The 57164-nt window shown below is 65.7% G+C and carries 54 protein-coding genes; 30 read left to right on the forward strand and 24 right to left on the reverse strand.

Annotated features, from left to right (window positions below; genetic code table 11):
* A partial coding sequence (locus ACLJPD_RS31035) for a cysteine hydrolase family protein (RefSeq protein WP_410876906.1) occupies nucleotides 1-201 on the forward strand: 201 nt, incomplete at its 5' end.
* 165 nt (nucleotides 202-366) lie between these two features.
* Here ACLJPD_RS31035 and ACLJPD_RS31040 read toward each other — a convergent pair.
* From ACLJPD_RS31040 to ACLJPD_RS31065, 6 genes are all read right to left on the reverse strand, one after another.
* A complete protein-coding gene (locus ACLJPD_RS31040) occupies nucleotides 367-1356 on the reverse strand; it encodes an LLM class flavin-dependent oxidoreductase (RefSeq protein WP_410877112.1) in 990 nt (329 codons plus the stop codon).
* A gap of 253 nt (nucleotides 1357-1609) precedes the next feature.
* Entirely contained in the window at nucleotides 1610-2392 is a 783-nt protein-coding gene (locus ACLJPD_RS31045; RefSeq protein ID WP_410876908.1) for a MerR family transcriptional regulator, read from the reverse strand.
* Nucleotides 2393-2495: 103 nt separating this feature from the next.
* Nucleotides 2496-4013 (reverse strand): flavin-containing monooxygenase, encoded by a 1518-nt coding sequence (locus tag ACLJPD_RS31050; protein WP_410876910.1) that lies wholly within the window; start codon nucleotides 4011-4013, stop codon nucleotides 2496-2498.
* Nucleotides 4010-4927 (reverse strand): ferritin-like domain-containing protein, encoded by a 918-nt coding sequence (locus ACLJPD_RS31055; protein WP_410876911.1) that lies wholly within the window; start codon nucleotides 4925-4927, stop codon nucleotides 4010-4012. Before ACLJPD_RS31055 ends, ACLJPD_RS31050 begins: the two co-directional genes overlap by 4 nt.
* Nucleotides 4928-4929: 2 nt before the next feature.
* On the reverse strand, nucleotides 4930-5829 hold the full coding sequence (locus tag ACLJPD_RS31060; RefSeq protein WP_410876913.1) for an SDR family NAD(P)-dependent oxidoreductase: 900 nt from the start codon (nucleotides 5827-5829) through the stop codon (nucleotides 4930-4932).
* Between the two features lie 2 nt (nucleotides 5830-5831).
* On the reverse strand, nucleotides 5832-6737 hold the full coding sequence (locus tag ACLJPD_RS31065) for an alpha/beta hydrolase (RefSeq protein WP_410876915.1): 906 nt from the start codon (nucleotides 6735-6737) through the stop codon (nucleotides 5832-5834).
* A 196-nt stretch (nucleotides 6738-6933) separates the two neighbouring features.
* Here ACLJPD_RS31065 and ACLJPD_RS31070 point away from each other — a divergent pair, with 196 nt between their 5' ends.
* The 3 genes from ACLJPD_RS31070 (at nucleotide 6934) to ACLJPD_RS31080 (ending at nucleotide 10155) form a co-directional block, all read left to right on the forward strand.
* On the forward strand, nucleotides 6934-7995 hold the full coding sequence (locus tag ACLJPD_RS31070; protein WP_410876917.1) for a 2Fe-2S iron-sulfur cluster-binding protein: 1062 nt from the start codon (nucleotides 6934-6936) through the stop codon (nucleotides 7993-7995).
* 624 nt (nucleotides 7996-8619) lie between these two features.
* A complete protein-coding gene (locus ACLJPD_RS31075; protein WP_410876919.1) occupies nucleotides 8620-9261 on the forward strand; it encodes a hypothetical protein in 642 nt (213 codons plus the stop codon).
* 600 nt (nucleotides 9262-9861) lie between these two features.
* Complete coding sequence (locus tag ACLJPD_RS31080) at nucleotides 9862-10155, forward strand: hypothetical protein (protein ID WP_410876921.1); 294 nt, start codon at nucleotides 9862-9864, stop codon at nucleotides 10153-10155.
* 252 nt (nucleotides 10156-10407) lie between these two features.
* Here ACLJPD_RS31080 and ACLJPD_RS31085 read toward each other — a convergent pair whose 3' ends face one another.
* Both ACLJPD_RS31085 and ACLJPD_RS31090 read right to left on the reverse strand, forming a co-directional pair.
* Nucleotides 10408-10638 carry a hypothetical protein gene (locus ACLJPD_RS31085; protein WP_410876923.1) on the reverse strand — a complete coding sequence of 77 codons (231 nt, stop codon included), beginning with the start codon at nucleotides 10636-10638 and terminating at the stop codon, nucleotides 10408-10410.
* Nucleotides 10639-10955: 317 nt separating this feature from the next.
* Nucleotides 10956-12296, reverse strand: a complete 1341-nt coding sequence (locus tag ACLJPD_RS31090; protein WP_410876925.1) for a hypothetical protein — start codon at nucleotides 12294-12296, stop codon at nucleotides 10956-10958.
* A gap of 122 nt (nucleotides 12297-12418) precedes the next feature.
* Here ACLJPD_RS31090 and ACLJPD_RS31095 point away from each other — a divergent pair, with 122 nt between their 5' ends.
* On the forward strand, nucleotides 12419-12997 hold the full coding sequence (locus ACLJPD_RS31095; protein ID WP_410876927.1) for a QsdR family transcriptional regulator: 579 nt from the start codon (nucleotides 12419-12421) through the stop codon (nucleotides 12995-12997).
* Nucleotides 12998-13048: 51 nt separating this feature from the next.
* Here the strand turns inward: ACLJPD_RS31095 and ACLJPD_RS31100 are convergent, their stop codons facing one another.
* Nucleotides 13049-14359 carry an FAD-binding oxidoreductase gene (locus tag ACLJPD_RS31100; RefSeq protein ID WP_410876928.1) on the reverse strand — a complete coding sequence of 437 codons (1311 nt, stop codon included), beginning with the start codon at nucleotides 14357-14359 and terminating at the stop codon, nucleotides 13049-13051.
* Between the two features lie 111 nt (nucleotides 14360-14470).
* On the opposite strand from ACLJPD_RS31100, the gene ACLJPD_RS31105 reads away from it, so the two are divergent.
* Complete coding sequence (locus tag ACLJPD_RS31105) at nucleotides 14471-15028, forward strand: TetR/AcrR family transcriptional regulator (RefSeq protein WP_410876929.1); 558 nt, start codon at nucleotides 14471-14473, stop codon at nucleotides 15026-15028.
* A gap of 88 nt (nucleotides 15029-15116) precedes the next feature.
* Here the strand turns inward: ACLJPD_RS31105 and ACLJPD_RS31110 are convergent, their stop codons facing one another.
* Complete coding sequence (locus ACLJPD_RS31110) at nucleotides 15117-16547, reverse strand: DUF1254 domain-containing protein (protein ID WP_410876930.1); 1431 nt, start codon at nucleotides 16545-16547, stop codon at nucleotides 15117-15119.
* A gap of 170 nt (nucleotides 16548-16717) precedes the next feature.
* Here ACLJPD_RS31110 and ACLJPD_RS31115 point away from each other — a divergent pair, with 170 nt between their 5' ends.
* From ACLJPD_RS31115 to ACLJPD_RS31130, 4 genes are all read left to right on the forward strand, one after another.
* Complete coding sequence (locus ACLJPD_RS31115; RefSeq protein ID WP_410876931.1) at nucleotides 16718-17752, forward strand: isopenicillin N synthase family dioxygenase; 1035 nt, start codon at nucleotides 16718-16720, stop codon at nucleotides 17750-17752.
* A 40-nt stretch (nucleotides 17753-17792) separates the two neighbouring features.
* Nucleotides 17793-18638, forward strand: coding sequence for a hypothetical protein (locus ACLJPD_RS31120; protein ID WP_410876933.1), 846 nt, complete (start codon nucleotides 17793-17795; stop codon nucleotides 18636-18638).
* Nucleotides 18635-20116, forward strand: coding sequence for a purine-cytosine permease family protein (locus ACLJPD_RS31125; protein WP_410876935.1), 1482 nt, complete (start codon nucleotides 18635-18637; stop codon nucleotides 20114-20116). The genes ACLJPD_RS31120 and ACLJPD_RS31125 overlap by 4 nt, the downstream gene beginning before the upstream one ends.
* A 64-nt stretch (nucleotides 20117-20180) precedes the next feature.
* Nucleotides 20181-20891 (forward strand): TetR/AcrR family transcriptional regulator, encoded by a 711-nt coding sequence (locus tag ACLJPD_RS31130; protein WP_410876937.1) that lies wholly within the window; start codon nucleotides 20181-20183, stop codon nucleotides 20889-20891.
* A gap of 12 nt (nucleotides 20892-20903) precedes the next feature.
* Here the strand turns inward: ACLJPD_RS31130 and ACLJPD_RS31135 are convergent, their stop codons facing one another.
* From ACLJPD_RS31135 to ACLJPD_RS31150, 4 genes are all read right to left on the reverse strand, one after another.
* Nucleotides 20904-21482 (reverse strand): TetR/AcrR family transcriptional regulator, encoded by a 579-nt coding sequence (locus ACLJPD_RS31135; RefSeq protein ID WP_410876938.1) that lies wholly within the window; start codon nucleotides 21480-21482, stop codon nucleotides 20904-20906.
* A 15-nt stretch (nucleotides 21483-21497) separates the two neighbouring features.
* Nucleotides 21498-22766: an NADH:flavin oxidoreductase/NADH oxidase family protein gene (locus ACLJPD_RS31140; RefSeq protein WP_410876940.1), complete on the reverse strand. Its 1269-nt coding sequence runs from the start codon at nucleotides 22764-22766 to the stop codon at nucleotides 21498-21500.
* Between the two features lie 86 nt (nucleotides 22767-22852).
* Complete coding sequence (locus tag ACLJPD_RS31145; RefSeq protein WP_410876942.1) at nucleotides 22853-23398, reverse strand: hypothetical protein; 546 nt, start codon at nucleotides 23396-23398, stop codon at nucleotides 22853-22855.
* Nucleotides 23399-23838: 440 nt separating this feature from the next.
* The gene (locus tag ACLJPD_RS31150) at nucleotides 23839-24510 is read right to left on the reverse strand and encodes a TetR/AcrR family transcriptional regulator (protein ID WP_410876943.1); all 672 of its coding nucleotides are present in this window, start codon (nucleotides 24508-24510) and stop codon (nucleotides 23839-23841) included.
* Between the two features lie 95 nt (nucleotides 24511-24605).
* Between ACLJPD_RS31150 and ACLJPD_RS31155 the strand changes: the two genes are divergently transcribed.
* Nucleotides 24606-26102 carry an MFS transporter gene (locus tag ACLJPD_RS31155; RefSeq protein ID WP_410876944.1) on the forward strand — a complete coding sequence of 499 codons (1497 nt, stop codon included), beginning with the start codon at nucleotides 24606-24608 and terminating at the stop codon, nucleotides 26100-26102.
* A 44-nt stretch (nucleotides 26103-26146) separates the two neighbouring features.
* Nucleotides 26147-26572, forward strand: a complete 426-nt coding sequence (locus tag ACLJPD_RS31160) for a nitroreductase/quinone reductase family protein (protein ID WP_410876946.1) — start codon at nucleotides 26147-26149, stop codon at nucleotides 26570-26572.
* Nucleotides 26573-26588: 16 nt separating this feature from the next.
* Here the strand turns inward: ACLJPD_RS31160 and ACLJPD_RS31165 are convergent, their stop codons facing one another.
* Nucleotides 26589-27947 carry a DUF1214 domain-containing protein gene (locus ACLJPD_RS31165; RefSeq protein WP_410876947.1) on the reverse strand — a complete coding sequence of 453 codons (1359 nt, stop codon included), beginning with the start codon at nucleotides 27945-27947 and terminating at the stop codon, nucleotides 26589-26591.
* A gap of 173 nt (nucleotides 27948-28120) precedes the next feature.
* On the reverse strand, nucleotides 28121-28699 hold the full coding sequence (locus ACLJPD_RS31170) for a TetR/AcrR family transcriptional regulator (RefSeq protein ID WP_410876949.1): 579 nt from the start codon (nucleotides 28697-28699) through the stop codon (nucleotides 28121-28123).
* A gap of 167 nt (nucleotides 28700-28866) precedes the next feature.
* Here ACLJPD_RS31170 and ACLJPD_RS31175 point away from each other — a divergent pair, with 167 nt between their 5' ends.
* From ACLJPD_RS31175 to ACLJPD_RS31200, 6 genes are all read left to right on the forward strand, one after another.
* Nucleotides 28867-29856: an alpha/beta fold hydrolase gene (locus ACLJPD_RS31175; protein WP_410876950.1), complete on the forward strand. Its 990-nt coding sequence runs from the start codon at nucleotides 28867-28869 to the stop codon at nucleotides 29854-29856.
* Nucleotides 29853-30725 carry a metal-dependent hydrolase gene (locus ACLJPD_RS31180; RefSeq protein WP_410876952.1) on the forward strand — a complete coding sequence of 291 codons (873 nt, stop codon included), beginning with the start codon at nucleotides 29853-29855 and terminating at the stop codon, nucleotides 30723-30725. The genes ACLJPD_RS31175 and ACLJPD_RS31180 overlap by 4 nt, the downstream gene beginning before the upstream one ends.
* Nucleotides 30726-30755: 30 nt before the next feature.
* Nucleotides 30756-31835 carry a PDR/VanB family oxidoreductase gene (locus tag ACLJPD_RS31185; RefSeq protein ID WP_410876954.1) on the forward strand — a complete coding sequence of 360 codons (1080 nt, stop codon included), beginning with the start codon at nucleotides 30756-30758 and terminating at the stop codon, nucleotides 31833-31835.
* Nucleotides 31836-31880: 45 nt separating this feature from the next.
* Nucleotides 31881-33593: a phytoene desaturase family protein gene (locus ACLJPD_RS31190; RefSeq protein ID WP_410876955.1), complete on the forward strand. Its 1713-nt coding sequence runs from the start codon at nucleotides 31881-31883 to the stop codon at nucleotides 33591-33593.
* 61 nt (nucleotides 33594-33654) lie between these two features.
* Nucleotides 33655-35055 carry a WS/DGAT/MGAT family O-acyltransferase gene (locus tag ACLJPD_RS31195; RefSeq protein ID WP_410876957.1) on the forward strand — a complete coding sequence of 467 codons (1401 nt, stop codon included), beginning with the start codon at nucleotides 33655-33657 and terminating at the stop codon, nucleotides 35053-35055.
* A gap of 42 nt (nucleotides 35056-35097) precedes the next feature.
* Nucleotides 35098-36051 (forward strand): enoyl-CoA hydratase/isomerase family protein, encoded by a 954-nt coding sequence (locus tag ACLJPD_RS31200; RefSeq protein WP_410876958.1) that lies wholly within the window; start codon nucleotides 35098-35100, stop codon nucleotides 36049-36051.
* 30 nt (nucleotides 36052-36081) lie between these two features.
* On the opposite strand, the gene ACLJPD_RS31205 is transcribed toward ACLJPD_RS31200, so the two are convergent.
* The 3 genes from ACLJPD_RS31205 to ACLJPD_RS31215 form a co-directional block, all read right to left on the reverse strand.
* Complete coding sequence (locus ACLJPD_RS31205; RefSeq protein ID WP_410876960.1) at nucleotides 36082-36738, reverse strand: GAP family protein; 657 nt, start codon at nucleotides 36736-36738, stop codon at nucleotides 36082-36084.
* A gap of 80 nt (nucleotides 36739-36818) precedes the next feature.
* Nucleotides 36819-38723: an alkyl/aryl-sulfatase gene (locus tag ACLJPD_RS31210; RefSeq protein ID WP_410876962.1), complete on the reverse strand. Its 1905-nt coding sequence runs from the start codon at nucleotides 38721-38723 to the stop codon at nucleotides 36819-36821.
* A 131-nt stretch (nucleotides 38724-38854) separates the two neighbouring features.
* Nucleotides 38855-39847, reverse strand: a complete 993-nt coding sequence (locus ACLJPD_RS31215) for a helix-turn-helix domain-containing protein (RefSeq protein ID WP_410876964.1) — start codon at nucleotides 39845-39847, stop codon at nucleotides 38855-38857.
* A 165-nt stretch (nucleotides 39848-40012) separates the two neighbouring features.
* Between ACLJPD_RS31215 and ACLJPD_RS31220 the strand changes: the two genes are divergently transcribed.
* From ACLJPD_RS31220 to ACLJPD_RS31240, 5 genes are all read left to right on the forward strand, one after another.
* On the forward strand, nucleotides 40013-42745 hold the full coding sequence (locus tag ACLJPD_RS31220) for an ATP-binding protein (RefSeq protein ID WP_410876966.1): 2733 nt from the start codon (nucleotides 40013-40015) through the stop codon (nucleotides 42743-42745).
* Nucleotides 42746-42838: 93 nt separating this feature from the next.
* Entirely contained in the window at nucleotides 42839-43666 is an 828-nt protein-coding gene (locus tag ACLJPD_RS31225) for an alpha/beta fold hydrolase (protein ID WP_410876967.1), read from the forward strand.
* A gap of 23 nt (nucleotides 43667-43689) precedes the next feature.
* Entirely contained in the window at nucleotides 43690-44529 is an 840-nt protein-coding gene (locus ACLJPD_RS31230) for an alpha/beta hydrolase (protein WP_410876969.1), read from the forward strand.
* Nucleotides 44530-44537: 8 nt separating this feature from the next.
* A complete protein-coding gene (locus ACLJPD_RS31235) occupies nucleotides 44538-45353 on the forward strand; it encodes an MBL fold metallo-hydrolase (RefSeq protein WP_410876970.1) in 816 nt (271 codons plus the stop codon).
* A 24-nt stretch (nucleotides 45354-45377) separates the two neighbouring features.
* Nucleotides 45378-46211 (forward strand): alpha/beta fold hydrolase, encoded by an 834-nt coding sequence (locus ACLJPD_RS31240; protein ID WP_410876972.1) that lies wholly within the window; start codon nucleotides 45378-45380, stop codon nucleotides 46209-46211.
* Nucleotides 46212-46280: 69 nt separating this feature from the next.
* On the opposite strand, the gene ACLJPD_RS31245 is transcribed toward ACLJPD_RS31240, so the two are convergent.
* Nucleotides 46281-46643, reverse strand: coding sequence for an ArsR/SmtB family transcription factor (locus tag ACLJPD_RS31245; protein WP_410876973.1), 363 nt, complete (start codon nucleotides 46641-46643; stop codon nucleotides 46281-46283).
* A gap of 92 nt (nucleotides 46644-46735) precedes the next feature.
* Between ACLJPD_RS31245 and ACLJPD_RS31250 the strand changes: the two genes are divergently transcribed.
* Nucleotides 46736-48697 carry a heavy metal translocating P-type ATPase gene (locus tag ACLJPD_RS31250; RefSeq protein ID WP_410876975.1) on the forward strand — a complete coding sequence of 654 codons (1962 nt, stop codon included), beginning with the start codon at nucleotides 46736-46738 and terminating at the stop codon, nucleotides 48695-48697.
* On the opposite strand, the gene ACLJPD_RS31255 is transcribed toward ACLJPD_RS31250, so the two are convergent.
* Both ACLJPD_RS31255 and ACLJPD_RS31260 read right to left on the reverse strand, forming a co-directional pair.
* Nucleotides 48659-49933 (reverse strand): MFS transporter, encoded by a 1275-nt coding sequence (locus ACLJPD_RS31255; protein WP_410876977.1) that lies wholly within the window; start codon nucleotides 49931-49933, stop codon nucleotides 48659-48661. The genes ACLJPD_RS31250 and ACLJPD_RS31255 overlap by 39 nt on opposite strands.
* 3 nt (nucleotides 49934-49936) lie before the next feature.
* Nucleotides 49937-51268: an FAD-dependent oxidoreductase gene (locus ACLJPD_RS31260; RefSeq protein WP_410876979.1), complete on the reverse strand. Its 1332-nt coding sequence runs from the start codon at nucleotides 51266-51268 to the stop codon at nucleotides 49937-49939.
* A 101-nt stretch (nucleotides 51269-51369) separates the two neighbouring features.
* On the opposite strand from ACLJPD_RS31260, the gene ACLJPD_RS31265 reads away from it, so the two are divergent.
* The 6 genes from ACLJPD_RS31265 (at nucleotide 51370) to ACLJPD_RS31290 (ending at nucleotide 55329) form a co-directional block, all read left to right on the forward strand.
* Nucleotides 51370-52236: a helix-turn-helix domain-containing GNAT family N-acetyltransferase gene (locus ACLJPD_RS31265; protein WP_410876981.1), complete on the forward strand. Its 867-nt coding sequence runs from the start codon at nucleotides 51370-51372 to the stop codon at nucleotides 52234-52236.
* 85 nt (nucleotides 52237-52321) lie between these two features.
* Nucleotides 52322-52684: an ArsR/SmtB family transcription factor gene (locus ACLJPD_RS31270; protein ID WP_410876983.1), complete on the forward strand. Its 363-nt coding sequence runs from the start codon at nucleotides 52322-52324 to the stop codon at nucleotides 52682-52684.
* The gene (gene arsB, locus ACLJPD_RS31275; RefSeq protein WP_410876985.1) at nucleotides 52681-53778 is read left to right on the forward strand and encodes an ACR3 family arsenite efflux transporter; all 1098 of its coding nucleotides are present in this window, start codon (nucleotides 52681-52683) and stop codon (nucleotides 53776-53778) included. The genes ACLJPD_RS31270 and arsB overlap by 4 nt, the downstream gene beginning before the upstream one ends.
* Nucleotides 53775-54185: a low molecular weight phosphatase family protein gene (locus tag ACLJPD_RS31280; protein WP_410876987.1), complete on the forward strand. Its 411-nt coding sequence runs from the start codon at nucleotides 53775-53777 to the stop codon at nucleotides 54183-54185. The genes arsB and ACLJPD_RS31280 overlap by 4 nt, the downstream gene beginning before the upstream one ends.
* A 29-nt stretch (nucleotides 54186-54214) precedes the next feature.
* The gene (locus ACLJPD_RS31285; RefSeq protein WP_410876988.1) at nucleotides 54215-54886 is read left to right on the forward strand and encodes an arsenate reductase ArsC; all 672 of its coding nucleotides are present in this window, start codon (nucleotides 54215-54217) and stop codon (nucleotides 54884-54886) included.
* 32 nt (nucleotides 54887-54918) lie between these two features.
* A complete protein-coding gene (locus tag ACLJPD_RS31290) occupies nucleotides 54919-55329 on the forward strand; it encodes an arsenate reductase ArsC (protein WP_410876990.1) in 411 nt (136 codons plus the stop codon).
* Nucleotides 55330-55503: 174 nt separating this feature from the next.
* Here the strand turns inward: ACLJPD_RS31290 and ACLJPD_RS31295 are convergent, their stop codons facing one another.
* Nucleotides 55504-56760 carry a type II toxin-antitoxin system HipA family toxin gene (locus ACLJPD_RS31295; protein ID WP_410876991.1) on the reverse strand — a complete coding sequence of 419 codons (1257 nt, stop codon included), beginning with the start codon at nucleotides 56758-56760 and terminating at the stop codon, nucleotides 55504-55506.
* Nucleotides 56757-57062, reverse strand: a complete 306-nt coding sequence (locus ACLJPD_RS31300; protein WP_410876993.1) for a helix-turn-helix domain-containing protein — start codon at nucleotides 57060-57062, stop codon at nucleotides 56757-56759. The genes ACLJPD_RS31295 and ACLJPD_RS31300 overlap by 4 nt, the downstream gene beginning before the upstream one ends.
* Nucleotides 57063-57164 lie beyond the last annotated feature (102 nt).

A 57164-nucleotide genomic window follows, 5' to 3' on the forward strand; every position in this document is an offset into this window, starting at 1 on the left:
TTGGTGTTGAAAGGTCTGGGTATCGAGCGGGTATTGGTGGCTGGCCTGCAAACCAACGTGTGTGTGGAAGCCACCGCTCGGGCAGCGCTCGAGCAGAACTTCGAGGTGGCTGTGGCGGCGGATGCGGCATGGGACATGGCATTCACCAATTGGAAGTCAGGGCGTAGCTCCTCGGGGATATGCGAACCCATCAAAGCGTAAAGATCAGCCTCAGCCACAACCCCATCCTCACACGAAGCCCCCAGCGACTGTTCACATCGCGGTGCGGGCGTTCGGTCTGTCCGTCCGAATCAGGTGCTGCGAGGATCCGCACATGGCAGTCGGCGCGGCAAACAACGGCTCGGGAGGGGGACACGACTTGGCGGCTCAGAACCAGCTATCAGCAAGCAGGTTCAGGGAGCGCTGTCGCACTGCGGGGTCGTAGACGTAGGTGACGGTGATGAGCTCGTCCGCGCCGGTGCGCTCTACGAACTCTTCCAGCTCCCGAACGACCGTCTGCGGCGCGCCGACTGCCTTGATACGGAGCATCGCGTGATCACGACCGCCCTGGGCAGCGAGCTGGTCGGGGTCGACGGGCGGCTGGAGCTTGCGTCGCCGGCCGCTCTTGATATCGAGGAACATCTGCTCCAGTGTGGTGAACTCTCGCTCGGCTTCCTCGTTCGTCGGTGCCACCATGACGTTGATGCCGGCCATCAGGTACGGCTCGGCGATCTGCGCGGTGGGGGCGGAACTGGAAAACGTGTCCCGGTAGACCTCGGCGGCTTCGTCCAGCTGATCGGGCGCGAAGTGCGAGGCGAGGGCGAACGGCAAACCGAGCTGGCCGGCGATGGATGCTCCGTTGACCGTGGACCCCAGGACCCAGATGGGGACCTCGGTTCCGGCGGACACAGCTGAGACGATCGGGGCGGTCCGGGCTGTTCCGTCTGCGCTGAACCAGCCCTGCAGATCGAAGATGTTCTCCGCAAAAGCCTGCGGTTCGCCGGACGACCGGCTCAGGGCGCGAGCGGTCATCATGTCCGTACCCGGGGCACGGCCGAGACCCAGATCGATTCGGTCGCCGTACATATTGGCGAGGGTCCCGTACTGCTCGGCAACCATCAGCGGCGCATGGTTGGGGAGCATCACACCGCCGGATCCCACGCGGATCCGTTCGGTTACCGAGGCGGCCTGAGCGATCAGCAGCGACGTAGCGCTGGCGGCGAGGGCGGCAGTGTTGTGATGCTCGGCGAACCAGAACCGATGGTAACCGAGCCGGTCCGCTTCCCGAGCGGCCTCCATCGAAGCGGTGATCCCGTCGCGGGCCGTTGAGCCTTCGGGGATGGAGACCAGATCAAGAATGCTCAGTGGGACGGACAAGGTCGAGGCTTCCTCACGTTGACGACGGTAGATGTTGTCCGTGTCAACTATCTGCACCTGGGTGTCTATTCCTCGTTCATCCGGATCACGTCCAACTGGCCCGGTACGCCGCTGCAGTTCCGCAAGCGGCTCGGCATCCTCGATCGTGCCGACTATCGACGTCTGATGCCGCGCGGCGCGGGTCATCCGGAAGCGGCGAAAGCTTCCTCGACGAACTGAGTCGAGCACGTGCCGGGCAGGCTCGATCAGTCGTTCAGGACTCGACGCGCTGGGACTGCCTGGCCTGCGCCGCAGCGTCCAGATATCTACCGAGCTCATCAGCCAGGACACGCTCGAACGCCCGATCCAAGCTGTCGTGGACAGCCTGGGTGCCGAGTTCGCGCCAATGATTGAGCGTCTGGGTCAGTGCGGCGATTTCGCTGTCGGATTCGGGGAGCCAGCCGACGCCGTGCTCGCCGATGATGATGTCTCGGGCGGTACCGATCATCGTGCTCGCGATTTCCTCGAGGCGCGCCGAGATCCGTGCGTGCATATCGATCTGTGTCGACGTCGCGATGCCGTATTTGTTCAGCTGGACGAACACGTCGATTAAGTTGGTTTGGAGCACTTCGATGGTGCCGGGCTCCGCACCCGGCTGCACCACCCCCAACTCGATCAACCGGTCGAACTCGGCGCCGGGAAGAGGCCCGCTCTCGGGATCGCCGACCATGGCCTCGAAGGTCTCGCGCGACATCGTCAGCTCTTCGTCGCGATGGCCCCATGCTGCCGTCACGGCGCTCTGCAGGCCGAGGACTTCGGTGATGTCTTTGCCGGTCTCCCAGCTGGTGATGAAGTCGGCGATATGGGCAATGGTGAAACCACGCGCGAGCATGCGGTCGATGAGGTGCAGACGACCGAGGTGGGTGTCGTCGTAGATATTGGCCCTGCCCTCGCGCCTGATCGGGGCGGGCAGCAGACCTCGCTCGTGGTAGAGGCGTACGTTGCGGCTGGTCGTGCCCGCTGCGCGGGAAAGCTCGTCGATGCGGTACTCGCTCACGTCATCACCTCGGTCGCACTGTCCTTTCCCCACGTCGCACCGATACGCCTGTGCCTCCGGGCACGTGACGGAACCGGAGGCACAAGCGATATGTCGACATACCCTAGCCGAACGCGGGCATCCGGTTGATATCGCCGATCTCGGTGACCACCCGCGCGGTAACGACGTAGTCGTCGAGGTCGAGTTCGTCGAGTTGACGCACGAACTGCGTGCCGAAGCCGGGATACATTGTCGCGTTGAATCCGTCTTCGGTGAGGTACCAGCTGCTGCAGCCGGAGTTCCAGGTCGTCGACGCCAAGCGGCGCTGCATCTCGACGTTGTACGCGTCTTGCCGCTGCTTGTCGACCTCGAGCGTGCGCAGGTCGCGGCGCAGCAGCAGGCCGATCGCCTCGGCGATGTACTCGATCTGGGCTTCCATGTACACCAGCGCCGAATTGTGCCCCGGCCCGGAGTTGGGACCGAAGGTGAAGAACAGGTTCGGGTAACCCGCGACCGCCACGCTCTTGAACGCGTAGGAGCCGCGGCTCCATTCGTCGTCGAGCGTGCGGCCGCCGCGACCGGTGATCGGGATCGGCGCCCCGGATTTGGACACCTCGAATCCGGTCGCGAACACGATGCAGTCGGCACGATGCACAACGCCCTCGGCGGTGAGGATGCCCTCGGGAACGATCTTGACGATCGGCCAGTTGTTGAGCTGGCAATTGTCCGCCTGCAATGCCGGGTAGTAGTCGCTGCTCATCAACAGCCGTTTGCAGCCGGCCCGGAAGTCCGGGGTGAGCTGGCGACGCAGCCACGGGTCACGCACCTGCGCTCGCAGGTGCAATTTGGCGACCCGCTCGACTACGCGGGTCAGCGGGCTCTCCCAGACGACACCGAGCGCGACGGTCTCATGTCCCCAGAACCACGCGCCACGCGCCAGCGACTGAGTGACCGGAAAGCGCTGGTACAGCTTCTTCGCCAGGCCGCTGGTTTCCCGGTTGACCCGAGGTAGGACCCAGCCGGGAGTGCGCTGATGGACCTTCACCGATGCGGCGGTCTTCACCATCTCCGGCACGATCTGCACGGCGCTGGCACCGGTGCCGACAACGGAAACCTTCTTGCCTGCGTAGTCGTAATCGTGGTCCCAGCGGGCACTGTGGACCTTCTTGCCCGCGAAGTCGTCTATGCCGGGGATGGCGGGGAAACTCGCGTTGGACAACGGCCCGGAAGCGACAATGACCGTGCGCGCCCGCAATTGCTTGTCACGGCCCTCGATGGTGATCGACCACAGGCCTTCGGCCTCGTCGAACTCCAGGCCGGTGACATTCTGACCGAACCGGATGAACGGGCGGATGCCGTAAGAATCGACCATGTTCTCGATGTAGTCGAGAATCTCACCGCTGCCCGAATAGGTCTTGGACCAGTCCGGGTTCGGCGCGAAGCTGTAGGAGTACAACCGCGACGGAATGTCACACGCGGCGCCGGGATAGGTGTTGTCGCGCCAGGTGCCGCCGACGCGGGTGTCACGCTCCAGAATCGCGAAGTCGCTCACACCACGTTGACGCAACCGCAACGCGATACCGATGCCGGCGAAGCCCGCGCCGATAACCGCCACGTCCAGTGGCTTGACCACGGTGCTCATGCCGCGGGCTCGTAGGTGAGAGCCTTGGACCAGCTCGGGTTGCGCAGGAAGCGTTCGGGGATGTGAGCGGTCACCTTGACCAGCGAGTCGGCGAGCAGGTGGTATTTGTGACCACGGTCGATGACCCAGCGGCCGTGCATGCGCACCAATCGATACATCGGCACGCGGTTCACGATCGGTGCCCGCTCGGCCACCGCGGCGAAGCGCTCCATCGCCGCGTACAGCCGATCCTCGGACACACCCATCTCGACGATGTTGTCGCGCATCTTGTTCAGCAGCGGAACGTAGCTCAAAGTACCGATGATCAGCGACGGCTTGGCCCACCCACCGATGAAGTCGATGACGAGCTTGCGCGTTGTCGCGTGTCCGAGCAACTCCATCACTGCGTAATCGGTGGCAAGGTGCCGAGATTCGTCGGCGTTGATCTTCTTGAAGACCTGCTGGGCGACCGGGTCCTTGACCTCGTCGGTGATGAACTTGATCAACGCGCCGTCGAGGGCGACCTCGAGCATCGGAATGACGGTACCGAGAAAAGACAACGACATGTCGTCGGCGTACTTGTCCAGAAAGTCGATGACCAGCTTCACATTGATGTTCGGCTCGGGCAGCTCGTCCCCGTCGAGCATCCCCCACCGGCGCATCAACGCGAATTCGGCGTTCGCGTGCCGCTGCTCCTCGGCGTGGAAATACCGATAGATCTCGGCGAGCGTCTCGGTGGGTGCCTTCTTCGCCATCGCGGCGAAACCACGCGCACCGACGTTCTCGATCCACATCAGATCGGCGAGGAACGGCTTGAGCTTGGCATGCAGCTCCGGGTCGATCATCTCGGCACCGGGGGCATCCCAGTCGAAATCGGCGAGCGCCCATTGGCGGCCCTTGATCTTTGCCAGCATGTCATCGAAGTCGAACGCCATCGTCAGACACCCTTCTTTTCGAAATCGTCGGTTGTCTCGGTCGTGTCTTCCTGGGGAAGAAAGCGATTCAGCAGTCCGAGCACGTTGGTGTAAGTCGCGGGGAAAGTCCGCTTGAGCTGCCAGATGAGCCGGGCATCCAGCTGGGGCAGCACGTAGAGGCGGTTGCGGTCGAGCGCGTCGAGGGTGCCGGCGGCAACCCGCTCGGGTGCGAAACCGGTCAACCGCATCAGTTTGTCTGCCAGGCTCGATGAGCCCGAGGTGATCCGGCCGTCGCTGACAACGTTGGTCTTGACGAAGGTCGGGCACAGTACTGTCACCGCGACCCCGGTACCGGCGAATTCGGCGGACATGGTCTCCGACAACGACAGCACACCTGCTTTGGAGGTGTTGTACACCGCCATCGCGGGTGCCGAGGTGAAGCCGGCCGCCGAAGCGACGTTGATGATGCCGCCACGGCCAGCCGCGCGAAGCTTGGGCGCGAAGATCTCGCACCCGTGCACCACACCCCACAGATTGATGCCGAGCGCCCATTCCCAGTCGCCGAACCCGATCTCACCGACCCGCTTGCCGCCGATACCGACACCAGCGTTGTTCACGACGACCGTCGGCGCACCGCCGAAGACCTCGTCGGCGAAGTCTGCGAGGCGCGCCACATCGGCGCGCTCGGAGACGTCGCAGAACATCGCGTGCGCGGGTCGGCCATAACGCGCCTGGATCAGACGCACGGTCTCATCAGCACGATCTTTGTCGATATCGGCGCAGACGACTTCGCCGCCGCGCGCCGCCAACTCCATCGCGAAGGCGCGACCGATGCCGCTGCCCGCTCCCGTGACCACGGCCTTGGCGTCATAGCTGCGCTGCTGCCTGCCGAGAGCCTTCTGCAACGTTTCCAGCACATTCATACTCAACTCGCTTCCGCCGCAGGGCAATCCGCGGTCGAGAACGCATCGGCGACAAAGTCCGCAACATGTCGCAGCGCCGATGCGGCTTCGGGAACCATCAAAGGGAGGGCTTGAAAGACGTGAATGCGACCCGGCCACAATTCCAGCCGACACGGTGTCGCGGCCGCCGCGGCCATCTCGGCGAGGTGGCGGGCGTCGTCGCTGAGCATCTCCTCGGCCGAGGCTTGGATGAACAGCGGCGGCAGTACCGCATTCGGCGGAATCGACAGCGTCAATCGCGGCGATTGCGCCGGTTCGGGCTCGGTGTAGAGCCCGATCAACTTGCGCCCGGTCACGGCCGCCGCCATCGGGTCGGGCCGGTGGCGATCGAGCCGTTCGGCCATGGTGAGCGACAGATCCATCAGCGGCGAGAACATGAACGCGCCGACCGGTTGCGCCGTCCCCGAACGATGGTTCTGCAAGAGCAGGTCGAGGGTGAGATGACAACCCGCGGAATCACCGCCGACGACGATGTCACCGGCCTGGTGCCCCTGATCGAGCAGCCACTGATAGCCGGCGGCGACATCGTCGGCCGCGGCCGGGAAACGGTGCTCTGGCGCGAGCCGATAGTCCAGGACGAATACGGGCAGTCCCGTCACCTTCGACAGCCGAGACGCCAGGCCGCGATGTGTTCGCGCCGAGCAGACCACGTAGCCGCTGCCGTGGATGTAGTACATCACCCGAGGTCCACTGGCCACACCGGCCGCCCGAATCATCTCGCCTCGCGTAGCGCCCGACCGAACCTGGGTGACTCGCGTTCCGGGTAGGACGGGGCCGCCGACGGCCATGATTGCCGCGATCAGGGCGCGGCCGACTCCGATTCCCACCCTGTTGCTGGGCAGCACGTTGTTTACCTGACGAATGCTCATTACCGACCCAGCCGCCGCGACCCGAGTTCTGACAGACGCGTCACGCGGTACCGGGCGGGTCAAAGTCGCCGTTGACTCTGTTCTCACCATGGACTTAGCATCAGTGACGAATGCGCCCTTTGTCAATGGCTCATTATCAAGTGACACTTAGCTGGATAGTTGCCGATGGTGAATATCGGCAAGTCAGGAGCTACAAATGACCCGAACAGCGAACCAGGCCCGGCCGAAAGCCCCGAGCCCGGTAGTCCAGCTGACTGTTCACCAAGTGGTCCGCGAGACGGCCGACGCGGTAACCCTGGTCCTGAACGCGCCGACGGCGAACACGGTGCGCTACCGCGCAGGCCAGTTCCTGACTCTGCGCGTTCCGAGTGCGGACGGCCCGCTCGCTCGCTGCTACTCGCTGTCGAGTTCGCCCGTGGCAGACAATCTGCCCGCTGTCACGATCAAACGAGTACGTGACGGCCGTGCGTCGAACTGGATCTGCGACAACGTCACCGCCGGAATGGTCCTCGACACGCTGCCGCCCGCGGGCAACTTCGTGCCCCGTGACTGGGACGCACCCTTCGTCCTGCTCGCAGCAGGCAGCGGAATCACTCCTGTTATGTCGATTCTGCGCACGGCCCTTGTCGCACACCGGAATCCGATCACCCTGGTGTACGCCAACGCAGACCGCGAATCGGTCATCTTCGACCGCGACCTCGCGGAGTTGGCCCGGCGCCATGGCGACCGACTCACCGTCGTGCACCTGCTCGAAACCGAGCACGGACTACCCGACGCCACACTGATCGCCTCAGCCATCGCGAACCCGGCGGGCGCCCACGTCTACATCTGCGGGCCAGGCCCCTTCATGACCGTGGCCCGAGCAGCGGCCTCGAGCAAGGGCATCGACGAGGCGCAGATCCACCATGAGGTCTTCGTCTCGCTCGAGTCCGACGCGTTCGAGGCTCGCCCGGCGGAATCGGCCCCGAGCGCCGACGGTGACCAGGTCACCGCCACCGTCGAACTCGACGGCGAAGAGCACACCATCGACTGGCCCAAGAGCACCGTCCTGCTCGACGTGTTGCTCGACAAAGGTCTCGATGCCCCCTACGTATGTCGCGAAGGTACCTGCGGAGGTTGCGCATACACCCTGCTCTCCGGCGAGGTCGAGATGCTCGACAACCAGACACTCGACGACTACGACCTCGCACGTGGCAGCCGGTTGGCGTGCCAATCGCTACCGCGTAGCGAGCACCTCGCCATCGCATTCGACATCTGACCATCACCCCGATGTCGGGCACAGAGATCGCGGGTGAACCAGACAGCGAAATCACTACAACACAAGTGCGGCAGCCGACGCAGGTGTACAGCGCAGCAAGGACCGTGTTGGCGCAGCGGTGGAGCAGTCGGGTTGGGCATATTTTTGGGTTCACTCCCCCTGCTCCTTACTAATTCGATCCACCTTGGCCAGATCGAGCAATTTGCAAGACGGTCCGCAACGCATAGACGCGGAATGAAACATCTTGCCCTACAGATGTTTCTGCGAAGCATTGCGAGAGATATGCTTGATAGTTACCTCACAGCGATCTAGATTAAATATCACTCCAGCACTGTTCTGCGTCATATCTGTCTGGATTCCGTGCACAGGTCCCCCTTAGCGCACAGATTTGCAGTACAGGTGCCGGTTTCAAAGGTTTGGCGTTCAAGCGCATTCGCACACCTGTGGCGTGTCCCATGTTCGACATTGGCCTGCACAAACATGCTTCCCTGGTGGCAGCTGTACCACTTTCGGCCGGGCGCGGCCGACGGGATTCCAGGCTGGCGGCGTGAAAGTTGACGCCGATGCCGTCGCGTCCGCCCTCCGATACACAACGCGCCCTCGCACATCAAGTTGACCCCAGCCTTGCCTGCAGACGACCCGACAGATCCGCTCGAACGCGACTTCTACGGTTGGGACTCGCACCGATCGTTGGAGGAGAACTGGCGATCCAACCGCGGCTACTATGCTCTCGGGGCACGAGCCGATCGCGAACAGTATGTTCTCTTCTCCTACAACAAGACTGGCAGAATCGTGATGGCTGCTCGGATCGACGGCATCGTTGATGCGGTAGGGAGGCCGGGGCGTCGGACCATTGTGGGCGAACTGCTCGACATGGATCATCCCGTCTGGCAGACCTACGTCGGCGAACTCGCGCCCCCTAAGTCACGCAGCGCTCGTAATCCGATCACTTACGATGACGATACGACTCCAGGATTCGGCAGACCCTGTCGCTGCGGCTGCGGCACGGAGGTACACGGCGCCCTATTCGTCTCCGGACACGACCAAGTTGCACTTCATCAGCGCGTCGCGATGATCGGCACGATTCCCGAGTTTCTGGACTGGTTCGACGCCACTATTGCCGGAAGCACGGCGTCCGACCAGACACAGACGACAGTGCTCCGCAAGGACGGGCAGCTCGTTCTCACAGTGCGAACGGACGGCGGCCTCGACCTCACCTTCGCTCCAAGCACACCCGCCCAGCCGAAAGCAAAGGGACAGTTGTGATTCCGAGGGAACGGCGTGCTTGTCACGCCGACTGCAGTGCGCTCCGGCAGGGTGTAGTTGGCCGCGAGATCGACTACACATAGCCCACCGATGAAAGCGAAAACCCCCTACCCAGCGGGGTAAGGGGTTTTCGGGGCCTAGTAACGACAGATCCTGTCTGCCGCTGTACAGAAACCAGCGTAGCACCAATCAGCCGATCGGAGTCTTCACCGCCATGCCGCACCGGATCATGCCTCATCTGAGTTCTGCCCGGCTGATGCTCTACCGTGCTGAATGCCAGAGCACCAGCGACCATCGCGCCGGGGCTCTCTACGCATGGCAGTTGGAGCTTCATGCAGCATGGTATGAGGTATTAGGCCTGGTAGAGATGCTACTGCGCCAATCTCTGGACAACGCGCTTGCCAACTGGAACTACGGCACGCAGTTGCCGGGAGGCGGTACCAGAGACTGGCTGACGTCAGCAGCCAAACCTCTCGACTCACTCGCCGCGAAGATGTCCCGGGACGCTCAGATCGCAGCGAAGAAGGCCGCCGACAAACGACCGCGCAGTCACCCTCGCTATAACGCCCCACTGGCCGGTCCGCCCGTGAGAATCTGTGGTTGTACGGACTCATCGATACCTTCCCGAATCGCGGCCAGGTCTGGCCCGTCGGCGCGCGCGGAGACACGGCGGGCCGCAAGGTATGCCTCGGCTACCACGTCGGAAGCACCGTCGGTCGCCTCAAAGACCTTCGTAACCGCGTGAGCCACCACGAACAGACACTCGCAGCCAATCACGCGGGCCGCCACGAAGACGCCCTGTCGCTGGCGCGCGCGATAGACCCGCACGCTGCGGCGGCCATTACCGAACTCAGTGCTGTCCCCCGCATCCTGGCGCGACGACCCCGGTTCTGAAGCGACTGCTCTAAATTCGGTGCCCACTGCCGGAGATCTCGTCGCGCAGGGTTCGGTGCAGGCTCGGCAATGCACAGGGGCGAAACATATTGCCGCAGGACTGAATACCGCTCAGAACCAGCACGACGACCGGTAGGTGAACGCTCTATGCGCGCTCGAGTTGACGAGGTACGGCCGGACGATCCGCTGGTCGCTGTGCTCTACCGACGACCTGAAGTGCGATACGGGCCAGCTCGAGTTGGCGCTGGTCCATCAGGCAGCCGCGCGCAGCTGCGGGAACTGCTGCTCCCACAATGCCCGGACCTGTCGCGCCGGACGCATTTGCGCCCAAATGGCGGCGAACAGCCGCCCACTGATCAGCTCACGCAGATGATGGCCGGTGCCCTCCTCCAGGACGATCTTGTACACAGCAGTGCGGTCGTACGAGTCATCCAGGTCGAATTCGGTGCGACCACCCCATGCCAGCTCCGTCGGCAGCCGCAACAACCCATGCTCGGGCCCACGTAGGTCCGCCAACGAGTCAACGACCTCATACGGCCTGACCCGGCGAAACTGACCGGCGCACTCGTGATCGTCGGCGGCAACCTCTCGAAATTCGCGCCGTCGGCCGATCTCTACCGAAGGCCCTTGCCGAGGTCGGCCGCGAACCCAACCGATCGCAGTGAACGCCCCGGCTACGTCGCCGAACAGTATCGAACTGCTCGGCACGAAAGTCGCGCCACTGATCCGATGACCCGTGAACAACAGAACAGCACCCGGCCTCACGGTCGAGTGCTGTTCTGCTGCGGCAGGTCTTGCGGCTACTTCGTCGGTGCGCAGCCCTTGGCTTCGAATTCCGCCTTGGACGAGTACTTTCCGTCGGGCAGGTAGGCGTTCATCACGGCCTTCTCATCGCCGGGGGTCTTGGTGTCCTGGACGGCGTGACCGAAACCCTTGGTCGGCAACATGTTCCGCAGGATCAGGTAGGCGTCTTCGGGGTGGCCCGCGCCGTCACCGGTGCTCGGCAGCGGCACCCACGCGACTCCACACGCTTCGGTGGCATTGGCCGGTCGGTCCTCGGGCAGGCTCGCGACAACGGTGTAGCGGCGGGCCGCGTCGAGGGGCACCTCCTCGTCGAACACGCATCCGGTGGCCCGGGTCGTGGCGATGGATTCATTGCTGCACAACGACCAGTAGCGCATATCGACATCACCATCGGCGCTGGACACACTGTCGAGCGTGTGTGGTGTGCGTGGCATCGTGCCGGTCAGCGTCAGCACCTCACCGAAACCTCGGCTGACGTAGGCGTTGACATAATTGTTGTCGATATTGGAGTACTGCCCGCCGGTCCTTGCCGGGGTTCCCTCACACTTGCCGAGATAGCTACAGCCGAGCCCGAATTGAGTGTTGTAGTAGGTGCGCCACACCGGCTGCTCGGCCGCAGGGAAGGTGGCAGGCTTGCCTGGTGCGTCTCGCAGCGCCAGGTACTTACCCATCGGCAGGACATCCACCTTCGGAGTGGTCGTCGCGGCGCCGACTGCCTCGCACAGCTTTTCGCCGGTGACCACCTCACCATTGGCCAGGCGCAACTCCGGTCGCGGCAGGCCGACCCCGCCGGTGATGTCGCGCCCGTTGTCGGGCAGGTACAGGCGGTAGACAAGGGTGGTCCGTTCCTGGCCGGGAACCCCTGCGTAGAGGGTGTTCGGTGCCGCGGCTGCGCCGGGCGCCTCGTTGCGGACGGTCGCCGTGTAGGAGCGGTTGTCTTCGCCAGTTCTGTCGGCACCGGGCAGGTAGGGGTTCGTTGACCCGGCATCGGGCGCGGTCGACACATCGTTGAGCGCGGCCGTCGGGGTGTTGTCAGTGATGTTGTAGGAGTTGAGCGACTGGTAGCGGGCGTGGGCGTACTCACCCTTCACCGTCAGCGCGGCACCCGCGGGAATCGCGAACTGCGCGGCCCAGTACAACGCACCGGAATCGGGGAACGCGTAGTTGAGTTCCTGGTTGGTCGTCGAGAACGTCGGACCGAACCAGAAACAGCTCGATGTGTCGTGCTGTTGGGCAGAGTCGACATCTCCCGGACCCAACGAGTTTGTGCAGGCTGCCGCTATCGGCGCCAGCACGGTCAGCGCCGCGACGGCGGCGAACTTGGTGAGGGTAGACATCGAACTCCTTGTGACGCGGATTACAGCGACTTCGGAGCAAACATAAGACCGGATGGGACGTCTGTCAAGAATGTCCCAAAAAAAGCTAAGACGGTGAATGTCCCGGCTGTTACAGTTTCCTCGTGAGTCCTGTACCGCCCGCAGAGGAACTACCTTCCTTTCGTCGCCCGACCGCCGACGATGCGCGGACCGTCGCGGTATGGCTGTTCCAGCAGGGCGAGCGAGTGGATATGAACACCGTCGCCGCACGTCTGGATATCGGCCGCTCCACCCTGTACCGATGGGTGGGCGACCGCGAAAAGCTCATCGACCACGCAATTCTCGCGTCGATCGGCGATATCTGGCAGCGCGCCCGACACGACGCGCAAGGCAGCGGAATCGATCAGGCACTCGATGCCGCCGCGCGATTCATGTACGGCTGCATCGACTACGAGCCACTCACCGCGTTCGCCCGACGTGAGCCGAACCTCGCGCTCCGCGTGCTCCTGGACCCCGACGGCCTGGTCAACTCGGCACTGCAAGCCAACCTGTCCCGCGCAACAGCCTCTGCCGCACCACATCTCAAGATCCCACCGGAAACCTTCGGCGTCCTGGCGATGACCTCGACCGCACTGGTCTGGGCGAATGTCGCCGCAGGCCGCGAGCCCGACATCGCGGCGACCATCGGCATCATGCGAACGGTGCTGTCCGCACACCAGTGAACCCGCGAGAGCTGAGCGCGTGGGACAGATGACCAGTAGGCCTCCAGGTGTTCAGCCCAGGACTGGAAAGTTGCTGCGCACGACGCCGTGGGGATCGCGGTGGCGTTTGATGTCGCGCAGTCGCGTGAGTGCTTGCGGTTCGAAAGCGGCAGCGGCGCTTTCGGCCGGATTGAGGAACCCGAACGGCTTTCGTCCGCTCACCTGCGTACCGAGCGCGTCGACAAGGCTCTGCTGTTTGTCGATGATCGCCGCGGTGATCTCCGGTGTGAGCGGTAGCCCGAACAGATACATCAGGTAGGGCTCGGCGATCGGGCCGTGTGGGCTGTCGGACGGTCGAGCCATCGCGCCGCCGAGGTGGCGGAGCTGTAGTGAGAGCAGCGGTGAAATCGGTTCGGAGAGCAGTGTTTTGACGGTGAGATCGTCGAGGCCGATGAGAAGTTCGGCACGGGATCGACCGGGCCCCGGATCGGTGGGATCGCCCGAGATCGAGCCGAGTTCGGCGGTCGGCAGCACCGCGCGACTGTCCGAGAGCGGTCCGCGGATTTCGTCGAAGGGCCGCAGCAGCTCTCGCGCCTGGGCGGCCCTGCCCAGGTAGGTTGCCTCCACCGAGACCATCGGTTCGGAACCGGGAAAGTGCACCAGGTCGAGCCAGACCGACAACTCCTCCGGCGCCTCGGCGGTGACGTCACGGAAGGCTCGCAATACCTCCGGCGCGCGGTCGCCGGGCCAGAACACCTTGCCGCCGTAGAGGTCCGGTCCCGGATGTAGATCGAATTCGATGGCGGTGACCACCGCGAAGTCCCCGCCGCCGCCGCGCAGCGCCCAGAACAGGTCAGCGTCGGACTCGGCTGTCGCGCGCACTCGCTCACCGTCGGGGGTGACGACATCGAAGGCGGTCACACTGTCGGCGGCCCAGCCGTAGCGCCGGGCGAACCAGCTGAGTCCGCCACCGAGGGTATAGCCGGTAACGCTCACCACCGGCGAGCTGCCCGCGAGTCCGACCAGCCCGTACGGTCCGGCCTCGGTCAGCACTGTGCCCCAGGTGACACCCGCACCCGCGCGTGCGGTCCTGGCAAAGGAGTCGATGTGCAGGTCGGTGAGCAAGCTGGTGCGCAGCAGGATCACGCCCTCGGTGTCACCGCTGGCTCCATGGCCGCTCGGCTGGACCGAGACGGTCAACCCGTTGGCACGTGCGTATCGGACCACGGCTGCGACGTCGTCGGCATCGGCGGCTTCGACCACAGCGCGCACCGGTTGTTCGACGGCTCGATTCCACGGCAATCGTGCCCGGTCGAAGCCTTCGTCGGTGGTGAGCAGCACCCGGCCACGGACGGCCGTGCGCAGGTTGGAGAGGTTCGTCATGGTGGAGCACCCTTCGATATAGAACGTAACGTAACGTTCTATTTTGAGTATTGGGCTGGGTCACACGATTGTCAAGAACGAAACGTAACGTTTTGGGGGTACGATCCAGCTATGACCGAAGCCCGCGGTGCCCGATCCAGGACACGCATCTTGCAATCCGCGCTGGAACTGTGCGCAGAGCGCGGCTACGGCGCCGTCACCATGGAAGCGATCGCCACCCACGCCAAAGTCGGCAAGCCGACGCTGTACCGGTGGTGGCCCTCCAAGGCATCACTGATCTTGGATGCTTTGCTCGAAGATTCCGGTGACGTCTTCGCCGTCCCCGACACCGGTGATATCCGCGCGGATCTGCGAACGATGGTCGTGCGGGTCTGCGAGCTGGTCAGCGATCCCCGACGTAAGCCCGTACTGTCGGGTGTGATCGGCGGGGCGCAGACGGATCCGCCGACCGCCGAAGCAGTTCGTGGCATCCACAACCACATGCGGCCGAAGAATCAGCAGCGCATCGTCGCCGCCCAGCGCGCCGGCCAGTTGCCGTCGATGAACCCCGAAGTCATGGAAGACCTGCTGATTTCAGCGATGTGGTACCGCTTGCTGATCAGCGGCGCGGCGATCGGCCCCGACTTCGCGGACGACGTGGTCGAAGCAGTCCTCGGCCCGGCAAGGTGATCAGCGCTCAGCGTTTCCTGATCGCCGGGATCTCGTGAGTGCCGTCGAAGGTGAGCGCGACGCGTCCATCTCAGAACCTGAGCGGAGGTCAGGTCGTCACCGCGACGATGTCACCAAGTTTCCAGCTGCGATCGAAGTACGGCTCCAACGGCCCGTAGAACCGGAAGTAGGAGAACCAGTGCTTGCCGGGGATCGTCTGGATCCAATTGGCCGTTCCGCTCGTCGGCGGAGTGGGGCCGAAGAACACATCGACCGAACCGTCGTCGTTCACAACCAGGTCGGGGTCGCGGGAGCCTCGATCGCCGCGCTGCTGCTCGTTGTCGATGAGGCAGCGAGTCCAGGTGTCGTACACGGTGACCGACCAGAACAGTTTCGCCGGCGGGTCAGCGGGAATGTGCAGCGTGTAGGACTTGCCGCCGTCGAGCCAGTCCCCCTCTGCATCGGTGTACGCGCCGAGATAGGCCTGGCCCACCCCCGGTGTCTGGCTCTTCATCGCCTCGGAGAAACTGACCGCCTCGTAGAACCACGCGGCACGTTCGAGTAACTGGTCGTAGTAGGGCCCACGCTGATCGGAATGATCGAGCTGCACAACCAGATCCCACTGCCGGTCGGGCCAGTACTTCGCGCCGGGGAAACGCTTGGCGAACGTATTCGCCTGCGCCATCAGCTCTCCGGCGGCGGTGGCGTCGGCCAGAATCGCGGCCATCCGCTCATCGGGCTCGAACGCCGTGCCCTTCTCGATCCCCAACTGCTTCAACATGGCCAGGTAGAAGCGGTCGCGTTCGTCGACGATCTCGCGTTGATAGATGTCGTGCAGGCGAACCCAATAGTCGAGGCCACGCGGCTGGTCCCCGGACCATGGGTGCCCCTGCGGCGAAACCAGTCGGGTCTGCGGGGCGGTGCCGTGGAGCGGTTGGATACGCACTTGCTCGACCAGGCCGCGCGCCCTGTCCGGGTCGGGATCCAAGGTCCGGAAGCCGAACATGATGTTGCAGCCTGTCGCGTGATGCACGAAGTAGTCGCCGTCGAGTTCGGGATCGTCGTGGCCGGGCGGAACGATCAGATGCTTGCCGCCCCGGCCTTGATCGGGACCCATCTCACCGAGAATGCCGAACTCCCGCTGCCAGAAGTCCGAGAATCCCCCGGCGGTATGGCCCGGCGGGACGTCGATCACCAACGGACCGGTGCTTCCGAGGTCGATGAAGTTCAGGATGTACGGGGTGGTGCCGTTCGCGGTGATCAACCCGAGGCGGTCGCGATAGGACACGTAGTGCACCAGGTCGAAGTCCCCGGCGCCGAACACCTCTCGATGCTGGGTCTGCCACTGCGCATAGGACACCAGCGGCAAAGCCCACAGGTAGACCTGGCAGGCCAGCTGATAGTCCAGTTCGTCGAAGATCAGCGGCAGATCGGCACGTGCCGGTAGCTCACCGTCCATACCTACCCGCGCCAAACGACCCGGCAACGACGGATTCGCCATGCTCGCCTCCCGTGTGACGGTCCCCGATCGCTGTTCCATCGCTCAAAGCTACGGCGGACGCGAGCGCGCTGGCTCACCCGTTTCAGGTGAAGACCAGCAGACGAGCGCGCACGATTTTACCGACCGGAAACGATGACATCACGACACCGAATCAACGGATTCCTAGTTTCTATCTAGCGATAGAAACTCCTCTGAAGGGATCCGAACCCATGGCCGGACTCACCTCGTTCTCCCAGGTCCCCAACATCGACATCTCGGCCCTCTTCGGCTCCGATGCCGACGCCAAGGCCGCCGTCGCCGCCGAACTCGGTTGCGCCGCACGCGATGTCGGATTCATGTACATCTCCGGCACCGGGATCGACGACAGCGTCTTCGATGCCATGCTGCGCTCCGCCGCGGAGTTCTTCGCCGGGCCCCTCGAGACCAAGATGCGCACCTATATCGGCAACTCCTCCAATCACCGCGGCTACGTCCCCGAAGGGGAAGAGGTCTTCGCGGGGATGTCGGCGGACCGCAAGGAAGCCTTCGATCTGTGCCGCGATCTACCCGCCGACGACCCCGACTATCTCGCCGGTCATCCGCTGCTCGGCCCGAACCAGTGGCCCGACCTTCCGGCGTTCAAGGAATCGGTCTCCGCCTACTACGACGCGGTGTACGAAGTCGGGGCCACGCTGATGCGAGCGTTCGCGGTGGCACTGGGACAGGAACCCGAGTTCTTCACCCCGTATCTCACCAAACCACCGAGCCAGTTACGTCTGGTCCACTACCCGCTCGACGAGTCGGCCGAGGATCGACCCGGGATCGGCGCGCATACCGACTACGAGTGCATCACTGTGCTGCGCGGTACCGCACCAGGTTTGGAGGTACTCAACGGTGCGGGCGAATGGATCGATGTCCCGCCGGTCGAGGGCGCCTACGTGGTGAACGTCGGCGACATGCTCGAACTGTGGACCAACGGCCGATTCGTCGCGACGACCCATCGGGTCCGCAAGGTCGCCCAGCAGCGGTATGCGTTTCCGCTGTTCTTCACTGTCGACTACGACACCCTCGTCGCCCCGCTGCCCGCCTTCGTCGGCGCCGACGATCCCGTCCGCCCCGGACTGCGCGCCGGCGAGCACCTGTTCGCGCAGACCGCGCAGAGCTTCACCTACCTGCGGCGGCGGATCGCCGACGGGACGCTGGAGCTGCCCGCGGGTTCGCTCGCGCTCTCCTCCTTCGGTCGCGCAACCGAGCCGAACGACTGAAGCACCCGGCCACAACGGTTCCACAGAAGAGAGCGACAACATGAAGGTATTGACCGAAGCCACCGGTCCTTGGCCGCAGCCATCGGCCGACGGTGTACCCGTCGAGGTGGACGACCTGTACGGGATGTGGACACGTTCGCTGATCCGTTGGCACGAAGGCGAGGACGACACAACTACCTCGGTGCGGTGGTTGCAGTCCGACGGGTGGTATGCCGATCTGCGCCAGCCGACCGGACGTCCCGACTTCACCGCCGTTTCCTGCCTGCGGGAATTGACCCGCGATCAGTTGGCGTGGATGTTCCAACAGGAAGGTTTCGCGGGCCGGTTCACCCGATCTCTTTCGGCACCAGCACAATTCACCTGGGAGCGGATGATCGACTGGTCACCGACCGAAGGCGTCGTCGACACCGGAACACTGCACATCGAGAACGGCGTCATGGTCGAGCGGGGAATCGAGCTCCCCTACCTCGAACACTGGCACCGCACGCCGGGAACCGCGACCGGCCCTACCGCGACCGCGATCCTGAGCAACGCGGAGACGGGGACTCGCGCGATCTTCCTGCGAACGGGTGCGAGGTTCGCCTTCGTCCGGTCTCGCGCCGAACCCGTCGCGGAACTCCCTGCCCCCGAAGACATTCGGTATCTGGACCTCGCCACATTGCAGGCGATCGCGGACTGCGAGGTTTCCCTGGGCACGCTGGCGCCGACAGGCTGGCGCATCGACGCGTCGAGCCTTCCCTACAAGGATGGGCTGCCGTTCTCCGCGATTCCCGACGGTGACGGCGTATCGGTCCTCGATCTCGCACCACACAGTGCACAGCTGCGACCCACCCGGTGGCAGATCGATTCGGTGTTCGGCGACCTCGCCGATCTGAGCACCGCATGACCACATCCACCGACGCCGCTCCCGGCCCGCACGCCAACCGAGGACCCGCAATGACGCCTACCGCGACCGACCGACCCACTTTCACGATCGAAACCTTCGGCACCGACTACATTCCGCCCGAACTACGGAAATCCTCGCCAAGGGACCTGCGCGCCATCCTGTTCGGCGGCAGCCTGACCTTCAGCGTGATCATCATGGGATTTTTGCCGATCACGTTCGGCCTCGGCTGGTGGCAGGCCGCGTCGGCGGTGGTGGTCGGGTCAGCGCTCGGCGCGGCCCTGCTCGCGCCGACCGGTGTGATCGCACCACGGACCGGAACCAACAACCCGGTGTCCAGCGGCGCCTTCTTCGGGGTCGGGGGCCGACTGATCGGAACAGTTCTCGAAGCCGTCGCGTCGCTGATCTTCGCGGCGCTGAGCATCTGGACCGGCGGAGCCGCGCTGGTCGGCGCGATCAGTCGACTGTTCGCGATCGAGAACACCGACGTCATCGAGTTGGTGTGTTACGGCGTGATGGCCATCGTCGTCACGACCGTGTCGGTGTTTGGTCATGCGTTGATGATCGCGGTTCAGCGGTTCATGATCCCGACAGCTGGCCTCTGTCTGATCGCTGGAGTTTTCGTCTACGCAGGCGATTTCGACTCCAGCTATGCCGGTGGCGACTACCTCTTCGGTTCGGCGCTCAACACCTGGGTCACCTCTGTGCTGCTGGTGGCGTCGACCACGTTGTCCTACGGTCCCTACTCGGGTGACTGGACTCGGCACATCTCACCGGCCGCCCACAGCGATGCCTCGATTCTGCGGGCGCTGTTCTTCGGCGGACTGTTCGGTTTGGGCGGGCCGTTCATGTGGGGCACGTTCATCGGGGTCTGCCTGTTCTCCACCGGTATCACCGACGGCGACATGGTCGCCGGACTCATGCAGACTGCCCCCGCCTGGTTCCTCCCGGCCCTCGTATTCCTTGGATTGGCTTCCGGCACAGCGCAAGCGGTGATCAACACCTACGGAACGGGTCTGGACACCTCGTCACTGATTCCCTCGCTGTCGCGCGCGAAGGCGACCTTCGTGGCCTGTCTGGTCGCGACCGGGCTGGTGTACCTCGGCCACTTCTACGACTCGCTCGAAACAACGGTCACGACCGTGCTCACCTTATTGGCGAACTTCGCCGTGCCGTGGATCGTCATGCTCGTCATCGGTCACCGCCGCAACGGTCTCGTCTACGACGTGCGCGCCCTGCAGGTGTTCAATCGCGGTGAAACCGGCGGCCGGTACTGGTACACCGGCGGATTCAATGTCATCGCTGTCGGTATCTGGGCCCTCGCGGCGGCGGTCGGGATGTTCTTCGCGAGCAATACCTGGTTCGTCGGGCCAGGTTCGCGGATGCTCGACGGTCTCGACATCGGTTTCGTGCTGGCCGGGCTCACCGCCGCGGCGCTGTACGCAACCCTCGGCAACAGCGCACCCGCACACGAGCAGTAGCGGCTGCGCGGGCGAGCTGACAACGCGCGAGGGCCCACCAGGACGCGGTGGCATGCTGGGCGATATGAGCACTCCACGGACCGGGCGCCCTCGACTCGTCGGACAACGGCGTCCCGGCGAGACGCCGGAGGAAGAGATCCTCGACGCCGCCGCAGAACTGTTCACCCGCAACGGCTTCGCGGGCACGCCGACCCGCACGATCGCCGACGCGGTCGGAATCAGGCAGAGCACCATCTACCACTACTTCGCGACCAAGGAAGACATCCTCGACAACCTGTTGACGCGAACCGTGGCCGAGCCCGCACTACTGGCGGAAGCCCTGATGGCGGGCAGCGAACCCGCGGCGGTCCGGCTCTACGCGATGACCTGGTACGACTGCAGGCAGCTGCTGGTGAGCAAATGGAACCTGGGTGCGTTGTTCAACCTTCCCGAGAGCAAGCGCACCCAGTTTCCGCGCTTCGAGGAGCGCCGGGAGTATCTGCGGGATTGCTATCGGGAGCTGTCCGCGCAGGCACGCACCGAGTTCGGTACGCAGGACTCACCTGAGGGCACGACCGACGTGAATATTGCTGTCGCGCTGCCGTTTCACCTCGTCGAGACCGTGATACAGATCCGCTCCGACCGCCCGCAGTGGGTGGACCAGGTCGGCGCCGAATCTCTGGCCACCGGGATCGCGGACACCGTCGCCCGCACACTCGGCCGGACAGGCGACCTCACGACACTGCGCGAGGCCGCCCATCAGGCGGTGCGACGCAGGCTGGACCGCCTGCCATGACGCTCGTCATCGTCATCGCGGGCCGTCTTCGCGCTGCGACTGGATCAAGGTGAGGAGCTCGGCGCCTACCCGCCGTAGTGGTTCGCTGGAATGCTGGGCGAGCCCCATGATCACGGCACCCTCGACAGCGGACAGCACCAGCGTGGCCAAGCTCTGGACACGATGTTGTGCCACTCCGGTATTGACGAGCATCCGCTCGAGCTGGGCGCTCCAGCGAGTGAACGCCTCACCCGCCATCGCTCGGGCAGTGGGGACGTATTCGCCACCCATCGCCGCCGCCACGACCGGACATCCGGCGGTGAAGCCACTGGCTTCCACCTCGGCTTTCCAGCCTTCGATCAGCAGCGGGACAGCCTGTTCGGGTTCGAGGCCGGCGAGCAACTCGATCACGTCGGTGTAGTCGGCGATCGCCGAGCGGGTGGCGTCCTCGATCATCTCGGTTTTGCCGCCGGGAAAGTAATGGTAGAGCGAGCCACGAGACGCGCCCGCGGCCGTGAGGACCTCGATCATCGACGTGCCTGCCACCCCGCGCCTGCGGATCATCTCGCGAGCGCTGGCAACCATCCGCTCGCGTGCTGACTGTTTCGCCATGGGTCCATCATCGGTTCACAGGCTGCGGCGCGAGATCCGAATGCTGTCGAGCCCGTTGCGCAGCAGGTACTGGGTGACGTTGAGAGCAGGGTGACGGCGGGGCGCGGGCTCTTTACTGTCGCCCATCCGCCACATCTGAACGGTGTAGTGGACGAGCTCGGTCAGATTGTCGAGCAGCCGGATCCCGCTGCGGCGCGGCCGGACGACACTGCTGGTCACCGAGCCGTCGAGCAACTGACCCGGCACGTCGGGTTCGACGGTCAGCGGCCTACCGAGCCCGACCAGGTCGATCGCGCCACTGGCTACCGCGTCGTTCATGCCCTCGGCCGTGCGGAATCCGCCGGTGAGCATCAGCGGCAGTGCGGGCAGTTGCGCCCGGACCTTCTCGGCGTAGTCGAGGAAGTACGCCTCGCGACGACGTGTGCTCTCCTTCATCGACGGATCGACACCGAGCATCGCCGCCGAAGTGTAAGTGCCGCCGGAGATTTCGAGCAGTTCGATCCCCTCCGCTGCGAGGGCGTGCACGACCTCGAGCGACTCCTCCTCGCTGAACCCGCCACGCTGGAAGTCCGCCGAGTTCAGTTTGATCCCCAGTGCGGCAGTACCGATCTCGGCCCGCACGGCACGCACCACCTCGAGCACGAACCGTCGGCGCTTCTCCGGGGACCCACCCCACTCGTCGGTGCGCTGGTTGGCCAACGGCGAGAGGAACTGACTGACCAGGTAGCCGTGCGCGCCGTGGATCTGAATGCCGTCGAATCCGGCGCGGATCAGGATGCCCGCGGTGGTGGCGAAGCGCGCGATGATGTCCTCGATCTCGGCATGCGTCAGCTCACGCGGCTCGGCGAAGACTCCAGCAGACCCTGGCAGGGCGATCGCCGAGGGCGCGACCGGGTGCGCGGTCAGAGTGCGCGGGGCCTGCCTGCCGGGATGATTGATCTGGACCAAGGCGACCGAGCCGCCGGACTTGACGATCGAGGCCCACTCGACGAGGTCGGCGAAGTCGCGGTCGTCTTCCACCACGACATTGCCGGGCTCGCCGATCGCACGCCGGTCGACCATGACGTTGCCCGTGATGGTCAACCCCTGACCGCTGTCGGCCCAGCGTCGGTACAGGTTCTTGATCCGGCTGCCGGGCGAGAAATCCCGACGTGCCAGGCCCTCACTGAGCGCGGCCTTCGCGAGCCGGTTCGACAGCACGGTGCCGTTGGACAGCGTGAACGGCTGTTGGAGTGCCTCGATACTCGGTGCTGTGGGATCGCTGATCGCGCGGGCTCGAGACAAGGGTTACTCCATCACTACGTAGTGCCGCCCGATTGCGGTTTCCCACAGATTATGTAGGACTACATAGTTCGTCAAGAGCGTGCGGTTTACACCAGCTCGGGAACTCGCAGGTGCGCGAAGCCGAGCCTGAACTCCGCCACCTCGAGCACATCGGCTCCCATGGCGCGGGTCATCCCGGCCCGCAGTCGATCCACGTGCGGGCGACTGTTGTCCAATTCCTCTCTGCTCGACCAGACGGTCGATCCCACCCCTCGGCCGGTTGCTCGGTCGACGAAGAGGCTGGCGCTGCGGAAACCCTCGATCTTTTCGAGCTCGGGCAGCAGGCCGGACTTGAACATCTCGATCGCCTGATCCACTCCGGCCGGGTCGACCTGGATCCAGGTGCACCGGGTGCAGGCACTCGCGCCGGCCAGGTGATCGCGGTGCATGACCGCGACTTCCCATTCCTCGATAGTGCCGACCGGACCGTTCAACGCCTCGGCCAGACCGTCACGCAATGTTCGGACGGGCATTCTGCTGTCGTGCATCGCGGTCTCGGATTCCCACGCCGTGGTGGCGATGCATCGGCCACTCGCCCTGTCCACCATCAGCGACATGCCCACCCACCCGTCGAGCTCGGACATATTCGGCATCACCGCATTATGGAGATATGCGATACCGCGGTCGATCGACGGTCGCTGGGCCGCAAATGTGCTGGAACGTGCGTACACGGGGCCACCTCCTACTTTCAGGAAGGGCGGCGCCCCGGTGGGCGCCACCGGACATATCTACTGTCCTCCGATGCGACCGTCCACACAATGCGCAGAACGATCTTCATGGCGCCGAAATTTCGGCCGTATCGAATAGCTCGAAAGTATTGACATCGAGCGAATCAGGAGAAGACTGGAGGGATACCGGAACACCGGAAATGAGCCACACTGCCGACGGAGACGTTTGCCGACCGTGGTGACTTCGTTTTCAGGATTCGGCTAAGCCCCCGGCAAGCCAGTCGAATACCGGAGTTGTCAGCGACGACTGAACTCATGGTTTCGATGGAGACTACCGGGGACTGTTCTGTGTGCGGCCGAAGATCTTACCGGCGGCGGGCTTGCATCAGTTGTTTGGCGCGGTCGACTTGGTCCGGAGTGAGGGCCGCACCGGGCAACTCCGGGCGATTGAACCGGCGATCACGCAGGCCGTCGAGGATCAGTGCCATGTAGCGGCGCCAGGCGTCAGGATTGACGGGCTGGGCGAATTCGGCCATGGCGCCGACCATGTAGATCAGTGCGAAGAAGTCGCTCGGTTCGGCGTCGGCGCGCAGCTCGCCGACCGCTTGCGCGCGTGCGAACAGTTCACCGATGGCAGCTTCGACGCGAAGTCGCTGACCGCCGAGCTCAGTACATCCCTGATCTGCGCCCGACATCACATCGACGAGCCCCTTGTTCACGGCCATGTGGGCACCGGCGAACTCGAAGAACTCGGTGAGCGCATCCCATGGATCCGGGGCGGCGAGGGCGTGATCCGCCGCCTCGGCCATGTCATGGAAGAACCGCTCGAAGACCGCGTCCACGAGCTCGTCCTTGCTCGTGAATCGCCGGTATACGGTGCCGATCCCCAGACCCGCGTGCTCGGCGACGTCGGCGAGGGTCACATCGAGGCCCCGCTCGGCGAACACTTCGCGGGCCGCGTCGAGGATGAGCAGCCGGTTGCGCGCGGCGTCGGCGCGCAACGGCCGCCCGGTCGGGGATGTGGTGACCATGCTCATGATCTCATCATACCGATTAAGTGGAATAGTTGCTCCAGATACGTGTTAGTCTCCGGTAAGCGGAGAATCTGCTCCACATAACCGAGTGAGGGCTCATGACACAGACAGCGGAAAAGGCGGCATCGCCCGCCACGGGCAAGGCACCCGTCGACGCCGACCACACCAAGAGGTGGCTTGTGCTGGCAGTACTCGGCCTCGCCCAGCTGATGGTGGTCCTCGATGCCACCATCGTGAACATCGCACTGCCCGCCGCGCAGGGCTCCCTCGAGTTCAGTGACGGCGACCGCCAATGGGTCATCACCGCCTACGCACTGGCCTTCGGCAGTCTGCTGCTTCTGGGCGGACGCCTCTCGGACCTGTTCGGCCGTCGCCGTACGTTCATCGTCGGTCTCGTCGGCTTCGCCGTCGCCTCCGCCGTGGGTGGCGCGGCGGTGAACTTCGAGATGCTGGTCGCGGCACGTGCCGGGCAAGGCGTGTTCGGCGCCCTGCTGGCCCCGGCTGCCTTGTCACTGCTCTCGGTGACATTCACCGACCCGGGCGAGCGTGCCAAAGCCTTCGGCATCTTCGGTGGCATCGCAGGCGCTGGCGGCGCGATCGGCTTGCTGCTCGGCGGGGTGCTCACCGAGTGGGTGGACTGGCGCTGGACGCTGTTCGTCAATCTCGCTTTCGCCGCGGTGGCCCTGCTCGGCGCGATCGCCCTGCTCGCCCCGCATACCAGTGATCAGCGGCCCAAGCTCGACATCCCCGGCACCGTGACGGTCTCGATCGCCCTGTTCAGCATCGTGTTCGGCTTCTCCAAAGCCGAGACGGCCGGGTGGGGTTCGGCGACCACGATCGGCTGGCTCTCGGCCGGTGTGGTGTTCCTCGTCGCGTTCGTCTACCTGGAAACGAAGGCCGAATATCCGCTGCTGCCGTTGCGTGTGGTCCTCGACCGCTTCCGGGCAGGCTCCTACCTGGCGATCGCGTTGTCGGGTGCGGCGATGTTCGCGGTGTTCCTGTTCCTGACCTTCTACATGCAGAACAACCTCGCCTACACCCCCATCGTCACCGGGTTCGCGTTCCTGCCGATGGTGGCGGGCGTCGTCGTCGGCTCCGGGCTGTCCAGTGCGGTCCTGCTGCCCCGCGTCGGTCCGCGGGTGCTGCTCTTCGCCGGCATGCTGATCGCCGCCGTCGGCATGGCGCTGCTCGCCCAGCTCGCGATCGACAGCGCCTACGTGCCGGACATCCTGCCGGGCCTGGTCATGATGGGTCTGGGCATGGGAACGCTGTTCGCACCGGCCATGCAGGGCGCCACGTCCGGGGTGCACCACGATGACGCCGGTGTCGCCTCGGCCATGGTCAACACCATGCAGCAGGTCGGTGGGTCCATCGGAACCGCGCTGCTGAGCACCATCGCCGTGTCGGCGTCCACCGACTACCTCGACGGCAGGATCCCCGATCCGGCCACTGTCGCCGAAGCCGCCGTGCACAGCTACACCACCACCTTCTGGTGGGCCGCGGCGATCCTGGCCGTCGGCGCCGTCATCACCGGCGCGGTCACCGCCAGCGGTCTACTGCCCGAAACCGAGGGCGAACCCGCGCTCATGCACTGATCGGCCGAACACACCAGCCACCCCCACCGCGAAAGGTACTCCGCATGGACTTCACCGCATTCAACCAAGAGACGATCAGAACCTTCCGCAAGAACAAGGGAACCGGGCCAGGGATGCCGTTGCTGCTCCTGACGACCACCGGCGCACGCACCGGCATCGCACGCACGACCCCCCTGGCGTATGTGCCCGACGGTCCGGGCCGCTACGTCGTCTACGCCTCCAAACTCGGCGCACCCCGGCACCCCGACTGGTTCTACAACCTGCGCTCGACACCCGAGGTAACCGTCGAAGTCGGCGCCGAAACCTTCACCGCCACCGCGACTACCGCCCGTGACCACGAACGCGAGCGCCTCTACCAGGCGATCATCACCGCGGTCCCCGACGTCGCCGACCACCAGGACCAGACCACCCGCGTCATCCCCGTTGTCGTGCTGCAGCGCAGCGAACCGGATGCGGCCAGCACTCGATAAAACCGCCCCTCGCGCGTCAGGCTCGACGAATGTCGGGGAGTTTCCAGGTTTTGTCGAACAGCGCCGGTGTGGGCCCGTAGAAGCGGAACAGGACTTCGAAGTCTTGTCCGTCCTTGGTGGGTACCCAGTTCGATTCGTCGCCGTCCGGGGCGCTGGGGCCGAAGTAGAGATCGACGGTGCCATCGGAGTTGGTGCGCACGCCGGGGGTGTTGGAGGCGCGGCTGGCCGAGTCGACATCGCGGATGAGGGTGTGGGTGGCACGGTTGTAGACCGTGACCGACCAGTACAGCGTGACCGGCGCGTTCGCGGGCACGGTGAGGCGGTAGTTCGTGCCGCCGTCGAGGTCGTGCCCGTCGGTGTCGTGAATGGTGAACAGGTAGAACTGGCCGGTGCCAAGGGATTTGGCGGCGAAGAAGGCGAAGGAGTAGGTCACCCCGCGTGAATCGACCGGGTAGATGTTCGGGTCGGAAAAACCACTCACCATCGCGGGAGTCAGCTCACGGGAGATCGGCAACGCCCAGTGTGCGTTCTCGTAAAAACCGGGGGTGTAGTAGGAGACGTACTGCTGCTCTAGCCAGGCGTGCGCGGTGCGCGCGGCGGCATCGAAGGCGTCGAGGGTTGCCGAGTCCGGTTGGTACGGTTGGCCTTTCTTGATGTCGAGGGTGGCGAGCTGGTCGATCATCGCCATATCGCGCACCTGCCACGGCTCGCCCTGGACTTGGCGGTTCAGGGCGGTGAAGAAGTCCCTGTCGTACGGGATCGTGGCGTCGAACTCCTTACCCGCCGCGTCCACGTAGGAAGTGGCGGGCGGGTTCGCGGCCGCGTCGAGCCGGTACAGGCCAACCCGTTTGCCGTACGCCACCGCCGCAGCGATGTCCTCGTCGCTGCCGCTGGTGAGGTTCGAGCGCAGCAGCGCGTACCCGGTGTTGGTTTCCGACGACAGCGGGATGTAGCCGTCGGGCACGGGTGCGCTGTAGCCGGGCGGCAGGATCAGGTACCGCCCACCCGCGCCCTTGTCGGTGCCTGCGGGCCCGACATCGACCAAGGGGGTCTGCCAGGCGGTGTCGATCGATCCGGTGATCGTCGACTCACCGACTGCCGCGGGGATATCGAGCACGACCGGGCCATCGGTGGTGTCGTAGAACGGCATCAGGTAGATCGCGTTGGGGTTCGGGGTCAGGGTCTGGTTCGTGTAGTCCAGCAGCCGGGACCAGTACACGATCTGGTTCGGGCCTGCGCCGATCGCGATCGCGGCTTGGAGCATGCGATCGAAGTTCACGATCGGCATCCCCCAGATGACCGCTTCGAATGCCCGCCCCGCCACCAGCGAGCTGGTCTCGGCGGGAGCGGTGGCCGGATCCTCCTGGGGCGACATGGGCTGAACCTAGCGGCCGCTCCCCACCCTCACAATGTTCGCCACCCATTCGCTATCAATGTCGTATCCGATCGATACACAACCCTGATGTGGTAATTGAGCACAATGCCGCTCAATTGCTGTAGCAGTGGCACACGCACATGGTGCCAGGCCCGTGCATCGCGGGCGGGAAGCTACCGACGACTACCGCCCAGATGAAGGGATACGAGTTCGGCGAGATGTACGCCGATTTCGTCGAGCGGACGTACCGATCGCGAGGACATCGAAAGGATGGCCGCACCCTCGATCGCGCACACCGCGGTCGTAGCGAGTGACCTGGCAACAAATTCGTCCACACCAGTGCGCACCAGTTGCTCGACGAGCAGATTCGTCCAGTCGTCGAATACCTCGGCGGCGACCGCTGGCGCCGATGGCGCTTCGGTGCCGCCGAGCGCAGCGGCGACGATCGGGCATCCGGCGGTGAAATCGCTGGCGACCAGCGTGTCTTTCCACATCTGGATGAACGCGGCAAGGCTGACGGTCGGGTTGTCGCCCGCGGTGAATTCGCCGATGATCGAGCTCATCATCGCGCCCGCCGCCCGAGTGGATTCCTCGACCAGTTCCGCCTTCCCACCAGGGAAGTTCTGGTAGATCGAACGCCGCGCGGTGTCGCTACGGGCCAGCAGATCAGTGATTCCGGTGCCGGCGACGCCGCGCTCGCGGATGAGCGCGATCGCACCGGTGATGAGCCGTTCACGGGGACTCGGTGTCACGGCATTCCATTCTCTCGTCGAGCGACCGCCCTTGCGGTAGCACGATCAGTCTACTATCGTTGCCTAAAAGGTGTAACTGACAGTTGCACATACATCTCCGAGGCCGCGCCATCTCCTGCGATCGTCATCCGCGGCTGTTTCGATGACACCTCTGTGAAGGACCTCGCATGACACCACTGAATCTGTCTTCGCATCGCGCCACGCCTACGACCGATCAGACAGGCTCCCGGGCGTTGGCGACAGGTAGCGTGCTGACACGCTTCGTCGAGGCCTCGGACGGGGTGCAGCTGGCGGTCCGCGAGCAGGGAAATCCCGACGCGCCAACGGTGTTGTGCGTGCACGGGTTTCCCGATGATCGCCAGGTCTGGGGCGGTGTAGCGAAGGAACTCGCGCCGACACTGCGCGTGGTGACCTACGACGTGCGGGGCTCGGGCGAATCCGGGCAACCCCCACGGATCAAGGACTACCGCCTGGACCAGCTCGCCGACGACATCGGCCGGGTCATCGATGCGGTCTCGCCGACGCGCCCGGTGCATCTGCTCGCGCACGACTGGGGCTCGGTGCAGGCCTGGCACGCCACCACCGATCCGGCCCAGCGCTACCGCATCGCGTCGCTGACCTCGATCTCCGGTCCGTGCCTGGATCATGTGCCGTTCTGGATCAAGTCCCGGCTCGCTGCCGGACCCCGTGGCTGGCAAGACGTGCTCGGCATGTGGAAGTCACCGTTCTACATGGGATTCTTCCAGCTCCCCTGGCTCGCTCCGCTGGTGTGCCGACTCGGTCTGGTCGATGCCGCCATCGCGTTGGCCGCACGCCTGGAAGTCGGGGCTCCGCCCGCGGATGCTTCAGCGCATCGTGCCCGCGACAACCGTGCCGGGCTGAAGATCTACACCGCCAACCTGCTCCCGCGCCTGCTCCGCCCGCAGGAACGCACCACCGATCGACCGGTCCAGGTACTGGCGCCGCGCCGCGACATCTTCATCACCCCGGCCAGCCAGATCGACATCGGTCGCTGGGCCGCCGATTCGGCGATTCATGCGATCGACGGTGGGCACTGGGCGCCCTCGTTCAATCCGACAGCGGTGGCCGATCTCGTTCGAACCTTCGTCATCGAACACGAGGCGAAGACCACCGACACGAAGGGAGAACTCCGATGACCGCGCACACCGATATCGACAAGGTCGCGCTCGCCGCCCGCGACATGAGCTGGGACTGGACCGGGTTGCCGATGCACTACTTCGACGGCAATCCGTTCGCGACACACCTGGCCAACGGCATGAACATGCTCCTGCCCGAGGGCGAGGTGTTCTTCGTCGAGGTCTTCCGCAAAGCACTGCCGCTGATCAAGGACGCCTCGGTACGGGAGGACGTGATCGGGTTCATCGGCCAGGAAGCCACCCACTCCGCGGCGCATCAGTCGCTGCTCGAATACCTCGACGCCGAGGGACTCGACACCGAACCGTTCGTCGAACAGATCCGCTGGCTGTTCAAGGCTCTGCTCGGCGACCGCGACCTGACCGACCGCAGAGCCCATTCCTGGCTGCTCGAACGCGTCGCCATCGTGGCCGCTCTCGAACACTTCACCTCCTACCTCGGTGACTGGGGGCTCAACGCCCACGGCTGGGACACCACCCTCGATCCGAAGGTGCTCGATCTGTTCCGCTGGCACCTGGCCGAAGAGGTGGAACACCGGCACGTCGCGTTCGACTTGTTCACCCATCTCGACGGTCGCTACCTGCGCCGGATCCGCACATGGATACTCGCGGCACCGATTCTCGCCGTGTTGTGGGTGCGCGGCATCCGCTACATGATGTCGGTGGACCCCGCCCTCGACGGCGGCAGTCGGCGGATCAAGCTCCGTGACGTGCGCATGGCCGTGAAAAAGGGCCTGCTGCCGGGACCTTGGAGCCTGACGAAGATGTTCTTCGAGTACTTCCGGCCCGGATACCACCCCTCCAAGTACGGCTCGACCAGCCAAGCAGTCGCCTACCTCGCCGCCTCCCCTGCGGCCCGTGCCGGCGCCTGAAGTGCGAATCGTCCGATGTGGAGTCGCCTCATGACCGAAAACCGATCGCCGGTCCCACCGTCGCTGCGCCGCCCGGGTAAAAACGATCGGCTCTTCGCCGCCCTACAACTCGCCGCGCGCGGATACGTCGCGGTCACCAGCCGGGTGGGCATCATCGAACCCACCGAGGTCGACCGGGTGCTGCGTCTGGTTGTGGTGGACGCACGCTCCGAGGCCGACGGTGTGCGCAGCCTGCGCCTGGAGGCCGCGGACGGGTCCGTCCTTCCGCCGTGGCATCCGGGCGCGCACATCGACCTGACCTTGCCCTCGGGCACGGTCCGTCAGTACTCGCTCTGCGGCGACCACACTGATCGGCGAAGCTACCAAATCGCGATCCGGCGCCTACCCGACGGAGGTGGCGGATCGATCGAGATCCACGATCGGCTCCCCGTCGGCGCTCGAGTCACCGCCGCCGGCCCACGCAACGCCTTCCCCTTCGCGTACCCGCACCTGGCGCGGGCCGATATTTCCCGGGTGGTGTTCGTCGCCGCTGGAATCGGCATCACGGCGATTCTGCCCATGGTGCGTGCGGCGGCGGCATCGGGTATCGACTGGCAGTTGACCTACCTCGGCCGTGACACCGCGACCATGCCATTTCTCGACGAGATCGGCGAACTCGATCCCGATCGGGTCCGGATCCTCACGGGTTCCCGCCGCACACCTGCCGAGCTGTTGGCACGCGCCGGGCCTGGCACGTCGGTCTACTTCTGCGGACCGCCCGGACTCCTCGCCGGGATCCGGACCGAATTCGACCGTACGGGCGCGGCCGGCCTGCATTTCGAGAGGTTCAGTCCCGAACCCGTCGTCGGTGGTCAGCCGTTCGAGATTCGTCTTGCCCGCACCACCGCATCGATCCACGTCGCTGCGGACGAATCCGCCCTCGCTGCCGTGCGGGGCGCGGTGCCCGACGTGGCGTACTCGTGCCAGCAGGGGTTCTGCGGCACCTGCCGCGTACGGGTCGTCTCCGGTGACGTCGACCGCCGTGGACGGTCAACGTTCATGGACGAACCCGACACGGTGCTCCTCTGCACCGATCGCGCGAACTCGACACAACTCACCATCGACCTGTAACTCGCTGCGTGCGAGCGACTTCGACACAGCACAAGGAGCCAAAATATGCAGGACTGGGATGTCATCGTGGTCGGTAGCGGCATGGGCGGCATGACCGCGGCCGCGTACCTCGCCGCCAACGGCCGCCGCACACTCGTGCTGGAACAGGGCGACGTGCTGGGCGGATCAACGCACGTATTCCGCCGCAAGGGCTACGAATTCGAAGTGGGCGTGCACTACCTCGGCGACTGCGGCCGCCCCGAGGGCAACATCCCCACCATGCTGCGCGGAGTCGGCGCCGACAAGCACATCGAGTTCCGCGAGATCGACCCCGACGGATTCGATGTTCTGACCTACCCGTCGGTGACCTTCAAGGTCCCGCGCGGCTGGGACAACTACCGCGACCGACTACTCGAGACCTTCCCCGACGATGCCGCGGCGCTGCGCCGCTACCTGCGCATCATTCGCAAGTTGGCCGACGCGGTCGACCGCGCGACCACACCCGCATCCCTGCGTGGTCAGGCAGCCTTCCTCCTGCGGGCCGGATGGGCGGCACCGTTTGCGATGGTGCCGCTGTCGAACCTGCTCGACCTCTGCGGTGTCGGGCCCGCCCCGCGCCCGGTGCTGTGCGGCCAGACACCGGCCTACGCCGCTCCGGCCGACCGGGCACCGGCGATCGTGCAGGCCGGCTATCTGAAGAACTACGTCGAGGGCGGCGCCTACTTCCCGATCGGCGGCGGCCAAGTGCTCTCCGCCACGATGGCCGAGGTCGTGCGCGCCAACGGCGGCGACTTCCGGATCAACGCCAGGGTGGCCGAGATCGTTGTCGAGGGCGGTCGGGTGCGCGGCGTCCGGCTCGCCGACGGCGAGTTCATCACCGCGCCGGTCGTAGTGTCCAACGCCGACCTCAAGCGCACCTACCTGGAGCTACTCGACCCGGCCGTCGTGTCCCCGGCCAAACGGAAACTGGTGTCCGGCTACACGATGGCGTGGCCGCTGTTCAACACCTACCTCGGCCTCGACATCGACCTGTCCGAGACGATGACCAGCGCCCAGATCTGGAAGTTCAGCGCCGACGCCGATTTCGGCCCGATGCGCAAGGTAGCCAACTGGCAAGCCGCGGGCCGGGACCGCGAGCGCTGGCTGCGTCTCATCGGTGACAATGCCGCCGCGATGATCCACATCGCCACCAACAAGGACACCGTCACGGCGCTGGCTCCCGCCGGTCATTCCGTCGTCGAGATCATGACCTACCTGCCGCCGGACCACGAGCTGTGGGGCCTCAGCGCAGGCGGTCCCGTGCACGGCGAGAACTACCGCACCAACCCTGACTATCTCGCTGTCAAAGAAGCGATCACCGAGATCCTGATCGATCTGGCCGGTGAGGTCATCCCGAACCTGCGCGAGCACATCGTGTGGAAGGAAGCGGCGACCCCTATCACCCAGGAGCGCTACACCCATTCCACCGCGGGTGGCTCCTACGGCATCGAGATGAACCTGCGGCAGGTCGGTCCGCTGCGCCCCGGACCGAAAACCGATATCCCCGGGCTCTATCTCGCCGGCGCGAGCCTGAGCTGGGGCCCGGGCGTAGAAGGCGTCATGCTCTCCGGCGTCGGTGCCGCGGGCGCGGTACTGCGACGCGACCTGTTCACCGCGATTCGCCAGGGCACCGTGTTCGGCTCCGCCGACCAGATTCCCGCGCACGGCGGCGACTGGGATCCCCTCGCCGTTGCCACCGACACCACTCCACGCGGCCAGAAGGCCCGCACCACACGCTGATCGCGAGGTCCGCGCAGCCGACCCCGCTCATCCCAGAATTCTCGCCGGAGGCCACCACCCCATGTCCACGAGCACGTTGAACCCGATTGATGTCGCATTTCTGTGGGGTGAATCCGACTCCAATCTGATGAACATCGCGCACCTGGACATCTTTCGGCTGCCACCGGAGGCGGGTCCGAACTTCGTCTCGGACCTGCTCGACGATCTGCGCACCTACACGGGTGCGACCAGCCCCTTCGACCGCCGCCTCGACTCCGCCGTGATCTCTCGCGCGCTTCCGAGATGGGTCAGCGTCGACACGCCGGACCTCGACTACCACCTCCAACGTCATGTGCTGCCCGCGCCCGGCGGTCAGCGTGAGCTCGGCACCTTGGTCTCGCGCCTGCACGGCATCCCGATGGACCGGTCGCATCCGCTGTGGCAGCTGCATGTCATCGAGGGCCTCGACGACGGACGCTTAGCGCTGTACATCAAGGGACATCACGCCCTGCTCGACGGCGTCGCCACCGTGCGGCTCGCGCGCAAGGTGATGTCGAACGACCCCGACGAGCACGGTAGACCTGCGATCTGGGCCTATCAGAAAACTGGGAAGCGTCGAGCTCCCGAATCGAGGGAAGCAGGTCGGCCCGCGCTCCCGTCGCTGGTGCGACTGCTGACCGCTCCGATCCGAGGGGTCACAGATCAGGTCACCGGCTTGCAGGCGATCTCGCGCATGTACGGCGGACCGACCGAATCCGATGCGGCGCTGATCAAGCCGTACACCGCACCGCCATCGATCCTCAACGGACCGATCACCGCCGAACGCCGGATCGCCACGCAGTCATTCGACTTGGACCGGATCAGTACCCTGGCGCAGCGATGCGGGGGAACGATCAACGACGTCATCCTGGCGATCTGCGCGGGTGGCTTGCGCCGCTACCTCGCCGAGATCGGCGAGCTGCCCGAGAGATCATTGATCGCGGGCATGCCGATGTCGTTTCGTCCCAAGGACAGCGACACTGCCGAAGGCAACGCGACGACCATGGCACTGGCCACCCTCGCCACCGATATCGAGGATGTGCGAGAACGGGTTTCGGCGATCGTCGGATCCACAGTCGCAGCCAAGGAGCATATGAGCCGGATGTCGAGTGCCGCGGTGATGGCATATACGGCGATGCTCATGGCACCCTTCGGCGCGAGCCTGGTTCTCGGCGTGAGCAGTCGGATCAAGCCGATGTTCAACGTCGTCATCTCCAACATGCCGGGGCCGGCCGAACAGTTGCATTACAACGGTATGGCTTTGGAAGAGTGGCACGCGGTGTCCATCCCGCTTGATGGGCAGGCACTCAACATTACGATCCTGTCGTACGCGAACCGTCTCAACCTGTGCGTGACCGCGTGCGCGACCTCGCTACCTCACGTCCAACGGGTCGCGCCCTACTGCGGAGACGCACTGGCCGAGCTGGAACGTGCCTACCCGTAGTAGCTGCAACCCCATCGCCTCCCACCGTCGAAAGGCACTCGCATGCAGTTTCTTCGCACAGACCGGCACGGCTCCGTACAGACCATCTGGTTGAACAACCCGCCCTACAACTTCCTCACCGATGCCGTAATGGGCGAACTGCTCGACCTGCTCCGCATCATCGACAGCGACGACGGGGTCCGCGCGGTCGTGCTCACCAGTGCCGTCGAGGGTGTCTTCGTCAGCCACTATTCGGTGTCGGAGATCTTGGACGGCGTCGAAGCCGCACCGGTCACCCTGAACTCACGAACGGCGGGGGCGGCGCTGCGGATGAGCACGCTGGCCGACCACGTCCCCGGCGGGCAGGCGGGCTTGGCCCGGGCCGGTGCCGGTGGTGTCGCGAATCTTCGTCGTTACCACGAGGTCTGCCGACTGATGCGGGAGTCGAGCACCGTCTTCGTCGCCGCGCTCAACGGCCGGGCGCTCGGTGGCGGTTGTGAGTTGTCGCTGGCCTGCGATCTGCGTCTGATGGCCGATGGCCCCTTCGAGATCGGGCAACCCGAAATCCTGGTCGGCATCATCCCCGGCGGCGGCGGTACCCAGATGCTGACCCGGGTGCTCGGCGCGGGCCGCGCACTGGAACTGTGTCTCGAAGGCGCCCCGATCAGCCCGAGCCGGGCACTCGAGATCGGACTCGTGCACAGATTGATCGATCCCGACGAGCTGCTGGCCGAAGCACAGACGACCGCCGCGAGGTTGGCCAAGCGCTCCCCCACCGCGGTCCGTGGTATCAAACATGCTGTCTACCAGGGTGGTTCGACATCACTGGAGAAGGGCTTGCACATCGAACGCGCCCAGTTCCTCGCCGCGGCGTCCACGCCGTCAGCGAAACGGGCGATGGCTGTCTATCTCGCCGATGTCGAATCGACCATCGAGCAGGGCCGCGACATGTCCGACTTCGTCGCGGACAGTCTGCCGGGCTGGATCGAGGGCACGAAGGTCGACTTCACCGAGTAGCGCACCGGCCGGGCTGTATACCGGGCACGATCAGGTGAGGTTGGCGATACCGCGGGCGGTGAACAGCACACCGAAGCCGAGCAACACCGTGATCGTCATGCTCCTGTTGTTGCGCAACATCCACCGCTTGGCCGATTCCAGGCCGCGCCGGGCACGCTCACCCAGCACGAGATAGATCGCGATCGGGATCAGGAAGTCCAGCGCGGCGGCCAGGATCAGCAGCAGGGTGGCGACCAGCGCGGAGATCGTGGTGGTCTGCGAGCTGGCGATGAGGCTCATGCCCGACATCATGATGACCAGGTTCGGGTTGATGATCGCCATGACCAGACCTGCCATGAATGCCTGACGAGGGCCCGCTGATTCGAGTTGGGTGAGCAATTTCGGAGGCGGAGCGTCCGCGGGTCGGCGGTGCAAAGCCGCCCGCGCGCCCAGGCCAAGGAAAACCAGGCCGACGACCAAGCCCGCCCAGTGCGCCACCGTCTTCGACGTCGAAGACGGATCGGAGGCGCCACCGAGGAGTGCCGCGACACCGACCTGGGCGTAGACGAGAACGAACGCCGCACCGAAGGACGCGGCACTGGCGATCGGACGGCGCGACTGCAACAGCAGCACACAGCCCACGATCGCCGCCGGAGTGATGACCAAACCGATCATCTCAGGGACCAGCAGTAAAATCAGCTCACCCATCAGGGCTCCTCGAGATGCAGGGACACAGCCGACAAACCCCGCAGCCGGTGCTGTCGGGCCACGGCTGCGGGGTTACCCGTTCAGGGAGTGACGATCGGGAAGGCCGGATCGAATTCGTCGAGCAATGGACCATAGGTGTCGAGCACCGTCGTGTCGCCGTCGAGGGTGATCTTGCCGCCCTCGGCCAGTTTCGCCGCCGTGTCGGGTGCGAGCAGCACCGAGACCAGGAACGGCTTCGGCCCGGACACCGTCAGCTGCGGCTGGTCGGATTTGCCGCGCCGGGCGTTGAGTACCCCGCGGCGGATCCACATCGTCCACTGCTCAGCGGCATCGGTGAAGTCCAGGTCGATCCGCAGATCCACGTGCGCCGCCTTCTCCCCGATGATGTGCACCGAGACGAAGTCGAACAGGATGTCCAGCGGCATGGCCAGGATGCTGTCCTGGCTGGCCACCACATACGGGGGCGGCTGGGCGCCCTCGCGCAGTTCCAGCGCCGCGGACAAGTAGATGCCGCGCCACTGCGGGCCTTCGGCCTGGTACCCCATCTGCTCGTAGGCGTCGGCCTGTAGGTCCTTGGCCCGCTGGTTGTCCGGTTGCGCGAAAACCAATTTGTGCAGGATCTCCGCTGCCCAGCGGTAGTCGGCGGCGTCGATCGCGCGCTGTCCTTCGGCGAGGATCTTGTCGGCACCGGCGAATTCGACGAACCGCGCCGCGGCCTCGACCGGCGGGTGCGGGTGCAGCGAGACCGGGTCGCCGTCCCACATGCCCAGTTCCTTGGTGTACACCGCGCGCACGTCGTGATGCAGGGTGCCGTGATAGCCGCGGTTGGCCCAGTTACGCCCCAACTCCTCCGGCAACTCGATCACCTCCGCCGCCTCGAGCGGGGTGTAACCCTTGTTGGCCAGGCGCAGCGCCTGATCGTGAATGAATTTGTAGGTGTCACGCTGGGATTCGATGAACGCGGTGACGTTGTCGTTTCCCCATACCGGCCAGGTGTGCGGACCGTAGTGCACCTCGGCCTCGTCACCCCAGCGCTGCAGGGTCTCGTCGAGGTAGCGGGCGAAATTGCGGGCGTCACGGGTACGGGCGCCGCGCAGTGTCTGAATATTGTGCAGCGAATGGTTCGCGTTCTCCGCACAGGTCAGGGCCTTGAGCTGCGGAATCCAGATGTGCATCTCCTCGGGCGCCTCGGTGTCGGGCGCGTAGAGGAATTCGAATTCGATACCGGCGATCTCTCGGCGGGCACCGGTTTCGGTGATCAGGTCGGTCGGCGAGATATAGGAGACCTGTGGGCCCTGTGTGGTGGTTGCGCCGATACCGCAGGTGACGAATCCCTGCGGACCTGGTGGCAGCATGGAGCCGAAGGCGTAGAAACTACGGCGCGCCATCGCGTTTCCGGCGATGACGTTCTCACCGATGGCGTACTTGTCGAACTGCGTACCCGGGGCGATGATCGGTACCTTGCCCGAGGCGACGTCCTCCAGCGATACCACCCCTTTGACGCCGCCGTAATGGTCGGCGTGGGTATGGGTGTAGATGACCGCCTTCACCGGCTTGTCGGTGACGTGCTCGCGAATGAGTGACATTGCCTGCCTGGCGGATTCGACTCCGGCCATGCAGTCGATGACGACGATCCCGTCCTCGCCCTCGACCACGGTCAGGTTGGCGATATCGTTGTTGCGTGCCTGGTACACGCCTTTGGTCACCTCGTACAGCCCACCGAGGCTGATCAACTGCGACTGCCGCCACAGACTCGGGTTCACCGAGTCCGGGGTCGGTGGGTCACCGCGCAGGTAGTCGAACCCGGCGGGATCGAAGACCACCTTCGAACTGTCCGCGTCGGAGTACACCGGACCTGGCAGCGCGGCGATCAGGCCACGTTGCGCGTCGGTGAAATCGTCCCGGTTGTCCATGTCGTAGCTCTGCGTGGCCGCACGGTTGATCTCCGCGGTCGCCGGACTGGCAGGTTTGGGAACCTGGCACATGCGCGCTCCTGTGAACTCGGGTGGACTTTCTCCCGACAATGGCCCAGCGCGCGCCACCCCGCATCACCCGTCCTGGGTGACTTCGTCGCGTCTACTCAACGCAGCTCTGTCGGCGCGAACACGCCGCGTGGTCAGGTTTGTGCATTGCCGGGAGCACCGTGACCGTTGTTTTCGGCGGTGGTGCGGCGCCACTCGCGAGGGGTGACGCCGTAGGTCGCGCGGAATCGTCGGGTGAAGTGGGAGGCGTCGCGGAAGCCCCAGCGGAAAGCGATCGCGGCGATCGAGACGTGGCGCAGCTCCGGGCTGGCGAGGTCGTCGCGGATGCGGTCGAGACGTTCACCGATGATCGACCGGGCGAGGCGGTAGTCGGCGGCAGCACAGATCTTGTACAGGTAGCGCACCGAGATGTTGAGGGCACGGGCGATGCGGGCGGCATCGAGTTCTGGATCGGCGAGGTGGCGGCGCACGTAGGCGCGGATCTCGGCGAGCATGATCTCCGAGGGGATGACCGCGCCGTCGTGGCGGTCGGGCTCGGTGGTCGAGAGCAGGAGTCCGCGGATCAGGTCGATGCTGGCCGAGCCGGTCAGGCGTGCTGTCGGATGGCAACTGAGAGCATCTGCTTGCTCGGTCATCTCGGTGATGTGACCGGCGACGAGTCGGTAGTAGGGGCTGCGATGCAGGTGCCGTGCTGCCCGGCGGATGCGTTCGACCGGGAGGGCGAGTTGATCGAGGGGAACGTGTAAGCAGGTCGACCCGCCGTCGCCCGCCCAGCGGAAGTCGTACGGTGCGTTGAGGTCCATCAGATGCAGCTCGCCTGCGGCGAGTTCGCGCTGTAGCCCGTCCTGCTCGTACCGGGCCGTGCCTCGGCGATGCACCGCGATGGCCAGCATAGGCGACGGGTTCGCGCGGACCTGCTTCGACGTGCGGATCAGCCGGATGCCGGACATGGCCGCACGAAAGATGTTGGCATCGCCGAATTCCCACACATCGAACTGGGCGTGTGCGCGACCGTCCGGGTTCTCGTGCACCACGTTGCATGGCGCGGTTGCTTCCTGCATGGCGGTGGTGATCGCGTTGGCGCGTTCCACGGGCGCGACGAAGCCGGTATCGAAAACAACAGCCATGATCCTGCCCTCCTGGTGCACCGGTAACACTCCGCCTGATCGTGGCACGATCCGCGCGGCACAATCAGACTGAAAATCGTGCACGCCGAATCCAGTTTCCCTGGTCGGAGCGCTTTACGCTCGCCGAATGTGCCTGAGTGTGGGCACCGAGGTGGGAGGTTTCGAGTGATCAAGCCACTGGGACGAGCGGATGAGCTCGACCGCCTCAACGAGTTCATCGCCGCCGCGCGCAACGGCCTCGGGCACGCGGTGATCCTGCGGGGCGAGCCCGGAATCGGCAAATCGGTCCTGCTCGAGTCCGTGATCGGGTCGGCTCACGGCTTTCGGATCCTGCGTTCGGACGGCTACGAGGCCGAGGCCAATCTGCCGTATTCCGGTGTGCAGCGTCTGGTCGGGTCGCTCGAGGTCGACGGCACGCAGCTGCCCGATCCCGAGCGGGAGGCGCTGGGGGTCGCGCTCGGCATCTCGGCGGGTGCGGTGCCGGACCGGTTCCTGGTCGGTCGGGCTGTGCTGGGTCTGCTGGCGATCGTCGGTCGCGAGGCGCCGGTGCTGTGCGCGGTCGATGACGCGCAGTGGCTGGATCGGGAGTCCCTGGACGCGTTGGGTTTTGTCGCGCGCCGACTGCACGCCGAAGCGGCGGTGGTCGTGTTCGCGGCGCGGGCCGACAATGATGTCGATGTCCGGCTCGGTGGGGTGCCGGTGCTGTCGGTCGAGGAATTGGCGCGCCCCGCGGCGATCGAGTTGCTGACCTACCGGTTCGACGGAGTGCTCGATCCGCGAGTAGCCGCCGACGTTGTCGATGAGGTCGGGGGAAACCCGCTCGTTTTGACCGACCTGGCGCGTGAACTCACCGCCCGTCAGCTCACGGATTCGAGCTTTGTGCCCTCTCCGCTCGGCGCAGGTTCGCGGCTGGAGCAGTTCTATCGACGCGCGCTGGAGTCGCTGCCCGATGCCTGCCGAGAATGGATTCTGGTGGCGGCGGCGGAGTCGACGGGAGACCTGAAGCTGGTCGATCGCGCGACCGCGCTGCTCGATATCGACGAAAGCGCCGGTGAGGCCGCCGACGTCGCCGGTCTGGTTGTCATCGACGGAGCGGTGCGGTTTCGGCACCCACTGGTCCGCGCGGCCGTTTACGGCGGCGCGACGGCCGCCGCGCGTCGACGCGTGCACGGAGCGCTCGCGCGAGCGGCGCAGGCATCGGGATTGATCGATATCGAGGCGTGGCACGCCGCCACGGCGACCGCGCGCCCGGACGCGGCGGTCGCGCAGCGCTTGGTCGATGCCGCGCAGCGGGCGGCGCGCCGAGGAGGTCTGCTCGCCGGCGCGAGCCTGTTGGCACGTGCCGCGGAGCTGAGCGAGGACCCCGGGTTGCGCGATGAGCGGTTGCTCGCCGGCGCCGAATCGGCCGCTGCGGCAGGTGCCGCGCGATTCGCCTTCGATCTGACCGATCGCATCCAGAACCCGGCCGGCCTCGCTCCGGTCGACGCAGGGCGGCGCCTGTTCGTGCGTGCTTCACTGGCAATGTTTCTCGGTGACCCAGCGGCGATTCCTCTCGCCTCGAATCAGCTGACATCGGCGGCAGAGTTGTTTCACGGCCACGACTCGCGGCGTGAGCACCTCGCGCTGCTCCGTGCCTTTCACACCGGACTCACCGCTGAACGAGGGGTCGCCAGCGGTACTTTTCCTGAGATCGGGCTACGCATGCAGGTCGCGGCGGCCGACGCCGAACCGAGTATTCGCGCGGTACTCCTCGGTCTGTGCGGGTTGATCCTGCAGCCGTGCGGTGCGGCGGCCGACGCGTATCGGGCCGCATTGCGAATGCTGGCCGAACTCGACGATCGGCAAGCGCTCGATTTCGGCGTGGCCGGGGTGGTGCTCACCAGTGCCCTCTGGGACGAACGGGCGCGCAACGACTGGCTCGACCGTTGCGAGCGCATCGCCGCCCGCGCGGGTGCGCTCAGGGAGTTGGACGCGCTGCTGTGGACGCGGTCGCTGACCGATCTCGATCGCGGCGACGTCACCGCCGCCGGGCGGGCGATCGCGCGCGTTCGAGAACTGCGGCAAGCGATGGGGTACCCGGCCGAACATGTCGTCAACGGCGCCTATCTGGCCTGGACGGGGGAACCGGCCGCGGTGGTCCTGCAGGTCGCCGAACTCAATCTGGCCGCCGGTTTCGGTGGCGCGCACACCGCCACGATCAACGCGCTCGCCATCCGCAACCTCGCCGAGGGGCATTATCACGACGCTTACGCCCTGCTGGCGCCGTACGAAGCCGACCGATTCATGCAGGTCACACCGCACCAGCTCCCCGAGTACATCGAAGCGGCAGCGCGCGCGGGCCACACCGCCGATGCCGAGCGGGTCACCGTCGAATTCGCCGCATTCGCCGATGACATCGACTCGCCGTGGGCACGCGGCGTCGCGATGAGGTGCCACGCGTTGATCGCACCCGCGAAGGACGCGGAGCGGCTCTACCTGGCCGCCATCGCCGCGCTGACCGAAACGGATACCCCGATCGACCTGTTTCGCGCCCACCTGCTGTATGGCGAGTGGCTGCGCAGGCAACGACGCCGTGCCGATTCCAAAATCCAATTGCACACTGCCGCTGCGGGATTCATCCGTCAGGGTGCGGTGGCCTTCGCCGATCGGGCGGCGCGCGAGCTAAACGCGTTCGGCGAGCGGGTGCGGGACAGCGGCGCGTCCGCCACAGCCGGGTTGACCGCCCAGGAGTCGGAGGTCGCGGCGCTGGCGGCGGCGGGCCACACCAATGCCGAAATCGCGGCCACCATGTTCCTCAGCGCCAACACCGTCGACTATCACCTGCGCAAAGTCTTTCGCAAGCTGGGTATTTCGTCGCGCCGTCAGCTCCGTGAGCATCTGCCACCGACAACCCGCTGATCTGAAGGACTACGTGCGATGCGTGGTTCGCACGGAGTCCTGCATGGCCCATCGTGAACACAGTGCTCCACACCTGCCAGCGAGGAGGCCGCAATGCCCACGATCACCGCCGACGACGGCATGCAGATCTTCTACAAGGACTGGGGTCCGGTCGACGGGCCCGCGGTCCTGCTGAGTCACGGCTGGCCGCTGAACGCTGATGCGTGGGACAGCCAGGCGCTCTACCTCGCCGAGCACGGATGCCGTGTCATCGCCCATGACCGGCGCGGGCACGGCCGCTCCGCGCAGTCCTGGAACGGCAACGAGATGAACACCTACGCCGACGATCTCGCGACACTGCTCGACACACTCGACCTGACCGATGTCACCCTGGTCGGCCATTCGACCGGCGGTGGTGAAGTGGTGCGCTACACCGCCCGCCACGGGTCGGCGCGCGTCGCGAAACTGGTCCTCGTCTCCGCTGTACCGCCGTTCATGTTGCGCACCGACGACAACTCCGAAGGCCTGCCCGCCGAAGTATTCGACGCGATCCGCGCCGGCGAACGTGCGTCGCGCTCGCAGCTGTACCGCGACCTCGCCGACGGGCCGTTCTTCGGACACAACCGTCGCGGCGACATTCCGCAGGGCATGCGCGACGCGTTCTGGTCGCAAGGGCTCGCGTCGGGCCATCGGGGCGCCTACGAGTGCATCGCCGCCTTCTCGGCCACCGACTTCCGCGGTGACCTGGCCGAGATCACCGTCCCGACGCTGGTCATCCACGGCGACGACGACCAGATCGTGCCCATCGAGGTCGGCGGACTGCGCTCGGCGAAGCTCATCGCCAGTGCCGAACTGAAGATCTACGCGGGCGCCGGCCACGCACTGCCCGACACCGAGAAACAGCGACTTTCCCAAGACTTGCTCGACTTCATCGAGTTATGACCGCCGGAACGGAGAACACCGCAATGAATCAGCCCGACCACACCCACAAGCCGCCCATCGTCCTCATCCACGGCCTCTGGATGACCCCCCGGAGTTGGGACACCTGGGCGCAGCGCTACCGCGACCTCGGACACCAGGTCATCGTGCCGGGTTGGCCCGGCATCGGCGATCGCGCACCGGCCGATGTCCGGGAGAATCCGAGCGCGCTCGAAGGCGTCGGTATCGTGGAGATCGTCGACTACTACGCCGATATCATCGCCTCGCTTTCGGAGCAGCCCGTGATCATGGGCCATTCGTTCGGCGGGATCTTCACCCAGATGCTGCTCGATCGCGGCATCGGTATCGCCGGAGTCGGGGTCGCGCCGGGGCAACCGGCAGGCGTTCTCGCACTGCCGTTCTCGACATTGCGCACGGGACTGCCGGTGCTGTCCAACCCGTTCCGTTTCGGCAAGGCCAGCCCGATCTCCAAGCGCCACTTCCACTACACCTTCGGCAACGACCTCAGCCGCGCCGATTCCGACCTGGAATGGGCCGCGAGCGCGGTGAATTCGTCCAACCGGGTGTTCTTCGAGGGCGTGCTGTCGCTGCCGAAGAAGAAGTCGGGCATCACCGCCGTCGACTTCCGCAAGCCCGACCGCGCACCGCTGCTGCTCATCTCCGGTGGCATCGACCATGTCGCTCCGCCCGCTATCCAGAAGGCCGCCCTGCGCAAATACGCACAGGGCACCGCACTGGTCGAACGGGTGGAATTCCCCGACCGCACCCACCGACTCGTGAGCCAGGACGGCTGGGAAGAGATCGCCGATTACGCCCTGGACTGGTCACTGCGGCACGCCGCGGCCCGATTCCCGCAGGCGACGTAGCGGCCATCGTGACGGGCGTCAGAATCACCCATATCGGCGGGCCGACCGTGCTCATCGAGGTGGACGGGTGGACCATCCTCACCGATCCGACCTTCGACGAACCGGGGCAGCGCTACGAATTCGCCCTCGGTACCTCGTCGGTGAAAACGATCGGCCCGGCGATCCGGGTGACCGACCTGCCCGCGATCGACGTCGTGTTGCTCTCCCACGACCACCACGCCGACAATCTCGACCGCAGCGGCCGCGCCCTGCTGCGCACCGTGCCGCGGATCATCACCACGGCCGGTGGCAGCCGCCGTCTCGGACTCGCGCACGCCGAGGCGATGGTGCCATGGCAGGAAACCGTCCTGCAGGCTCCCGGTCGCGCGACGCTGCGGGTGATCGCGACGCCGAGCCGACACGGGCCACCGCTCAGCCGGCTCCTGGTGGGTGAGAACCTGGGTTTCGCGATCCAGCGACCAGGGCAGGCGCAGGTGGCGGTATGGATGTCAGGGGACTCGGTCTATTTCCGAGGACTCGAGCAGGTGGCTCGCCGTCTCGACGTCGATATCGCGCTGCTGCACATCGGCGCCGTCCGATTCGGACTCACCGGGCCGGTGAAATACACGATGGACGCCCGGGATGCCGCTAGGTTCGTCAGGCTCCTGGAACCGCGTATCGCCCTGCCCGTGCACTACGAAGGCTGGACTCATTTCAGCGAAAGCCACGATCGCGCGCGCGTTCGCCTGCTCGCGGAGTCCGAGGGCGTGCACCACCGGGTGCAGTGGTTGCCGCTCGGAAAGCCTGTCGAATTTCCTTCTCCCACAACACCGCTCGCGCACTGAGCGTTACCGAAAAGGTGATCGATCATGTCATCGTCTACTCGTCCGAATCCACGCCGACATCGGCTGCTGACCGCACTCGCGGCGACAGTGGTCGCCGTAAGCCCGCTCGTCCCCGCACTCGCGACCGCCGATCCGGGCGATCCCACCCTCGTGCTGGTACACGGCGCTTTCGCCGACGCGACCAGCTGGGACGGGGTCGCCGCCGAACTGCGCGGGCGCGGCTATCGCGTTGTCACAGTGGACAACCCGCTGCGTGGTCCCCGCAACGACGCGCAGGCACTGCAGAGTGTTCTCGACGGCATCGACGGGCCGGTCGTCCTCGTCGGGCACTCCTACGGCGGGGTTGTCATCACCAACACCCACAGCCCCAAGGTCAAGGCCAACGTCTACATCGCGGCCTTCGCGCCGGCACAGGGCGAATTCGTGCAGGGGCTGCTCGACCCCATCCGCTTCCCCGGCAGCCAACTGCTGCCGCCCGCGCTACAGGTCCGGGTGGTGGACGACCCCAGCGGCGTCGCGGGTCGAAATATCGACGGCTACATCGACGAGCCGTACTTCCACCCGATCTTCGCCCCGGACGTGAGTGCCGAGACCGCCGCGGAGATGTACACCCATCAACAGTCGGCCGCACTGGGCGCCAATCTGGAACCCTCGGGCTCGCCGTCGTGGGCGACCACGCCCAGCTGGTACCTGATCTCGGGCGATGACAAGGTCATTCCAGCTGCCGCCCAACGATTCATGGCAGGCCGCGCCGCCCCGGCCACGACCAGAGAGATCAGCTCGTCGCACGCGTCGCCGGTTTCCCAGCCGGACGCCGTCGCCGACACCATCGTCGAGGCCGCGAATTCGGTTCGATAACGACCAGTTCTGGAGTACCTCGATCGAGGCGAGGGTCCGAGCCCAGTCGGTTCGGGCCCTTCTCTATGTTCAGCTCGCAGCGTCAGGGCGGTCGGCGAGGCCGAGACGTAGGTGTTCGCTGTGGTAGACGGCCTCGTCCAGCAGTTGGGCGACGTGATTGTCGTAGAGGCTGTAGACGATGCTGCGCCCGGCTCGGGTGCCGTGGACCAGGCCGAGATTGCGCAGCAGGCGTAGCTGGTGCGAGACCGCGGACTGTTCCATACCGACCGCCTCGGCGAGCTCGGTGACCGGGCGCGGGCCTTGGCGTAGTTCGGTGAGGATGAGCAGGCGACTCGGGGTGGCCAGGGCCTGCAGTGTGGTTGCCACATGAGCGGCTGACGCCGCGTCGAGTCGGGTGCTCGGCCGGTCGCGGCCTTCGACACCGTGTCCCATGTCAGGGAGTTTAACTCACAGGCATACATGAAGACCTCTTCATATGTACTGCTATTCTCGGGTGGTCCGTTCCCGACTCCCGGAGGTGATGTGTGGCTACGCCCACCGCCACGCCCACACGCCGAGCCACCCCGCGTCCGAGCGTTGCCGTGCGCCGCACACGATTGTTCGAACTGAGTGAGATCCGTTGGGCTGCAACAGCATCAGTACTGTTCCTACTGGGCCTGGTCGTCCAGTTCGCGGGCGGGCCGTCGTGGCTGTGGTGGGCGCTGTATCTGGCCTGCTACGTCACCGGCGGCTGGCAGCCCGCGCTGGAGGGGCTGCGTGCGCTGCGCGAGAAGACCCTCGATGTCGATCTGCTGATGGTGGTCGCGGCGATCGGGGCGGCCTCGATCGGACAGGTGCTCGACGGCGCGCTGCTGATCGTGATCTTCGCGACGTCCGGAGCGGTCGAAGCCTTCGCCACGGCCCGGACCGAGGATTCGGTGCGCGGGCTGCTCAGCCTCGCCCCGGAGACCGCGACGCTGCTGTCCGACGGTCACGAAGAGACTGTCCGGGCAGCCGATCTGGCGATCGGTGCGGTGATCCTGGTGCGGCCGGGTGACCGCATCGCCGCCGACGGATCGGTAGTCGGCGGGGCCGGTGAGGTCGACCAGGCCACCATCACGGGCGAGTCGATGCCGGTGGACAAAGCGGTCGGCGACGAGGTGTTCGCCGGAACCCTCAACGGCACCGGTTCGCTGCGGGTGCGGGTGGATCGCCGGGCCGAGGACTCGGTCGTGGCCCGCATCGCGACTCTGGTCGAGGAGGCAGGCCGCACCAAGGCCAGGACCCAGTTGTTCATCGAGAAGATCGAGCAGCGGTATTCGGTGGGCATGGTCGCGGTGACGCTCGCGGTGTTCATCGTGCCGCTGTTGTTCGGTGCGGCATTGCAACCAACGTTGTTGCGCGCCATGACATTCATGATCGTCGCCTCGCCCTGCGCGGTGGTGCTGGCCACGATGCCACCGCTACTGGCCGCGATCGCGAACGCGGGACGCCACGGTGTGCTGGTGAAATCCGCGGTCGTGATGGAACAACTCGGCACCACCACCCTGGTCGCGTTCGACAAGACCGGCACCTTGACTCTCGGCACCCCCGAACTCGCTGATATCCACGTATTGCCCGACTGCCCGATCGGCGAAGAACATGTCCTGCGGCTGGCCGCGGCCGCCGAGCATCCCAGCGAACATCCGTTGGCCGCCGCGATCGTGCGTGCCGCGCGCCGCCGCCGCCTCGATCTCCCGTTCGCCGACGAGTTCACCGCCCAGCCCGGCCGCGGTGTCTCCGCGGTGGTGGAGCAGCGCATCGTCCACGTCGGCTCTCCCGCCGCACTTCTGGACCCCGACGGCACCGGTCGACAGGCGAACGCGGCAGCGCAGGTCCGCGAACTCCAGGGCCGCGGACGAACCGCCGTGGTCGTGCTGTGTGACCACGAGCCCGTCGCCGTCCTCGGTATCACCGATCAGGTACGTCCCGAGGCCGCGGCCACTGTCGCGGCGATCACCGAATCATCCGGCACCGCACCGGTATTGCTCACCGGCGACAACCACGCCACCGCCACCCAGATCGCGAAACAGGTCGGGATCACCGATGTACGCGCCGGACTGTTGCCCGACGAAAAGGTCGCCGCCATCCGCGATCTGGAGTCCGAGGGTTGGCGGATGACCATGGTCGGTGACGGCATCAACGACGCTCCCGCGCTGGCCGCCGCGCACACCGGGATCGCGATGGGCGGCGCGGGATCGGACCTGACCCTGCAGACCGCCGACGCTGTGATCGTCGGCGACGACCTGACCACCATTCCCGCGGTCATCGCACTGTCGCGCAGGGCACGTCGGGTCGTGCTCGCGAACCTGGCCATCGCGGCGGGGTTCATCATCGTCCTGTCGCTCTGGGACCTCATCGGGCATCTCCCGCTCCCGTTGGGCGTGGCCGGTCACGAAGGTTCCACCGTCATCGTCGGCCTCAACGGCCTACGACTTCTCCGTTCGGCGGCTTGGCGCTCCAGATGACGCTGGGCCGCGAATTCCAGGCTTCAGTTTCGATGGGCGTGGGGTGGTTGCGGTGGCCGCCAGCGCAGCCAGTGCCGCGATGGCGGCGAGGACGAAGTAGGTGCGGGCGTAGGTACCGGTCCAGGTCATCAGCACGGTTGCGGCCCACGGCGCCAGCGCCATCACGATGATCACGGGGGCGGACATGAGTCCGTTGAGACGGCCGTAGTGGGTCGCGCCCCAGCGGTCGGTGACGGCGGTGGCCTTGACGAGGGTCATGATGCCGCGGACCACTCCGGCGCCGATCGAGATCGCGATGAGAGCGAATACTGTTGTCGCCCAGCCTGTCAGAGCTGTCGCGGCGGCGGTCAAGGCGAAGGTTCCGACGATGCGGCCGTGCGCGGTGGTGCGAGTGATCAGCGGCAGGTAGCCGATCCGTCCGAGAACCTGTCCCGCACCGCCCAACCCCAGCGTGAGGGCGGCCAGCGATGGGGAGAAGCCGCGTTCGATCAGCAGCGGCACCAGGTTGAACACCGCGGCGAAGGCGGCGAAGGCGCCCAGGCTCGCGGCGAGCACGAGTATCACGAACGCGGGACTGCGCGCCACCGCGCCGTGATCGTCGTCGGCGGGTGACGCGGCGACGGGCGGATCGGGCCATGGGCCGGTCAAGCCGAACAGGTGCGCCGGGATCGTCACCACCGCCAGCACCACGGTGAGCGTGAGATAGGTTGCGCGCCAATCCGTGTGCTGGACCAGTACGGCGGTGAGCGGGGCGAAGACGGTGCTGGCGAAGCCGCCGGACAGGGTGAGGATCATCAGCGCTTTGACGTGGTCGGTGCCGAACCATCGGGTGAGCGCCGCGAACGCCGGTGGATACAGCACCGCTCCCATCGCGACACCCGCGGCCAGCCAGCCCGCGAAGAACACGATCGGATTCGGTGCCAGCGCGACCGCGATCAGCGCGGGCACCGCCAGCACCGAGCCCGCGGTCATGACCGTCCGTGGGCCGACGCGGTCGATGACGCGACCGATCGGGATTCCGGTGAGCGCGGCGGCGAGCTGACCGAGCGAGAACGCCGCGGTGATCATCGGCAGCGACCACCCGGTGTCGGCCGAGATCGATACCGACAGCACAGGAAAGGCGTAGTAGAGAATTCCCCAGCTGGTGATCTCGGTCAGGCACAGTGTGGTCAGTACCCGCCGACGCAGACCGGGATCAGTCGACCCGGTCTGCGCGACGAAAGTAGAAGTCGACACCTCTCAGCGGACGAGCGAGGGTGCGGCCAAGGTCAGCACCTCGGGTGCGGGGGCGCAGCAGCCACCCGAGCTCGCGCCGTCGGGATCGTCGAAAACGCCTGCACCGCCGCATACTCCGGTCTCGGGCAGCACCAGCTCGACCCGCGCGGCGGCTTCGTGATCACCGGCGAGCGAGGCGGCGATGGAGCGAACCTGCTCGTAGCCCGTCATCGCCAGGAAGGTTGGCGCGCGTCCGTAACTCTTCATGCCGACGAGGTAGACGCCGGGTTCGGGGTGGGTCAGTTCGGCGACGCCGTGCGGGTAGACGGTGCCGCAGGAGTGGACGTTCGGGTCGATCAGCGGCGCCAACCGGACCGGGGCTTGCAGCACCGGGTCCAGTTCGAGCCGCACCTCCGACAACCACCCCAGTTCGGGACGGAAACCGGTGAGCGCCACCACGTTGTCGACATCATCGATGCGGCGACCGTCGTCGGCCACGAGTGCGACACTGCCGCTGTCACCGGATTCGATTGCGGCGGTGCGGAATCCGGTGACCACCTCCAGCAGACCGGCATCGACGACCGCTTTCGCACGCAGGCCGAGCGCGCCACGCGCAGGCAGCTCGTCGGCATCGCCACCACCGAAGGTCGAATCGGCGGACCCGCGCCGCAGGACCCAGGTCAGCCGGGTTCCCGGCCGCTGCTCCGCCAACTGTGCCAACGCCACGATCGCGCCGAGCGCCGAATGTCCACCACCCGCGATCACCGTGTGCGCGCCACCGAAGCGGTCGGCCTGCTCGGCGGAGTCGATGTCGGGAACTCGGTACGTCACGGCGTCCGACGTGCGTTCGCCGAGCGCGGGAAGACCTTCCCCACCCAGCGGATTCGGCTCGCCCCAGGTACCGGAGGCATCGATGACCGCGCGCGCCAGGATCCGCTCCTCGCTACCGTCGGCACGGCGCAGGTGCACCGACAACGGTTCGCTGTCGCGGCCGGCGTCGACGACACGGTCGCGGCCGCGGCGGGCGAGTCCGACGACCTCGCTGTCGTAGCGCACGGAGTCGCCGAGCGCGGCGGCCAGCGGGGCCAGGTAGTCGCGCGCCCATTCCTGTCCGGTCGGGTAGCCCTCGTCGGCGGGGGCGATCCAGCCGGTTGCGTCGAGCGCGCGGCGGGCGGCGGGGGCGATCAGTTCGGCCCACCGGGAGAACAACCGCACGTGATTCCACTCCGCGACCGCGGCACCGGCACGCGGTCCGCGTTCAAGCACCAGCACGTCCACGCCGCGTTCTCGCAGTTCAGCGGCGGCGGCCAGCCCCACGGGCCCGGCTCCTACGACGACGACAGGCAGCTCGGTCATCACACTCTCCATTCATCGATACACATCGATCTAATGAGTGTGACTGTATCGACAGACGTCTATGAATGCAACCATCGATTGTCGTCGATACAATGACGGTCATGACGTCCCTGGATATGCCCGTCGTGCGCGACGCAGCCGCTCCGCGCGTCGACGCACTGGCCGTCGGCGACGCCACGACCTACGCCGAATGGTTCGCCTGCCTGGCCGACCCGACGCGCATCCAGCTGCTGCACCTGGTTGCCACGCGCCCGGCCGGGATCACGGTGCGCGAGCTGACCGCTGCCCTCGACATCACCCAGCCGACGGTGTCGCATCACGTCCGCAAGCTCGCCGAGGTCGGCTTCGTCACCACCCACAAGAGCGGCACCTCCACGGTCGTCGCGGTCAACCCCACCTGCTGCACCGGCCTCCCCCACGCCGCCGACGCGGTCATGGGCGTCCTCGCGCCACGGCCCTGCTGCCCGACGGACCTTCCCGCCGACGTGTCGGTTCGGGCGATGCGCGACGACGACTGGGACGCGGTCCGGCGGATTTACGGCGAAGGCATCGCCACCGGACTGGCTACCTTCACCACCGTGGTCCCCGACCGGGCAATCCTCGATGCGCAGTGGTTGCCCGATCATCGCTGGGTCGCCGAGATCGAGGGTGTCGTCGTCGGCTGGGCCAGCCTGAGTCCGGTGTCCGGGCGTGATTGCTACACCGGTGTCGTCGAGAACTCGGTCTACGTCGGCGACGGCGTGCGCGGACGCGGCGTCGGGAAATCGCTGCTGCGGACCCAGGTCATGGCCGCGGACGACGCGGGCTTATGGACGCTGCAGAGTGCGATCTTCCCGGAGAATCGCGCCAGCATCGCCCTGCATCACTCGGCAGGATTTCGGACCGTAGGCGTCCGCGAGCGCATCGCCCGACTGGACGGCGTCTGGCGCGACACCGTCCTACTCGAACGACGCAGCACGAGTTCCTGACGCCGACGGCCGAACTACGCCACACCTCCCGGTGTTCACCGCACGTTTGCTTGCACATTGATTCGATGTACGTCAATATCGAGGAATGTCTAAGTCGGAGCTGAACCTGACGCCGGTCGCGGCCTGTGCCGCGGAGCCGGTCGTCCGCGATCCCTTGACCCCCGCGGAGGCGGTTGAACTCGCCGCCGTGTTCAAGGCGTTGTCGGATCCGGTGCGTCTTCGACTGCTGTCACTGGTCGCCAGCCGGGCTGGTGGGGAGGCGTGCGTCTGCGATATCTCCGACGGTGTCGACGTCAGCCAGCCGACCATCTCGCACCACCTCAAGGTGCTGCGCGAAGCCGGGCTGCTCACCAGTGAGCGCCGCGCCTCGTGGGTGTACTACCGCGTCGTACCCGAAGCATTCGCCCGCGTGGCCAGCGCGCTGATCACCGAGAGCGTGCACGCATGAGCGCGACCACCACGACCGAGCACCCGCCCGTTGTCGGCAAACTCTCGACTCTGGACCGGTTCCTGCCGGTGTGGATCGGTGTGGCGATGGCCGTCGGCTTGCTGCTCGGCCGGATGATTCCCGGCCTCGGCGATGCGTTGAGCGCTGTCGAGATCGACGGCATCTCCCTGCCGATCGCACTGGGCCTGCTGATCATGATGTACCCGGTGCTGGCCAAGGTCCGCTACGACCGCCTCGACTCCGTCACCAGCGATCGCAAACTCCTGATCGGTTCCCTGGTCCTGAACTGGGTGCTCGGCCCCGCGCTCATGTTCGCGCTGGCCTGGCTGTTCTTGCCCGACCTGCCCGAGTACCGCACCGGCCTGATCATCGTCGGCCTGGCGCGCTGCATCGCGATGGTCATCATCTGGAACGACCTGGCGTGCGGTGACCGCGACGCCGCGGCGGTACTCGTCGCCCTGAACTCGGTGTTCCAGGTGTTCATGTTCGCCGTGCTCGGCTGGTTCTACCTGTCGGTGCTGCCCGGCTGGCTCGGCCTGGAACAGACCACGATCGACGTCTCGCCGTGGGAGATCGCGAAATCGGTCCTGATCTTCCTCGGTATCCCGCTGCTGGCCGGTTATCTCACCCGCCGCTTCGGCGAACGCGCCAAGGGCCGCGAGTGGTACGAGGAGAAGTTCCTCCCCCGCATCGGCCCGTGGGCGCTCTACGGTCTGCTCTTCACAATCGTGGTCCTGTTCGCCCTCCAGGGCGACCAGATCACCTCCCACCCCCTCGATGTTGTGCGCATCGCCCTCCCGCTGCTGGCCTACTTCGCCGTCATGTGGGGCGGCGGCTACGCACTCGGCGCCGTGATGGGCCTGGGCTACGCCCGCACCACCACCCTCGCGTTCACCGCGGCGGGCAACAACTTCGAACTGGCCATCGCCGTCGCGATCGCCACCTACGGCGCCACCTCGGGAGAAGCCCTCGCCGGTGTCGTCGGCCCGCTGATCGAGGTCCCGGTGCTGGTCGGCTTGGTCTACGTGTCGCTCGCGCTGCGTAAACGCTTCGCCGACAACACCGGTCCGGCCGTGACCGGGCACGTCAAGTGAGCGACAAGCCCTCGGTGCTGTTCGTCTGTGTGAAGAACGGCGGCAAGTCGCAGATGGCGGCCGGGCTGATGCGTCAACTGGCCGGTGACCGTGTTCAGGTGCACTCCGCGGGAACCCGCCCCGGTGCCGGGTTGAACGAACTGTCGGTGGCGTCGCTGGCGGAGCTGGGCATCGACCTCGCCGGGGAGTCACCCAAACCCATCGACTCCGATCTGCTGCGCACCGTCGACCTGGTGGTCACCCTCGGTCGCGAAGCCCAGGTCGAACCCGCTCCCGGCGTGCGAATCATCAACTGGGACACCGACGAACCCTCCGAACGCGGCATCGACGGCATCGAACGCATGCGCCTGGTGCGCGATGACATCCGCGCACACGTACAGCACCTGTTCTCCGACCTCACCACCTGACGCACAGCAGACCGACCAAGGACATCGCCATGACCGACAGCCCGGTTACCCATGCCCATTTTCACCGTGACAACCTCACCCTCGACCAGCAGCACGCCCTCAAAACCGCCGCGACCCGGCTGGAGCGTGAGTTCGATGGCACCTTCGGCATCGAGACGATCGAACGGTTCCTGCACTCCTCCTACGACCAGTTCGCCGGTCGCGCCACCGTGGTGAACTTCCTGCCGCTGCTGGCCGAACGGTTCGCCCGCCAACGCCTGAACGCGTTGGCCCGCGTCGAAGGCAAGGCACACACCGGCAAGCCCACAGTGCTGTTCCTGTGCACCCACAACGCCGGTCGCTCGCAGATGGCACTCGGGTTCTTCACCCATCTCGCCGGTGACAACGCGGTGGCCTGGTCGGGTGGTTCCGAGCCCGGCGACGAGATCAACCCCGCCGCCGTGGCTGCCATGGCCGAGGTCGGCATCGACATCACCAACGAATTCCCCAAGCCGTGGACCGAGGAGATCCTGCAGGCCGCCGACGTCATTATCACCATGGGCTGCGGTGACGCCTGCCCGCTCTACCCGGGCCACCGCTACGAGGAATGGCAGCTCGACGACCCGGCCGGCCACGACGTCGCCGCCGTGCGCCCGATCCGCGACGACATCGAAACCCGCGTCCGGCACCTGCTCACCGAACTCGACATCCCGACGAGCTGATTCGCCCCCGCCACCGAAAGGCACTGCCCCCCATGACGACCAAGCCCAGCGTGCTCTTCGTGTGCGTCCACAACGCCGGACGATCCCAGATGGCACAAGGGTTCCTGACCCACCTCGCCGGCGACGACATCGAGGTCCGCTCCGCCGGTAGCGCACCCGGCAACTCGCTCAACCCGGCCGCGGTCGAAGCGATGGCCGAACTCGGTATCGACATCACCGCCCAGGCGCCGAAGATCCTCACCCCCGACGCGGTCGAAACCTCCTCGGTCGTGATCACCATGGGCTGCGGCGACGCCTGCCCGTACTTCCCCGGCGTGGACTACCGCGACTGGAACCTGGAAGACCCGGCGGGCAAGGGTGTGGAATCGGTGCGACCGATCCGTGACGAGATCAAGCAGCGCATCGAGGACCTGATCGCCGAACTGCTCCCCGCCCGCCCCTGAACGAGTGCCCTTCCCTCCTGCTGAATTTCTCCGCTGAGATGACTGTTCTTATCACTTTCATAGAAGCGATAAATTCGTACAGCATGGCGTGCATCACATCAACTCATGCTTATCATCAGAATAGTGTCGATAGCGAATCAGGGCCGGTGAACTTCAACTGCCGGTGGGCTCGCCTCAGAGCTTGGGCTGGTGAAGCTCCTTGTGCCGCTGGTCGATCATCTGGCTCAAGCGGCGCGTTGTCTTCTCTTCGAAGCCGATGTCGGAGACGCGGCCGATCCATGGCTCGGCCGAATCAACGATACGTGTCAGACTGCGTTTGATCGCACGCTCGGATACGCCCAAGCGCTGGGCGGCTTCAATCCACCAGCGGTAACTCAACTTTCCGTCGCGGCCGTACAGCGGCAGCGCCATGGGATCCTTCCATGACAGGTAGGGCTGGGTTGTCAGCAGGTCGTACGCCGGCGTGACCTCCCAGACGCCGCCCGGATTCTGCCTGATAGAGAGGTTTTTCCCGTGCAGGTCGCCGTTGCCGATCAGGTAGCTGAATGCGGCGATCTCCAACATCCGAACGATCGCCAACGGATACGACCCGCCACCGGCAGTCACTGCCTCCGCAAGTGATTTCATCGCTTCCTGCAGGGTGATTCGATATTTTGCCGCCGGGTACCGACCGCCGACCTGGCAGGCATCCTCCTGTGCCAGTTTGCGAACACCATTGCGTTCGACGACTCGATCGAAGCGGTCAACGAACAGCGCGGTGCGCCGGCGGCCATCGGCTGCGAGGTGATGGCGCGGAACGTCGATGCCGCACGCTGCTGCCATGTCGAGGAAGAAGTTCTCGTTCTCCACCAGAAACGGATTGTTCGGCGGATTGAGCTTCAGGATTGCTGGACCGCGGGTAGTCGACAACGGGGTGGAGATCATCTGCGCCGAAACCTTGACCTGCACACCGGGAAGTCCGGTGCGATCGAACTCGTCGGCATCGGTGGCTGCAGCCTGCGCGAAGAGGGATCCGAAGTCCGCGTGCGAAGCGTCTGTGCGATCGAAGATCGGCACCGGGTCGGCGGGCAGGTTCCCGGCAGGGACTATTTGGACATCGCCGATCGTGTCTGCGCCGACCGCAAGCAACAGACTGAGGTGATCGTCCTCGCTCGTCCTCGCCGCAGTCGTGATTGCACTGAGGCGCAGCCCTTCTGGTAGCAGTCCAGCAAAGAATGGAGGGACAGAACCTCCGGTGGCCAGGTATCTGCCGGCCACCTTGGGCAGGGTGAACGCGACCGGAGGCGCCGTCGAATCGGTCAGATACGAATCGGCGTAGGCGAATTCCACCACGTCGCGTTCACGGCGAAGGTAGCCGGCGAGAACTCCCGCTTTGTAGACGTCGGCTTCGTTGATCGATCGCAGTGCGGCAGGATCCGGGAATCCGGTCATCGGCGCACACCCCTCGCCTTGCCGAGGTCCACGGCATCGCGCGGAAGCAGTTCGGCTGACGCCTGAGGCATACCCACCAAGGTCGCACCGAGCGCATTCAGTACGCGAAGAGTGACCTCGAGCGTCGGCGAGACTCGGCCGGCCTCGACATTGCGCACCGTCGACACGCTGACATCAGCGAGATCCGCGACGTCGAGTTGCGTCAACCCGAGAACGTGGCGACGTTGCACTACGAACTCCGCGAATTCGGTCAGCGGCCCGACATCTGCCCTGGTCCGCCGACGAGGCTGGGGTCGTGTCACCTGGGCTCCCTTGCGAATGGACCGTCGCGCCGGGCCGTGCCAGCAAGCGCGCTAGACCCAGCTTATCGCTGCCATGATAGCGATAACATCTAATTTTGTGGC

This window comes from Nocardia sp. A7 (assembly GCF_046549215.1).
Taxonomy (GTDB): Bacteria; Actinomycetota; Actinomycetes; order Mycobacteriales; family Mycobacteriaceae; genus Nocardia.

Coding starts and splice junctions, on each gene's coding strand:
- arsB (WP_410876985.1), top strand. CDS start 52,681: ATGAGCGCGACCACCACGACCGAGCACCCGCCCGTTGTCGGCAAACTC.
- ACLJPD_RS31200 (WP_410876958.1), top strand. CDS start 35,098: ATGCAGTTTCTTCGCACAGACCGGCACGGCTCCGTACAGACCATCTGG.
- ACLJPD_RS31120 (WP_410876933.1), top strand. CDS start 17,793: ATGAAGGTATTGACCGAAGCCACCGGTCCTTGGCCGCAGCCATCGGCC.
- ACLJPD_RS31065 (WP_410876915.1), bottom strand. CDS start 6,737: ATGAGCATTCGTCAGGTAAACAACGTGCTGCCCAGCAACAGGGTGGGA.
- ACLJPD_RS31070 (WP_410876917.1), top strand. CDS start 6,934: ATGACCCGAACAGCGAACCAGGCCCGGCCGAAAGCCCCGAGCCCGGTA.
- ACLJPD_RS31290 (WP_410876990.1), top strand. CDS start 54,919: ATGACGACCAAGCCCAGCGTGCTCTTCGTGTGCGTCCACAACGCCGGA.
- ACLJPD_RS31125 (WP_410876935.1), top strand. CDS start 18,635: ATGACCACATCCACCGACGCCGCTCCCGGCCCGCACGCCAACCGAGGA.
- ACLJPD_RS31090 (WP_410876925.1), bottom strand. CDS start 12,296: ATGTCTACCCTCACCAAGTTCGCCGCCGTCGCGGCGCTGACCGTGCTG.
- ACLJPD_RS31215 (WP_410876964.1), bottom strand. CDS start 39,847: ATGGCTGTTGTTTTCGATACCGGCTTCGTCGCGCCCGTGGAACGCGCC.
- ACLJPD_RS31295 (WP_410876991.1), bottom strand. CDS start 56,760: ATGACCGGATTCCCGGATCCTGCCGCACTGCGATCGATCAACGAAGCC.
- ACLJPD_RS31195 (WP_410876957.1), top strand. CDS start 33,655: ATGTCCACGAGCACGTTGAACCCGATTGATGTCGCATTTCTGTGGGGT.
- ACLJPD_RS31050 (WP_410876910.1), bottom strand. CDS start 4,013: ATGAGCACCGTGGTCAAGCCACTGGACGTGGCGGTTATCGGCGCGGGC.
- ACLJPD_RS31260 (WP_410876979.1), bottom strand. CDS start 51,268: ATGACCGAGCTGCCTGTCGTCGTCGTAGGAGCCGGGCCCGTGGGGCTG.
- ACLJPD_RS31115 (WP_410876931.1), top strand. CDS start 16,718: ATGGCCGGACTCACCTCGTTCTCCCAGGTCCCCAACATCGACATCTCG.
- ACLJPD_RS31155 (WP_410876944.1), top strand. CDS start 24,606: ATGACACAGACAGCGGAAAAGGCGGCATCGCCCGCCACGGGCAAGGCA.
- ACLJPD_RS31160 (WP_410876946.1), top strand. CDS start 26,147: ATGGACTTCACCGCATTCAACCAAGAGACGATCAGAACCTTCCGCAAG.
- ACLJPD_RS31245 (WP_410876973.1), bottom strand. CDS start 46,643: ATGGGACACGGTGTCGAAGGCCGCGACCGGCCGAGCACCCGACTCGAC.
- ACLJPD_RS31135 (WP_410876938.1), bottom strand. CDS start 21,482: ATGGCGAAACAGTCAGCACGCGAGCGGATGGTTGCCAGCGCTCGCGAG.
- ACLJPD_RS31205 (WP_410876960.1), bottom strand. CDS start 36,738: ATGGGTGAGCTGATTTTACTGCTGGTCCCTGAGATGATCGGTTTGGTC.
- ACLJPD_RS31190 (WP_410876955.1), top strand. CDS start 31,881: ATGCAGGACTGGGATGTCATCGTGGTCGGTAGCGGCATGGGCGGCATG.
- ACLJPD_RS31285 (WP_410876988.1), top strand. CDS start 54,215: ATGACCGACAGCCCGGTTACCCATGCCCATTTTCACCGTGACAACCTC.
- ACLJPD_RS31270 (WP_410876983.1), top strand. CDS start 52,322: ATGTCTAAGTCGGAGCTGAACCTGACGCCGGTCGCGGCCTGTGCCGCG.
- ACLJPD_RS31225 (WP_410876967.1), top strand. CDS start 42,839: ATGCCCACGATCACCGCCGACGACGGCATGCAGATCTTCTACAAGGAC.
- ACLJPD_RS31265 (WP_410876981.1), top strand. CDS start 51,370: ATGACGTCCCTGGATATGCCCGTCGTGCGCGACGCAGCCGCTCCGCGC.
- ACLJPD_RS31185 (WP_410876954.1), top strand. CDS start 30,756: ATGACCGAAAACCGATCGCCGGTCCCACCGTCGCTGCGCCGCCCGGGT.
- ACLJPD_RS31110 (WP_410876930.1), bottom strand. CDS start 16,547: ATGGAACAGCGATCGGGGACCGTCACACGGGAGGCGAGCATGGCGAAT.
- ACLJPD_RS31210 (WP_410876962.1), bottom strand. CDS start 38,723: ATGTGCCAGGTTCCCAAACCTGCCAGTCCGGCGACCGCGGAGATCAAC.
- ACLJPD_RS31055 (WP_410876911.1), bottom strand. CDS start 4,927: ATGGCGTTCGACTTCGATGACATGCTGGCAAAGATCAAGGGCCGCCAA.
- ACLJPD_RS31130 (WP_410876937.1), top strand. CDS start 20,181: ATGAGCACTCCACGGACCGGGCGCCCTCGACTCGTCGGACAACGGCGT.
- ACLJPD_RS31180 (WP_410876952.1), top strand. CDS start 29,853: ATGACCGCGCACACCGATATCGACAAGGTCGCGCTCGCCGCCCGCGAC.
- ACLJPD_RS31060 (WP_410876913.1), bottom strand. CDS start 5,829: ATGAATGTGCTGGAAACGTTGCAGAAGGCTCTCGGCAGGCAGCAGCGC.
- ACLJPD_RS31230 (WP_410876969.1), top strand. CDS start 43,690: ATGAATCAGCCCGACCACACCCACAAGCCGCCCATCGTCCTCATCCAC.
- ACLJPD_RS31240 (WP_410876972.1), top strand. CDS start 45,378: ATGTCATCGTCTACTCGTCCGAATCCACGCCGACATCGGCTGCTGACC.
- ACLJPD_RS31145 (WP_410876942.1), bottom strand. CDS start 23,398: ATGCCGAATATGTCCGAGCTCGACGGGTGGGTGGGCATGTCGCTGATG.
- ACLJPD_RS31105 (WP_410876929.1), top strand. CDS start 14,471: ATGACCGAAGCCCGCGGTGCCCGATCCAGGACACGCATCTTGCAATCC.
- ACLJPD_RS31150 (WP_410876943.1), bottom strand. CDS start 24,510: ATGAGCATGGTCACCACATCCCCGACCGGGCGGCCGTTGCGCGCCGAC.
- ACLJPD_RS31100 (WP_410876928.1), bottom strand. CDS start 14,359: ATGACGAACCTCTCCAACCTGCGCACGGCCGTCCGTGGCCGGGTGCTG.
- ACLJPD_RS31165 (WP_410876947.1), bottom strand. CDS start 27,947: ATGTCGCCCCAGGAGGATCCGGCCACCGCTCCCGCCGAGACCAGCTCG.
- ACLJPD_RS31175 (WP_410876950.1), top strand. CDS start 28,867: ATGACACCACTGAATCTGTCTTCGCATCGCGCCACGCCTACGACCGAT.